56 protein-coding genes and 1 rRNA gene are annotated in these 57,671 nt (G+C 40.8%); 36 read left to right on the forward strand and 21 right to left on the reverse strand.

The window, feature by feature from the left end:
- The 8 genes from ASG46_RS06795 to dnaA form a co-directional block, all read right to left on the reverse strand.
- Nucleotides 1–81 (reverse strand): 16S ribosomal RNA (locus ASG46_RS06795); the annotation flags it as partial.
- A 363-nt stretch (nucleotides 82–444) separates the two neighbouring features.
- Nucleotides 445–2,949: a DNA gyrase subunit A gene (gyrA, locus tag ASG46_RS06800; RefSeq protein ID WP_046526899.1), complete on the reverse strand. Its 2,505-nt coding sequence runs from the start codon at nucleotides 2,947–2,949 to the stop codon at nucleotides 445–447.
- A gap of 233 nt (nucleotides 2,950–3,182) precedes the next feature.
- Entirely contained in the window at nucleotides 3,183–5,099 is a 1,917-nt protein-coding gene (gene gyrB / locus ASG46_RS06805; protein WP_046526901.1) for a DNA topoisomerase (ATP-hydrolyzing) subunit B, read from the reverse strand.
- A 57-nt stretch (nucleotides 5,100–5,156) separates the two neighbouring features.
- Complete coding sequence (remB, locus tag ASG46_RS06810) at nucleotides 5,157–5,402, reverse strand: extracellular matrix regulator RemB (protein WP_008360920.1); 246 nt, start codon at nucleotides 5,400–5,402, stop codon at nucleotides 5,157–5,159.
- Between the two features lie 17 nt (nucleotides 5,403–5,419).
- A complete protein-coding gene (gene recF / locus ASG46_RS06815) occupies nucleotides 5,420–6,532 on the reverse strand; it encodes a DNA replication/repair protein RecF (RefSeq protein WP_056703803.1) in 1,113 nt (370 codons plus the stop codon).
- Between the two features lie 16 nt (nucleotides 6,533–6,548).
- On the reverse strand, nucleotides 6,549–6,764 hold the full coding sequence (gene yaaA, locus ASG46_RS06820) for a S4 domain-containing protein YaaA (protein ID WP_008347598.1): 216 nt from the start codon (nucleotides 6,762–6,764) through the stop codon (nucleotides 6,549–6,551).
- 150 nt (nucleotides 6,765–6,914) lie between these two features.
- On the reverse strand, nucleotides 6,915–8,051 hold the full coding sequence (gene dnaN / locus ASG46_RS06825) for a DNA polymerase III subunit beta (protein ID WP_008347596.1): 1,137 nt from the start codon (nucleotides 8,049–8,051) through the stop codon (nucleotides 6,915–6,917).
- A gap of 198 nt (nucleotides 8,052–8,249) precedes the next feature.
- On the reverse strand, nucleotides 8,250–9,590 hold the full coding sequence (dnaA, locus tag ASG46_RS06830; protein WP_008347594.1) for a chromosomal replication initiator protein DnaA: 1,341 nt from the start codon (nucleotides 9,588–9,590) through the stop codon (nucleotides 8,250–8,252).
- A 619-nt stretch (nucleotides 9,591–10,209) separates the two neighbouring features.
- On the opposite strand from dnaA, the gene rpmH reads away from it, so the two are divergent.
- The 11 genes from rpmH (at nucleotide 10,210) to ASG46_RS06885 (ending at nucleotide 20,550) form a co-directional block, all read left to right on the forward strand.
- Nucleotides 10,210–10,344 (forward strand): 50S ribosomal protein L34, encoded by a 135-nt coding sequence (gene rpmH / locus ASG46_RS06835; RefSeq protein WP_008360908.1) that lies wholly within the window; start codon nucleotides 10,210–10,212, stop codon nucleotides 10,342–10,344.
- Between the two features lie 78 nt (nucleotides 10,345–10,422).
- Nucleotides 10,423–10,782, forward strand: a complete 360-nt coding sequence (rnpA, locus tag ASG46_RS06840; protein ID WP_035390150.1) for a ribonuclease P protein component — start codon at nucleotides 10,423–10,425, stop codon at nucleotides 10,780–10,782.
- A gap of 158 nt (nucleotides 10,783–10,940) precedes the next feature.
- Nucleotides 10,941–11,723, forward strand: a complete 783-nt coding sequence (gene spoIIIJ, locus ASG46_RS06845) for a YidC family membrane integrase SpoIIIJ (protein WP_089374159.1) — start codon at nucleotides 10,941–10,943, stop codon at nucleotides 11,721–11,723.
- Nucleotides 11,720–12,343 carry an RNA-binding cell elongation regulator Jag/EloR gene (jag, locus tag ASG46_RS06850; RefSeq protein WP_056703806.1) on the forward strand — a complete coding sequence of 208 codons (624 nt, stop codon included), beginning with the start codon at nucleotides 11,720–11,722 and terminating at the stop codon, nucleotides 12,341–12,343. The genes spoIIIJ and jag overlap by 4 nt, the downstream gene beginning before the upstream one ends.
- A gap of 402 nt (nucleotides 12,344–12,745) precedes the next feature.
- Complete coding sequence (mnmE, locus tag ASG46_RS06855; RefSeq protein ID WP_017359868.1) at nucleotides 12,746–14,125, forward strand: tRNA uridine-5-carboxymethylaminomethyl(34) synthesis GTPase MnmE; 1,380 nt, start codon at nucleotides 12,746–12,748, stop codon at nucleotides 14,123–14,125.
- A 17-nt stretch (nucleotides 14,126–14,142) separates the two neighbouring features.
- Nucleotides 14,143–16,029 carry a tRNA uridine-5-carboxymethylaminomethyl(34) synthesis enzyme MnmG gene (mnmG, locus tag ASG46_RS06860; protein WP_017359869.1) on the forward strand — a complete coding sequence of 629 codons (1,887 nt, stop codon included), beginning with the start codon at nucleotides 14,143–14,145 and terminating at the stop codon, nucleotides 16,027–16,029.
- 13 nt (nucleotides 16,030–16,042) lie between these two features.
- On the forward strand, nucleotides 16,043–16,762 hold the full coding sequence (gene rsmG / locus ASG46_RS06865; RefSeq protein WP_007497477.1) for a 16S rRNA (guanine(527)-N(7))-methyltransferase RsmG: 720 nt from the start codon (nucleotides 16,043–16,045) through the stop codon (nucleotides 16,760–16,762).
- Between the two features lie 105 nt (nucleotides 16,763–16,867).
- Nucleotides 16,868–17,743, forward strand: a complete 876-nt coding sequence (noc, locus tag ASG46_RS06870) for a nucleoid occlusion protein (protein ID WP_025208345.1) — start codon at nucleotides 16,868–16,870, stop codon at nucleotides 17,741–17,743.
- 128 nt (nucleotides 17,744–17,871) lie between these two features.
- On the forward strand, nucleotides 17,872–18,705 hold the full coding sequence (locus ASG46_RS06875) for a YiiX/YebB-like N1pC/P60 family cysteine hydrolase (RefSeq protein ID WP_052320951.1): 834 nt from the start codon (nucleotides 17,872–17,874) through the stop codon (nucleotides 18,703–18,705).
- A 236-nt stretch (nucleotides 18,706–18,941) separates the two neighbouring features.
- A complete protein-coding gene (soj, locus tag ASG46_RS06880; protein ID WP_008360890.1) occupies nucleotides 18,942–19,703 on the forward strand; it encodes a sporulation initiation inhibitor protein Soj in 762 nt (253 codons plus the stop codon).
- Nucleotides 19,696–20,550, forward strand: coding sequence for a ParB/RepB/Spo0J family partition protein (locus tag ASG46_RS06885; RefSeq protein WP_017359871.1), 855 nt, complete (start codon nucleotides 19,696–19,698; stop codon nucleotides 20,548–20,550). Before soj ends, ASG46_RS06885 begins: the two co-directional genes overlap by 8 nt.
- A 25-nt stretch (nucleotides 20,551–20,575) precedes the next feature.
- On the opposite strand, the gene yyaC is transcribed toward ASG46_RS06885, so the two are convergent.
- Nucleotides 20,576–21,202: a spore protease YyaC gene (gene yyaC, locus ASG46_RS06890; protein ID WP_025208343.1), complete on the reverse strand. Its 627-nt coding sequence runs from the start codon at nucleotides 21,200–21,202 to the stop codon at nucleotides 20,576–20,578.
- 72 nt (nucleotides 21,203–21,274) lie between these two features.
- Between yyaC and ASG46_RS06895 the strand changes: the two genes are divergently transcribed.
- The gene (locus tag ASG46_RS06895; RefSeq protein ID WP_079919768.1) at nucleotides 21,275–22,330 is read left to right on the forward strand and encodes a YkvI family membrane protein; all 1,056 of its coding nucleotides are present in this window, start codon (nucleotides 21,275–21,277) and stop codon (nucleotides 22,328–22,330) included.
- Nucleotides 22,331–22,355: 25 nt separating this feature from the next.
- Here the strand turns inward: ASG46_RS06895 and ASG46_RS06900 are convergent, their stop codons facing one another.
- Together ASG46_RS06900 and ASG46_RS06905 are read right to left on the reverse strand one after the other, a co-directional pair.
- Nucleotides 22,356–22,766: a hypothetical protein gene (locus tag ASG46_RS06900; RefSeq protein ID WP_056703809.1), complete on the reverse strand. Its 411-nt coding sequence runs from the start codon at nucleotides 22,764–22,766 to the stop codon at nucleotides 22,356–22,358.
- Between the two features lie 15 nt (nucleotides 22,767–22,781).
- The gene (locus ASG46_RS06905) at nucleotides 22,782–24,101 is read right to left on the reverse strand and encodes a hypothetical protein (RefSeq protein WP_056703812.1); all 1,320 of its coding nucleotides are present in this window, start codon (nucleotides 24,099–24,101) and stop codon (nucleotides 22,782–22,784) included.
- Between the two features lie 294 nt (nucleotides 24,102–24,395).
- Here ASG46_RS06905 and ASG46_RS06910 point away from each other — a divergent pair, with 294 nt between their 5' ends.
- The 10 genes from ASG46_RS06910 to wrbA all read left to right on the forward strand — a co-directional run bounded on the left by ASG46_RS06910 (nucleotide 24,396) and on the right by wrbA (nucleotide 32,302).
- Nucleotides 24,396–24,602, forward strand: coding sequence for a DUF951 domain-containing protein (locus tag ASG46_RS06910; RefSeq protein ID WP_008347561.1), 207 nt, complete (start codon nucleotides 24,396–24,398; stop codon nucleotides 24,600–24,602).
- Between the two features lie 215 nt (nucleotides 24,603–24,817).
- Nucleotides 24,818–25,918: a redox-regulated ATPase YchF gene (ychF, locus tag ASG46_RS06915; RefSeq protein ID WP_007497458.1), complete on the forward strand. Its 1,101-nt coding sequence runs from the start codon at nucleotides 24,818–24,820 to the stop codon at nucleotides 25,916–25,918.
- A gap of 108 nt (nucleotides 25,919–26,026) precedes the next feature.
- Nucleotides 26,027–26,314 carry a 30S ribosomal protein S6 gene (rpsF, locus tag ASG46_RS06920; protein WP_008347557.1) on the forward strand — a complete coding sequence of 96 codons (288 nt, stop codon included), beginning with the start codon at nucleotides 26,027–26,029 and terminating at the stop codon, nucleotides 26,312–26,314.
- Nucleotides 26,315–26,350: 36 nt separating this feature from the next.
- Entirely contained in the window at nucleotides 26,351–26,893 is a 543-nt protein-coding gene (gene ssbA, locus ASG46_RS06925) for a single-stranded DNA-binding protein SsbA (RefSeq protein ID WP_007497456.1), read from the forward strand.
- 41 nt (nucleotides 26,894–26,934) lie between these two features.
- Complete coding sequence (gene rpsR / locus ASG46_RS06930) at nucleotides 26,935–27,174, forward strand: 30S ribosomal protein S18 (RefSeq protein ID WP_008347556.1); 240 nt, start codon at nucleotides 26,935–26,937, stop codon at nucleotides 27,172–27,174.
- Nucleotides 27,175–27,373: 199 nt separating this feature from the next.
- Nucleotides 27,374–28,339 (forward strand): ABC transporter ATP-binding protein, encoded by a 966-nt coding sequence (locus ASG46_RS06935; protein ID WP_056703814.1) that lies wholly within the window; start codon nucleotides 27,374–27,376, stop codon nucleotides 28,337–28,339.
- Nucleotides 28,332–29,849 (forward strand): ABC transporter permease/substrate-binding protein, encoded by a 1,518-nt coding sequence (locus ASG46_RS06940; protein WP_056703818.1) that lies wholly within the window; start codon nucleotides 28,332–28,334, stop codon nucleotides 29,847–29,849. The genes ASG46_RS06935 and ASG46_RS06940 overlap by 8 nt, the downstream gene beginning before the upstream one ends.
- A gap of 190 nt (nucleotides 29,850–30,039) precedes the next feature.
- Complete coding sequence (locus ASG46_RS06945; RefSeq protein ID WP_171465983.1) at nucleotides 30,040–31,011, forward strand: ring-cleaving dioxygenase; 972 nt, start codon at nucleotides 30,040–30,042, stop codon at nucleotides 31,009–31,011.
- On the forward strand, nucleotides 31,008–31,619 hold the full coding sequence (locus tag ASG46_RS06950) for an alpha/beta hydrolase (RefSeq protein WP_024718443.1): 612 nt from the start codon (nucleotides 31,008–31,010) through the stop codon (nucleotides 31,617–31,619). Before ASG46_RS06945 ends, ASG46_RS06950 begins: the two co-directional genes overlap by 4 nt.
- A gap of 59 nt (nucleotides 31,620–31,678) precedes the next feature.
- Entirely contained in the window at nucleotides 31,679–32,302 is a 624-nt protein-coding gene (gene wrbA / locus ASG46_RS06955) for an NAD(P)H:quinone oxidoreductase (protein ID WP_045034926.1), read from the forward strand.
- Nucleotides 32,303–32,350: 48 nt separating this feature from the next.
- Here wrbA and katX read toward each other — a convergent pair whose 3' ends face one another.
- Nucleotides 32,351–33,940 carry a catalase KatX gene (gene katX / locus ASG46_RS06960; protein ID WP_056703823.1) on the reverse strand — a complete coding sequence of 530 codons (1,590 nt, stop codon included), beginning with the start codon at nucleotides 33,938–33,940 and terminating at the stop codon, nucleotides 32,351–32,353.
- Between the two features lie 106 nt (nucleotides 33,941–34,046).
- Between katX and ASG46_RS06965 the strand changes: the two genes are divergently transcribed.
- The 3 genes from ASG46_RS06965 to ASG46_RS06975 all read left to right on the forward strand — a co-directional run bounded on the left by ASG46_RS06965 (nucleotide 34,047) and on the right by ASG46_RS06975 (nucleotide 36,205).
- A complete protein-coding gene (locus tag ASG46_RS06965; protein ID WP_056703826.1) occupies nucleotides 34,047–34,703 on the forward strand; it encodes a hypothetical protein in 657 nt (218 codons plus the stop codon).
- Between the two features lie 149 nt (nucleotides 34,704–34,852).
- Nucleotides 34,853–35,347 carry an RNA polymerase sigma factor gene (locus tag ASG46_RS06970; protein ID WP_007497431.1) on the forward strand — a complete coding sequence of 165 codons (495 nt, stop codon included), beginning with the start codon at nucleotides 34,853–34,855 and terminating at the stop codon, nucleotides 35,345–35,347.
- Nucleotides 35,348–36,205: a DUF3298 and DUF4163 domain-containing protein gene (locus ASG46_RS06975; protein ID WP_017368457.1), complete on the forward strand. Its 858-nt coding sequence runs from the start codon at nucleotides 35,348–35,350 to the stop codon at nucleotides 36,203–36,205.
- A 44-nt stretch (nucleotides 36,206–36,249) separates the two neighbouring features.
- On the opposite strand, the gene ASG46_RS06980 is transcribed toward ASG46_RS06975, so the two are convergent.
- Nucleotides 36,250–37,179, reverse strand: a complete 930-nt coding sequence (locus tag ASG46_RS06980) for a manganese-dependent inorganic pyrophosphatase (RefSeq protein ID WP_056703829.1) — start codon at nucleotides 37,177–37,179, stop codon at nucleotides 36,250–36,252.
- A gap of 303 nt (nucleotides 37,180–37,482) precedes the next feature.
- On the opposite strand from ASG46_RS06980, the gene ASG46_RS06985 reads away from it, so the two are divergent.
- Genes ASG46_RS06985 through rplI form a run of 3 tightly spaced genes read left to right on the forward strand, consistent with a single transcriptional unit; the run spans nucleotide 37,483 to nucleotide 40,876 of the window.
- Nucleotides 37,483–38,430 (forward strand): YybS family protein, encoded by a 948-nt coding sequence (locus ASG46_RS06985; protein WP_056703832.1) that lies wholly within the window; start codon nucleotides 37,483–37,485, stop codon nucleotides 38,428–38,430.
- 20 nt (nucleotides 38,431–38,450) lie between these two features.
- On the forward strand, nucleotides 38,451–40,430 hold the full coding sequence (locus ASG46_RS06990; protein ID WP_017359884.1) for a DHH family phosphoesterase: 1,980 nt from the start codon (nucleotides 38,451–38,453) through the stop codon (nucleotides 40,428–40,430).
- Nucleotides 40,427–40,876: a 50S ribosomal protein L9 gene (gene rplI / locus ASG46_RS06995; RefSeq protein WP_007497423.1), complete on the forward strand. Its 450-nt coding sequence runs from the start codon at nucleotides 40,427–40,429 to the stop codon at nucleotides 40,874–40,876. The genes ASG46_RS06990 and rplI overlap by 4 nt, the downstream gene beginning before the upstream one ends.
- Before the next feature lie 201 nt (nucleotides 40,877–41,077).
- On the opposite strand, the gene ASG46_RS07000 is transcribed toward rplI, so the two are convergent.
- The 7 genes from ASG46_RS07000 to ASG46_RS07025 form a co-directional block, all read right to left on the reverse strand.
- Complete coding sequence (locus tag ASG46_RS07000; protein ID WP_017368453.1) at nucleotides 41,078–42,292, reverse strand: CynX/NimT family MFS transporter; 1,215 nt, start codon at nucleotides 42,290–42,292, stop codon at nucleotides 41,078–41,080.
- A gap of 22 nt (nucleotides 42,293–42,314) precedes the next feature.
- On the reverse strand, nucleotides 42,315–42,458 hold the full coding sequence (locus ASG46_RS20465; RefSeq protein ID WP_008347524.1) for a YycC family protein: 144 nt from the start codon (nucleotides 42,456–42,458) through the stop codon (nucleotides 42,315–42,317).
- A 72-nt stretch (nucleotides 42,459–42,530) separates the two neighbouring features.
- Nucleotides 42,531–43,265, reverse strand: a complete 735-nt coding sequence (locus ASG46_RS07005) for an alpha/beta hydrolase (RefSeq protein WP_056703834.1) — start codon at nucleotides 43,263–43,265, stop codon at nucleotides 42,531–42,533.
- Nucleotides 43,266–43,354: 89 nt separating this feature from the next.
- The gene (locus ASG46_RS07010; protein ID WP_056703837.1) at nucleotides 43,355–44,320 is read right to left on the reverse strand and encodes an iron-hydroxamate ABC transporter substrate-binding protein; all 966 of its coding nucleotides are present in this window, start codon (nucleotides 44,318–44,320) and stop codon (nucleotides 43,355–43,357) included.
- 98 nt (nucleotides 44,321–44,418) lie between these two features.
- On the reverse strand, nucleotides 44,419–46,044 hold the full coding sequence (locus ASG46_RS07015) for an AraC family transcriptional regulator (RefSeq protein ID WP_056703840.1): 1,626 nt from the start codon (nucleotides 46,042–46,044) through the stop codon (nucleotides 44,419–44,421).
- A gap of 209 nt (nucleotides 46,045–46,253) precedes the next feature.
- Nucleotides 46,254–47,135: an alpha/beta hydrolase gene (locus ASG46_RS07020; protein WP_056703842.1), complete on the reverse strand. Its 882-nt coding sequence runs from the start codon at nucleotides 47,133–47,135 to the stop codon at nucleotides 46,254–46,256.
- A 498-nt stretch (nucleotides 47,136–47,633) separates the two neighbouring features.
- Nucleotides 47,634–48,491, reverse strand: coding sequence for a hypothetical protein (locus tag ASG46_RS07025; RefSeq protein WP_008347513.1), 858 nt, complete (start codon nucleotides 48,489–48,491; stop codon nucleotides 47,634–47,636).
- A gap of 109 nt (nucleotides 48,492–48,600) precedes the next feature.
- Between ASG46_RS07025 and ASG46_RS07030 the strand changes: the two genes are divergently transcribed.
- The 4 genes from ASG46_RS07030 to ASG46_RS07045 all read left to right on the forward strand — a co-directional run bounded on the left by ASG46_RS07030 (nucleotide 48,601) and on the right by ASG46_RS07045 (nucleotide 52,692).
- Nucleotides 48,601–49,548 carry a DUF4885 family protein gene (locus ASG46_RS07030; protein ID WP_056703845.1) on the forward strand — a complete coding sequence of 316 codons (948 nt, stop codon included), beginning with the start codon at nucleotides 48,601–48,603 and terminating at the stop codon, nucleotides 49,546–49,548.
- On the forward strand, nucleotides 49,545–50,501 hold the full coding sequence (locus tag ASG46_RS07035) for a DUF4885 family protein (protein WP_056703848.1): 957 nt from the start codon (nucleotides 49,545–49,547) through the stop codon (nucleotides 50,499–50,501). Before ASG46_RS07030 ends, ASG46_RS07035 begins: the two co-directional genes overlap by 4 nt.
- A gap of 281 nt (nucleotides 50,502–50,782) precedes the next feature.
- Nucleotides 50,783–52,147: a replicative DNA helicase gene (gene dnaB / locus ASG46_RS07040; protein WP_003214779.1), complete on the forward strand. Its 1,365-nt coding sequence runs from the start codon at nucleotides 50,783–50,785 to the stop codon at nucleotides 52,145–52,147.
- 131 nt (nucleotides 52,148–52,278) lie between these two features.
- Entirely contained in the window at nucleotides 52,279–52,692 is a 414-nt protein-coding gene (locus tag ASG46_RS07045; protein ID WP_017359894.1) for a VOC family protein, read from the forward strand.
- A 33-nt stretch (nucleotides 52,693–52,725) separates the two neighbouring features.
- Here the strand turns inward: ASG46_RS07045 and ASG46_RS07050 are convergent, their stop codons facing one another.
- The gene (locus ASG46_RS07050) at nucleotides 52,726–53,931 is read right to left on the reverse strand and encodes a cytochrome P450 (RefSeq protein WP_056703851.1); all 1,206 of its coding nucleotides are present in this window, start codon (nucleotides 53,929–53,931) and stop codon (nucleotides 52,726–52,728) included.
- Between the two features lie 116 nt (nucleotides 53,932–54,047).
- On the opposite strand from ASG46_RS07050, the gene ASG46_RS07055 reads away from it, so the two are divergent.
- The 4 genes from ASG46_RS07055 (at nucleotide 54,048) to ASG46_RS07070 (ending at nucleotide 57,653) form a co-directional block, all read left to right on the forward strand.
- The gene (locus ASG46_RS07055; protein ID WP_282833467.1) at nucleotides 54,048–54,650 is read left to right on the forward strand and encodes a TetR/AcrR family transcriptional regulator; all 603 of its coding nucleotides are present in this window, start codon (nucleotides 54,048–54,050) and stop codon (nucleotides 54,648–54,650) included.
- Between the two features lie 216 nt (nucleotides 54,651–54,866).
- On the forward strand, nucleotides 54,867–56,162 hold the full coding sequence (locus tag ASG46_RS07060) for an adenylosuccinate synthase (protein ID WP_007497400.1): 1,296 nt from the start codon (nucleotides 54,867–54,869) through the stop codon (nucleotides 56,160–56,162).
- A gap of 132 nt (nucleotides 56,163–56,294) precedes the next feature.
- Entirely contained in the window at nucleotides 56,295–57,428 is a 1,134-nt protein-coding gene (locus ASG46_RS07065; RefSeq protein WP_056703860.1) for a DUF418 domain-containing protein, read from the forward strand.
- A 15-nt stretch (nucleotides 57,429–57,443) separates the two neighbouring features.
- Nucleotides 57,444–57,653 (forward strand): hypothetical protein, encoded by a 210-nt coding sequence (locus ASG46_RS07070; protein WP_024718463.1) that lies wholly within the window; start codon nucleotides 57,444–57,446, stop codon nucleotides 57,651–57,653.
- The last annotated feature ends 18 nt before the right edge of the window (nucleotides 57,654–57,671 follow it).

A 57,671-nucleotide genomic window follows, 5' to 3' on the forward strand; every position in this document is an offset into this window, starting at 1 on the left:
GCTCCCTTCTGTCCGCTCGACTTGCATGTATTAGGCACGCCGCCAGCGTTCGTCCTGAGCCAGGATCAAACTCTCCGAAAAAGTTCAAAACCGAAGTTTTGCTTTTCGCCAGTTTGACTGACTACCTATGATGTATCATAGGATTTTTTATAAAAACTCGAATTAACAGGTACGTTTTGTCTTGTTTAGTTTTCAAAGAACTTGTTTGTCACTCTCTCAAAGCGACCACTTAAATATATCATATATCTCTATCAATAGTCAACATTTTTCTTGAAAAACATTTTATTTTTTTAAGAAGTTTTTGTTATGAAAGAGATAAAAAATAGAGCCTCTTTTTGCTCCTTTGAAAGATTAACACATATCTATGAAAAAAGCATTATAAACTTCAAAAAAAATCATGTTTTTTCAAAAAAAAATAAAGCCGGTGAAAAACCGGCTTTATCTTTACTCAGATTGCTCTTGATCTGACTCTACATTTTCTACGTTTTCTTCACTATTCTCTTCATCGTCTTCTGGTGATTGTTCTACTAATGCCACTGTAGCGACATGTTCATCATCACCTAGACGGATCAGGCGGACACCTTGAGTGACTCGGCCTGTTGTGGAGATATCTGAAACGGCCATACGGATGATGACACCACTACCTGTAATAATCATCAAGTCTTCTTCAGCTTCAGCGTTAGTCGCCTTCACTGCAACAAGCGGACCGTTGTTGTCAGTGATCTTGCATGTTTTCAGACCTTTACCACCACGGCTTTGGACACGATATTCTTTTTCAGGCGTTAATTTACCATAACCTTTTTCAGTTACGATCAATACGTTTGCATCTGGCTCAAGGATTTCCATTCCAACGACGATGTCATCCTCAGAAAGTGTGATCCCTTTAACTCCAGCTGCTGTACGTCCCATTTCACGAACATCTGTCTCGTCGAAACGAATGAGCATTCCTTTTTTCGTTCCGATGATAATTTGTTTTTCACCATTGGTTAAACGAACAGCCATCAATTCATCTTCATCACGTAGGCTGAGTGCAATCAAACCGTTGTTACGGATGTTTGCAAATTGAGACAATGACGTTCGTTTCGATACACCGTGTCTTGTTGTAAAGAAGAGATACGAATCTTCATCAAATTCGCTGACTGGAATAATGGCGTTTATCCACTCTCCCTTTTCTACTTCAAGAAGGTTAATAATCGGAATCCCTTTTGCTGTTCGTCCGAATTCAGGGATCTCATAGCCCTTCGCTCGATAAACCTTCCCTTTATTAGAGAAGAAGAGAATCGTATCGTGCGTAGATGTTGAGATCAACTGTTCAACGAAATCATCTTCGTTGGTTCCCATTCCTTGTACACCTTTACCGCCTCTTTTTTGACTGCGGTATGTTGATGCAGGCAGGCGCTTAATATAACCATTATGAGTCAGTGTGATCACAATATTTTCAACAGGAATCAAATCTTCGTCTTCGATTGTTTCTATACCCGCTGTCACAATTTCTGTGCGGCGCGTATCATTGAAGCGTTCTTTGATTTCTGTTAATTCTTCTCTAATGATTTCTAGAACTTTCTCATTGTCTGCTAGAATGGCTTTCAATTCAGCAATCAAGTCAACAAGCCCTTTGTATTCATCTTCTATTTTCTCTCTTTCTAAACCAGTCAAACGCTGGAGTCGCATATCGAGAATGGCCTGTGCTTGTTTTTCAGACAAGCTATAGTTTTCCATCAAACCATTTCTTGCAATTTCAGCAGTTTGAGAGCCTCTAATTAAGGCAATGACCTCATCTAAGTGATCAAGCGCAATTCTTAAGCCTTCTAAAATATGAGCTCTTGCTTCCGCTTTACGCAATTCATACGCCGTTCTTCGACGAATGATCACTTTCTGATGCTCAAGGTAATATTCAAGACATTGTTTGAGAGATAACACTTTCGGCTGTCCATCAACAAGTGCAAGCAAGTTAATACCGAAGGACGTTTGAAGTGTCGTTTGTTTATAAAGATTGTTTAATAGAACATGGACGTTTGCGTCTCTTCGTAGTTCAATGACAATTCTCATTCCATTACGGTCAGATTCATCACGAAGATCTGTAATGCCATCAATCTTTTTATCACGGACAAGATCAGCGATTTTTTCGATCAAACGAGCTTTGTTAACCTGATAAGGAATCTCGTTGATGACAATGCGCTGCTTACCACTAGATGTTTCTTCGATATTTGACTTTGCACGTAATGTAATAGAGCCTCGTCCTGTTTCATACGCTTTACGAATACCACTTCGGCCAATGATTTGTCCCGCAGTTGGGAAGTCTGGACCTGGAATGATGTCCATTAGTTCCTGTGTCGTCATTTCAGGATTTTGACTAATCGCCAATACCCCATCAATCACTTCACCTAGTTGGTGAGGCGGGATATTCGTTGCCATCCCTACAGCGATTCCAGTTGCCCCGTTCACTAATAAGTTCGGGAACCTAGCAGGCATAACGACTGGCTCTCTTTCACTGCCATCGTAGTTATCTTGATAATCAATGGTGTCCTTTGTGATATCACGCAGGATCTCCATCGAAATTTTAGAAAGACGTGCCTCGGTATAACGCATGGCTGCTGCACCGTCTCCATCGACAGAACCAAAGTTCCCGTGCCCTTCAACCAGCATATTACGATAGTTGAAATCTTGCGCCATCCGAACCATCGCTTCATATACAGCGCTATCACCGTGAGGGTGGTACTTACCGATAACTTCCCCAACGATACGAGCAGATTTCTTAAATGGTTTATCACTTGTCATACCTAGGTCATTCATCGCATACAAAATTCTTCGATGCACGGGCTTCAATCCGTCTCGCACATCTGGTAATGCACGCGAAACAATAACACTCATTGCATAATCTAAAAAGGACGTACGCATTTCATGGCTAATATTCACTTCGCGTACATTTGGTGTATGTTGTTCACTCACTATAAGAACCTCCCTTTACGTATCACATGAAATAAATTATGTGGGAGTAAAATATGTATTTATCTTCACAAGACTATTCTCCATTATATCAATAATCTTGCCTTTATACACATTTATTTACTAGAAAATCAACGAAACGTAGAAAACCAGGACATTCGTTTCACGCCCCTGTTTCTTGAAAAACAACCTTATTCCAAACAAGAAATAAGGTTGCTCTCAAGGGGGATACCTATCTAAATATCAAGATTTTTTACGTATTGTGCATTTTCTTCGATAAAGTTACGTCTCGGCTCTACTTTATCTCCCATTAGCATTTCAAAAGTCTCATCAGCATCGATTGCATCCTCAAGTGTCACTTGAAGAAGTGTTCTCGCATCAGGATCCATTGTTGTTTCCCAAAGCTGAGTAGCATTCATCTCTCCAAGACCTTTATAACGCTGAAGTCCAGGTTTCGGTGTTTGAGGCAGTGTTTTTAACAGTTCATCTAGCTGTTTATCGTTATACACGTATTCAACACGCTTTCCTTGCTGCACTTTATATAAAGGCGGCTGTGCGATATACACATAACCGTTTTCAATGATTTCACGCATGTAGCGATAGAAGAATGTTAGGAGTAGCGTCCGAATATGCGCTCCATCAACATCAGCATCAGTCATGATCACAATTTTGTGATAACGTGCTTTCTCTAAAGTGAAGTCTTCTCCGATTCCAGTCCCTAGCGCTGTAATCATTGAACGAACCTCGTTGTTAGATAAAATTTTATCTAGTCGTGCTTTTTCAACGTTTAGGATCTTCCCTCTTAACGGTAAGATCGCTTGGAAATGTCGATCACGACCTTGCTTAGCAGATCCGCCCGCAGAGTCTCCCTCTACGATATAAAGCTCAGAGATGGATGGATCTTTAGAAGAACAGTCTGCCAGTTTCCCAGGCAAGCTAGAGACTTCCAGTGCACTTTTACGTCTTGTCAACTCACGTGCCTTTTTGGCAGCCATTCTTGCACGAGCTGCCATCACACCTTTCTCCACAATTTTCTTTGCAGCATCAGGGTTCTCTAAGAGGAATTTCTCAAGTGCTTCGGAGAAGAGGGAGTCGGTAATGGTTCTTGCTTCTGAGTTACCGAGCTTTGTCTTCGTTTGTCCTTCGAATTGAGGGTCTGGATGTTTGATAGAGATAATGGCTGTCAAGCCTTCTCGTACATCTTCTCCGCTCAAATTCGAGTCTCCATCTTTGAATACGCCATTTTTACGAGCATAATCATTGATGACACGCGTCAGACCGGTTTTAAAGCCAGCTTCGTGTGATCCGCCTTCATATGTGTTGATGTTGTTGGCGAAAGAATAAATATTGCTTGTATAGGAATCGTTGTATTGCAGTGCAACTTCAACGGTGATTCCGTCTTTTTCACCCTCGATGTAAACTGGTTCTTCATGAACGACTTCCTTCGAGCGATTCAAATGTTCTACATAGCTCTTAATACCGCCTTCATAGCAGTATTCGTTTCTTCGCTCTTTGCCTTCACGTAAGTCTTCAATGATGATGTTGACGCCTTTTGTTAAGAAAGCTAACTCACGTACACGGTTAGCAAGTGTTTCGTAATCAAATTCAATGGTTTCAGTGAAAATTTCTGGATCTGGCACAAAATGAGTGGTTGTCCCTGTTACATCTGTTTCACCAATGATCTCTAAATCTCCAACTGGAACACCGCGTTTGAATTGTTGATAATGAATTTTTCCATCACGGTATACGGTCACGTCTAAGGTCGTAGATAACGCATTAACAACAGATGCCCCTACACCGTGCAGACCGCCAGATACTTTATAACCGCTGCCGTCAAATTTACCACCAGCGTGAAGAACCGTCATAATCACTTCTACAGCAGGACGTCCCATTTTTTCGTGAATCCCAACAGGAATTCCGCGGCCGTTATCTTTCACTGTGATGCTATTATCTTTTTCAATTTGCACTGTAATGTCTGTACAATAACCAGCTAAAGCCTCATCAATACTGTTGTCGACAATTTCCCATACAAGATGGTGAAGTCCTTTTGCACTGGTTGACCCAATGTACATTCCTGGACGTTTTCTAACCGCTTCTAGTCCTTCGAGCACCTGTATCTGATTTTCATCATAACTATTATGTTGCTGTTCCATTGCCACGTACATTCACCTACACTTTTCTTAAACGATATATTTATATGAATTGAGCTTTTAGACTTCAATTTCAATCACAAATGAAGCACGTTTTTTGAGCGTGCTTGAGGAAAGAGGAGAGTAATACACGGATTCAGTTGTGACGACGATGGATTTGGGTGTCCCTTGTGACAACGAAATGATTTGTTCTTCTTGTTTTTGAAGAAATTCCTCTACAACAGAAGATGACCTCATTTTGTAATCAACAATTGCGACAATCTCTCGTGTAGAAACAACACAATCATCACCTAAATGAATATACAAGACTCACACCTCATTTATCAGTCAATTACTTTTCCACTGGCTACTCTGAAAATTTCCGCTTCTTTCAGGGTGTCGTGGTCGATGCCTTCAACACTCGTAGTGGTGACAAAGGTCTGTACACGTCCCTGAATGGTATGGAGCAAATGAGACTGTCTGTAATCATCAAGTTCAGATAAAACATCATCGAGTAGAAGAATTGGGTATTCACCGATTTCTTCATGAATCAGATCAATTTCTGCCAGCTTTAGTGAAAGAGCTGTTGTTCTTTGCTGCCCTTGAGAGCCATATGTCTGAACATCCCGACCATTCACAAAGAAAAGAAGATCATCTCTGTGAGGCCCCCATAGCGTCACCCCTCGGTCTATTTCTCTGTCTCTTAGTTTCTGAAACGATTCTTCATAGCTATTTTTTATTTTCGACAAGTCTGACGCTTCTGATACCTCTATGGCCGTCTGGTATTGGAGCGTGAGCGTTTCCAGCTCTCTTGAAATCCCAAAATGCAGCGGCTGCGCCCATTTTTCGAGCTGTTTCGTAAAAGTCAGTCGTCTTTTGACAACCTTCGCTGCCGCATCAATCAACTGCTCTGTTAAAATCTCCAGCATCGCTTGATCCGTTTGCTTTCTTGTTTGCAATTGTTTCAAGTAATGATTTCGCTGAGTGAGGATTTTTTGATAGAGCGATAAATCATGCAAGTAGACAGCAGACACTTGTCCAATCTCCATGTCGAGGAATCTTCTGCGGATTTGCGGGCTACCTTTCACAAGGCTGAGATCCTCTGGTGCAAACATGATGGTGTTCAAGGCACCAACATAATGACTGAGTTTCTGTTGTTCAATGTGATTGACCTTGCCCTTTTTTCCTTTTTTTGAGATTACGAGCTGCATGGGGAGTGGACCATTTTTTTTGATGACTCTACCTTCTATTTTAGCATAGTCTTCGTCCCATCGGATAAGTTCTTTATCATTTGACGTACGATGAGACTTTGCCATCGACAATACATAGATCGCTTCCATCAGGTTCGTTTTACCTTGGGCGTTCTCACCAATCATCACATTCACCTTATTGTCGAATTGAAGCTCGGTGTGTTCATAGTTTCGGTATGAAGTTAACGCCAGACTTTGAATGTACATGTATTGTCACCCGTTTCTAATTCACAACTTGAAATGTGCCGTGACCTTCTATCTCGACAACATCACCTGGGTATAATTTGCGTCCCCGTCTATTATCTGGCTCTTGATTGATGAACACCTCATGTTCACTTAAAAACCACTTCGCCATTCCACCAGATTGAATGACTTCGGCTAATTTCAAAAACTGCCCTAATGTAATCATTTCTGTTTCAATCGTTATCAGATTAGGCATTGTATCGACCTCTTTCAATATCACTAATATCTAATTGTACTAAAAAACAAGACAAGAAGGAAAGGGGGAAAGCGAACTGGGATGAAAGAAAGCTGAGGAAATGAGGAAAAAAGCTGCTGTGCGCTCACACAGCAGCCATTTTAGACCAAATTAATACGTTCTAACTGGAAGAATCAATTGCAAAATGGAATCATCATTTGGCGTGCGTAATAGGAATGGTCTCATTGCGCCAGTGAAACTGACATGAATCTCTGTTCCCTCTAATACTTTTAAAGCATCAAGCATATATTTCGGACTGAAAGAGATTTTGAGATCCTCCCCTTTAATGTCATCTGCTTGCACCGTTTCAACTACTTTACCGATTTCAGGCGAATTAGAAGAAATTTCAAGGCTTTGCGCAGGATCAGCAGAAAGCTTCACAACGTTGTTACGCCCTTCTCTTGCTAAAAGTGACGCGCGATCAATCGCTTGAAGGAATTCTTTCGTATTCACTACTACATCCGTTTTACTTTCTTGCGGAATGAGGCGAGCTGTATCTGGGTAATTACCATCCAGCAATCTTGAGAAGAACAGCACGTTCTGTGCTTTAAAGAGAACCTGTGTCTCCGTAATGACGATGCTCACAAGATCTTGTCCATCATCAAGAATTTTACTTAGCTCTGTTAAACTCTTTCCAGGAATGACCACATTGTACGAGCTTTCCTCGTTAATATCCAACTTCGCTTTTCTTAAAGCAAGACGATGGCTATCCGTTGCTGTGCATATTAATTCACCTTTTTCAACCTTCCAGTTTACACCTGTCAAGATAGGTCGTGTTTCTGAGGTGGACACTGCGAAAACCGTTTGACGGATAAGATTTTTAAGCAAATCTGTTGGAATTTGAAAAGCATGATGCTCTTCAATTTGTGGCAGATGCGGATATTCTTCAGCATCTAAGCCGTTTAAATTAAATTCTGCTGAACCAGAGCGGATGATGGTCAGATGATTTTGTTCTACCTCAATTTCGACAGTAGACATAGGCAGTTTCTTAACGATTTCGCTAAAGAATCGGGCTTGCAGCACAATACTTCCTGGTCGATCAATTGTAATGACTTCTAAATCTCCATCTCTTTGAGGAATAAAAGATTCGATTGAGATATCAGAATCGCTCCCTGTGAGAGAAACCCCTTCGTCAGATGCAACAATTTTAATCCCTGTCAAAATAGGAATCGTTGTTCTAGAGGATACGGCCTTTAATACATCTTGGACACTTTCAACAAGACGATCTTTTTGAATCGTGAATTTCATAGTGGTCCTCCTAATTTTTCTTAATGACATGTATATATATATTTATTTAATAAAAATCGTAGAAGTACTAGTAGGGCTTGTGAATATGTGGATAAGTCAGTAGAAAGAAAGGAAAGACAGCCTATCCACATGTGGACAGACTGTGTATGACTATGCTCTAGTTATTCACATTTTCCCGTACTTATCTTATCAGCTTGATTATTTTAGTTGTTCTTTGATCTCTTTGACATGCTGCTGAAGCTGTTCATCTTCAACGATTAATTTTGAAATTTTCTCATGAGCATGAATGACGGTCGTATGATCTCGTCCACCAAATTCTTCTCCGATTTTAGGTAGAGAGGAATCTGTCATTTCTCTAGAGAGATACATCGCAATTTGTCTTGGATAAGCAACTGATTTCGTACGTTTCTTCGCTTTGAAATCTTCTAATCGAATATTAAATTGCTGCCCTACAATTCTTTGAATATCTTTAATTGTAATTACCTTAGGTTTTGATGAAGGAATGATGTCCTTTAGGGCTTCAGCTGCTAGATCAGCATTGATGTCTTTATTGATTAAAGAAGAGTAAGCAACAACACGAATCAAAGCACCTTCCAGTTCCCGAATGTTGCTGTCGATTTGATTGGCAATATAAAGCATGACTTCATTCGGAATGTCTAAACCTTCTGCTTTTGCTTTTTTACGTAAGATCGCAATACGCGTTTCTAGATCTGGCGGGGTAATGTCTGTAATTAAGCCCCATTCGAATCGAGAGCGTAATCTGTCTTCAAGTGTCGGAATTTCCTTTGGCGGCCGGTCACTAGAAATGACGATTTGCTTACTTTCTTCGTGAAGTGTGTTGAATGTATGGAAAAACTCTTCTTGTGTTTGTTCTTTTCCTGCTAGAAATTGAATATCATCTATCAAAAGCACATCTACATTCCGATAGCGATTACGGAAATCGACTGCTTTGTTGTCTCGGATTGAGTTGATAAATTCATTTGTAAATTTTTCAGATGATAGATAGACCACTTTGGCTGATGGATTATGGTCGATGACGTAATGACCGATCGCATGCATTAAGTGAGTCTTTCCTAAACCAACGCCCCCATAAATAAAAAGCGGGTTATATGCTTTTGCTGGTGCTTCTGCGACTGCAAGTGAAGCGGCATGAGCAAAACGGTTGCCTGAACCAATAACAAAAGTATCAAATGTATATTTTGGATTCAGCATATTTTGTGGAATTTCAACGGGTTCTTCTTTCGACATTTTTTTGATTGGAGATTTTGGCATGGCTTCCTCTTCGTCCTGATTTTGAGGAATGATAAATTTGATGCTGAGCTCTTCGCCTGTCAGTTCATAGATGGTATCTGCAATTAAGTGAAGGTATCTTGACTCGAGCCAGTCTCTTGCAAATTCATTAGGTGCAGTAATAGTCAGCGTATCTCCTTGAAGAGAATGGGCTTTAGTGGACTTCATCCATGTTTCAAAACTAGGTTTGCTCAATTTTGTCTCTATTTTTTGAAGTGCTTTATTCCACAGATCCAAAATATTTTCCATAAGGCTTCTCCCCCCTCCTTTTCTTTTTAAAATGACCAGTATCAAACTGTTATAGAACACGAAAAAGAGCAAATGGTCATCACCATTCGTGCACATACTTTGTTGAAAACAATTAATATAGTAGAAAAACGTCTTTTCGACAAATTACACAGGTTGTGGATAAACAATTCAACAAGCTGTGTAATAACTTTCCACAGGTTATCCACAAATTGTGGATAAGATAAATAGGCCAGATAAGTAATTAAGAGTTAAAACACAAATATAATATCAAAATAAACAAGATGGTGCAATGGGTGTCACAAACTTATCCACACACTTTACATCCTGTTGAAAAATAATTATCCACATAGGTTATTTGTGTGAAAAAAATGTCGATAATGGATGTGGATAGTCAAAATATGCCGGGAAAATATCCACAACCTTGTTTTGAAGGTTTTTTTGAAGGAAAAAAGAATAAAATGCTGGAAACTAAAAAAGAAGGTTTCTTCACTTGATAACTTGTGTTATGCTTATAAGGTTGATAATAAGAGTTTTATCATTGATATTGACAATCGATGGGTTACACAAATATAATGAGTTAGACTGTCTTAAACAGCTATTCCTCAGGGAGGTGTCATAAATGAAAAGAACGTTTCAACCAAATAACCGTAAGCGTAGTAAAGTTCATGGCTTCCGCAGCCGTATGAGTTCTAAAAACGGACGTCTAGTTTTAAAGCGACGCCGCAGCAAAGGTAGAAAAAAATTATCAGCTTAGGCCACTGAATAATGTCAGTGGTCTTTTTTACATAAAATCGTAAATGAACTGTCAGTTTTTATCGGAGTGGAAGAAAACATGAAGAAGCGAAACAGGCTAAAAAAAAATGAAGAGTTTCAAACAGTGTTCAAAAAAGGTCAATCAATGGCTAATCGCCAATTCGTCATTTATCAGCTGGACCAACCAGATCAAGAAGAACTGCGTTTAGGATTGTCTGTCAGTAAGAAGATAGGTAATGCAGTGATAAGAAACCGGATTAAACGATTGATCCGTCAGGTGTTCTTAGAGGAAGGTCATAAGCTAAAGCAAGAAAAAGACTACATTGTTATCGCACGAAAACCAGCAAGCGAATTGACCTTTGAAGAAACAAAGAAGTCTCTCCAGCATTTATTTAGAAAATCCGCTGTTTATCAACAACAACCGAAAAAGTCTTCGTAATAGAAACTTTCGTTGAATCAATTTTTAAAAGCGCTTCCTTCATCTAGTGAATTAAAATGAAACCACCACTTTGTAATGAAAAAATGTTACCATACTGATTAGGTGAGTCACTTTCGTAATCAATTCCAACTTAAATAAAGTTTGAAGTAATGGGAGGAATCTTGTTGAAAAGGCGATTATTACTAATATTTAGCTTGATTGGCGTGTTGGTTCTATTGGCAGGATGTACACAAATCAATGAACCAATCACATCAGATAGTAAGGGATTCTGGAATTCTTACATTGTATACCCGCTATCTCAATTAATCACTTACATGGCAAACTTAACTGGTGAAAACTATGGTGTAGCGATTATTATTGTAACTCTTTTGATTCGTTTGCTCATTTTACCATTAATGATTAAACAGTTAAGAAGTACAAAAGCAATGCAAGCACTTCAGCCAGAACTAAAGAAGCTTCGTGAAAAATATAGCTCAAAAGATCAAAAAACACAGCAGCAGCTTCAACAGGAAACAATGGCTCTTTTCCAAAAGAATGGTGTAAATCCATTAGCAGGGTGTTTCCCAATCTTAATTCAAATGCCAATCTTAATTGGTTTTTATCATGCGATCATGAGAACAGCTGAAATCAAGAAGCATACTTTCTTATGGTTTGACTTAGGCAGTCCAGATCCATTATTCCTGCTACCGATTATTGCAGGTGTAGCTACTTTTATTCAGCAGAAGCTAATGATGGCTGGAAATCCTTCGGACAACCCTCAAATGGCGATTATGCTTTGGGTGATGCCAATTATGATCATTGTATTTGCAATCAGTTTCCCAGCGGCACTTTCACTGTACTGGGTTGTAGGTAACATTTTCATGATCATTCAAACGTTGGTCATTAAAACACCTCAAGTAAAAGTTGATACAAAAGAAAAAGCTGGCGGGAACAAAAAATGAAGGAAATAACTGCTGTCGGTCGCACAGTCGAAGAAGCAGTAGATTCCGGACTGAAACAAATTCAACTACTACAAGAAGAAGTGGATATCACAATAGTAGATGAAGGAAATAAAGGTTTTTTAGGATTATTTGGTAAAAGACAAGCTGTTGTCAAGTTAGTAGAAAAGCGAGATGCGCTCAAATTAGCAACACAGTATTTAGATAAAATTGTTAAATCAATTGATCCTAAAGCAAACATTGTTTCGAAAAAAGAAACGAAAAAGATCTCTTTTCACATTGATGGAGACAAAACTTCATTAATGATTGGAAAAAGAGGACAAACACTGTACTCTTTAGAAACCTTGGTGCAGTTAGTGTTTAATCGTTATTCTGATCAATATCATCATATTACAATTGATATTGGAGATTATAGGAAGAAACGACAAGAAGCACTTGAACAATACGCAATCAAAACGGCAAATCGTGTTTTAAAAACGAAGATAAAGGTTCATTTAGAACCGATGCCTTCGAATGAACGAAAAGTCGTTCATGATACGATTGCAGCATTTTCTAAAGAACTTGCCACGGCATCCGAAGATACAGGCAGCAAGCGTCATGTTGTGGTGATGTATAAAAAATAGCAGAAAGGCTAAGATTCAGCAAAGCTGGATTTTAGTCTTTTTTTATTGAAAAATTACCTTTTAATAGTAGATTAATCCTTTATTTCTAAAAAGTTAGTGTGTTATTTAAATCGAAAACGTCATTTTCCCTTAGTTGCAAAGGGAGAAGGACGTTTTAATTTATTGGATTTAGGTGTAAGATGTGAAGACAAGTTTAGAACGTCGTTATTCACATGTGGATAAGTTAAGTGTTAAAATAGACAGGGTGCAAAACTGTGGATAATTAAATGTGGGCTACTTTCGCTTCGCATGCATTTGTGGTATCTTTAAATTTTGGATTAAGCGTTTTTGATATAGAGATGGACAACGTCCATTTAATAGATATAAGACTGTCTATTGAATAGAGAAAGAGGTGAATGAGCGGTGGATACAATTGCAGCAATTTCTACACCAATGGGTGAAGGGGCAATTGCCATTATACGTTTAAGCGGGCCTGATGCAGTTCAAATTGCTGATCGCATGTATAAGGGGCCTAAGGAGAAAAAACTTGTATCAGTGGATTCTCATACAATTCATTATGGTCATATTGTAGATTCAAGTACCGAGCAAGTGATAGAAGAGGTCATGGTGTCTGTATTAAGAGCGCCAAAAACATTTACGAGAGAAGACGTTATTGAGATCAACTGCCATGGCGGAATTGTCACGGTCAATAAAGTCTTGCAGCTTGCTTTAAAAGAAGGAGCGAGATTAGCGGAGCCAGGTGAGTTTACAAAACGTGCTTTCCTAAATGGAAGAATCGACTTGTCACAAGCAGAAGCCGTAATGGACTTGATTCGTGCAAAAACTGACCGTGCGATGAATGTCGCAATGACTCAAATGGAGGGACGTCTCTCCGGTTTGATTAAACGTCTTCGTGGTGAGATATTGGAGACACTTGCCCATGTAGAAGTGAATATTGATTATCCAGAGTATGACGATGTTGAAGAAATGACACATCGAGTCTTAGTTGAGAAGGCGACATCTGTGAAAAAGGAAATTGAATCGCTTCTAACGACTTCACAGCAGGGGAAAATCCTACGTGAGGGCTTATCTACTGTTATTATTGGAAGGCCAAATGTTGGGAAGTCTTCCTTATTAAATAGTCTTGTTCAGGAAACAAAGGCGATTGTGACCGATATTCCTGGAACAACCAGAGATGTCATCGAGGAATATGTGAATGTAAGAGGAGTACCGCTCCGTTTAGTAGATACTGCGGGTATACGTGAGACTGAAGACATTGTTGAGCGTATTGGGGTCGAACGATCAAGACAGGTCTTAAAAGAAGCTGACCTGATTTTACTTGTGCTCAATTATAGTGAAGAGTTATCTGAGGAAGATATTAAGCTATTTGAGGCTGTCTCAGGTATGGATATTATTGTGATTGTCAATAAGACTGATCTTGAGCCTAAACTTGATGTAGAAAAAGTAAAAGAGTTAGCGAAAGATCGTCCAGTCGTGACAACATCTTTATTGCAAGAAAAAGGGATTGATGAGCTTGAAATGGCTATTCAATCATTATTCTTCACTGGCTCAATTGAAAGTGGAGATTTAACGTATGTGAGCAATACTAGGCATATTGCGCTCCTTCAAGAAGCAAAACAATCGATTGAGGATGCTCTAGAAGGAATTGAAATGGATGTACCGATCGACATTGTTCAAATAGATTTAACACGCTGTTGGGAGCAGCTAGGTGAAATTATTGGGGATGCTGTTCATGAAAGCTTAATTGATCAGTTATTCTCTCAATTCTGTTTAGGAAAGTAAAGGGAGGAACAAAAGAAATGGGTTATGAAGCTGGCCAATATGATGTAATCGTCGTCGGTGCCGGTCATGCTGGTGTTGAGGCTGCTCTTGCTTCTGCAAGACAGGGCGCCAAAACACTTGTATTGACCATCAATCTCGATATGGTTGCTTTTATGCCATGTAATCCGTCCGTAGGAGGTCCCGCTAAAGGGATTGTCGTCAGAGAAATTGATGCGCTAGGCGGAGAAATGGCACGAAATATAGATAAGACACATATTCAAATGCGTATGCTGAATACTGGGAAAGGACCTGCTGTCCGTGCGTTAAGAGCGCAAGCAGATAAGTTTCAATATCAGCACGAAATGAAAAAAACAATGGAAAATGAACCAAACCTAACAATGCTGCAAGGGATGGTAGACCATTTAATTGTAGAAGATGATGAATGTAAAGGTGTTGTGACTCAAACAGGTGCAAATTATCGCGCGAAGTCTGTTGTTCTAACGACTGGTACTTTCTTAAAAGGCCGCATTATTTTAGGGGATCTTTCTTATTCAAGCGGTCCTAATAATCAGCAGCCTTCCATTAAATTATCGGATCATCTAGCAGAATTAGGATTCGATTTGGTTCGCTTTAAAACTGGGACACCACCTCGAGTAAACAGCCACTCGATTGATTATAGTAAGACGGAAATTCAACCAGGTGACGATGTGCCACGTGCGTTTTCTTATGAAACTGTGGAATATATTACAGATCAATTACCATGCTGGTTAACATACACGAGTTTAGAAACTCATCAAATTATTGATGAGAATCTTCACCGTTCTCCTATGTATTCAGGTATGATTAAAGGAACAGGTCCTAGATACTGCCCGTCCATTGAGGATAAGGTGGTTCGTTTTAATGATAAACCGAGACATCAAATTTTCTTAGAGCCAGAAGGCCGTAATACGCAAGAAGTGTATGTTCAAGGTTTATCTACAAGTCTGCCAGAGGATGTACAGCAGCGAATGCTGTCAACCATTCCAGGGCTTGAAAATGTACAAATGATGCGAGCGGGTTATGCCATTGAGTATGATGCGATTGTGCCTACACAATTGTGGCCGACACTTGAGACGAAGAAAATTTCTGGATTATATACAGCTGGCCAAATTAATGGTACCTCTGGTTATGAGGAAGCTGCAGGTCAAGGAATTATGGCAGGTATCAATGCAGGAAGAAAAGCATTGGGTAAAGAAGAAGTCATTTTAAGCCGATCTGATGCATATATCGGTGTTCTCATTGATGATCTTGTCACGAAGGGTACAAATGAACCTTACCGTCTTTTAACTTCTCGTGCAGAGTACCGCTTACTTCTGCGTCATGACAATGCTGATTTAAGATTAACGGAACTTGGATATAACATTGGTTTAATTTCTGAAGAGAGATTCCAAGCATTCACACAGAAAAAAGAGGCTATTGAAGCAGAGAAAAAACGTTTATATTCTGTCATTATTAAACCTACAGCAGAGACACAGGAATATATCCGTTCTCTTGGTGGAAGTGAATTGAAGGACGGTATTCGCGCTAGTGATCTGATGAAGCGTCCAGAGATGAACTATGAATCTGTTGTGAAACTAGCTCCTGCTGACACACAGCTTCCTGCTGATGTGTGTGAACAGGTAGAGATTCAAATTAAATATGAAGGTTATATTGAAAAGTCGCTCCAACAAGTTGAAAAGCTGAAAAAGATGGAAAACAAAAAGATTCCGGATCGAATCGATTATGATGCCATCAAAGGGATTGCAACTGAAGCGAAGCAAAAGCTAAAAGAAGTCCGACCGCTTTCTGTTGCACAGGCTTCTCGTATTTCAGGCGTTAACCCTGCTGATATTTCTATCCTTTTAGTGTATTTGGAGCAGGGACGTATTGCGAAGATAGCAGAGTAGAAAGGATGTCGGCATGAACATTGAACAATTTACAGCAGCACTAGAGGAGAAAGGGATCACTCTTTCTCCAGTGCAGCTTGAACAATTTGAAACTTACTTCCATATGCTTGTAGAATGGAACGAGAAGATGAATTTAACGTCCATTACAGAAAAGGAAGAAGTATATTTAAAGCATTTTTATGACTCGATATCAGCAGCATTTTTTATTGATTTTCACAATGTGACAACAATTTGTGATATTGGAGCTGGTGCTGGTTTTCCAAGCATTCCTCTTAAAATTTGTTTCCCTCATCTACATGTGACCATTGTTGATTCTCTCCAGAAACGCATTACGTTTCTCAATGAGTTAGCAAAAGGGTTAAACTTACAAGATACTACTTTTTATCATGATCGTGCGGAGACCTTTGGACAACGTAAAGATCAACGTGAAAGCTATGACCTTGTCACCGCTAGAGCAGTTGCGCGCTTATCTGTCTTGAGCGAACTATGCCTGCCTCTTGTGAAAAAGGAAGGTTTGTTTGTTGCATTAAAAGCATCTGCTGCAGATGAAGAGATGCAAGCAGGAAAAAAAGCCGTTACTGTCCTCGGAGGAGAGGTTGTTGAAAAGCATTCCTTTGTTCTTCCTTTAGAAGAAAGCGAACGGAACATCATTGTCATTGAAAAGAAAAAACAAACACCAAAAAAATATCCTAGAAAACCAGGAACACCTAATAAATCACCAATAGAGGGTTGATCATGTAAAAGGTCGGTTTTTCTTCAATATTTATGATTTTACAGAAGGAAAAAACATGAGAAAATAGAATTATAAAAAGGTAGTTTTTAAAGGTGGTGTAGGTTCATGAAGCATTCACTCTCACGCTTCTTCGGGCTTGGTGACAAAGAACATCCTGAGCGTGATACCGAAATAGAGGCAGAGATTGCTGAGCATGAAACATTAAAGGAAGAGATACAGGAGCTCCCGGTCGACACAATTATGCCTAACCGTTTTCAGCCACGCACCATTTTTTCAGAAGAAAAGATACAAGAGCTGGCCACAACCATTCATACCCATGGCATTATTCAACCGATTGTTGTTAGACCAACAGAAGAAGAAGGAAAATATGAACTGATCGCCGGCGAAAGACGTTGGAGAGCGGTACAAACTCTTCAATGGGAGAAGATCCCCGCTATTATAAAAGATTTTACTGATACGGAAACGGCATCTGTGGCATTGATTGAAAATTTGCAAAGAGAAGAGCTGTCTTCAATTGAAGAGGCTCATGCTTATGCACGTCTTTTAGAGCTTCATGATTTAACGCAAGAAGCGCTTGCTCAGCGTTTAGGTAAGGGACAATCGACTGTTGCAAACAAACTAAGACTTTTAAAGTTGCCTGAAGAGGTACAGCAAGCCATTTTGGAGAAAAAAATCTCTGAGAGGCATGCCCGTTCACTTGTACCTCTAAAGTTGCCAGAATTACAGATCACGCTGTTGCAGGAAATCATCGAAAAGCAGCTGAATGTGAAACAGACTGAAGAGCGTGTAGTGAAGATGCTTGAACAAAAAACAGATCGCAAACCGAAGCCGAAACGTAAGGCATTTAGCCGAGATACGCGAATTGCGATGAATACCATTCGTCAGTCTCTCCACATGGTAGAAGACAGCGGACTTAAAATAAATACCGAGGAAGAAGAATTTGAGGAATATATCCAATTAACGATTCGAATTCCTAAATAGAAAGAAGCTGATGAGCATTACTCGTCAGCTTTTTTGTCTCTCTCTCCCTTCAATTCATGATATTTACTTATTATTAATTAATTGGTAAAATATGATTTTCATAGTAGAAGGGAGGTGACATGTAACCGATGAAAATGAAAAAGACTATTTTTGCTATTATCTGTTATTTACTAATCTCTTTTTCTCTTTTTTCAAATGAAACGACTGTGTTTGCTGTGAGCACGTCAACGAATCATGATACTCATTCAGCGGAAGAAACGATTACGAAAGAAGAACTGAGTACTCTGAAGAAACAAGGTGTAGTTTCGACAGATGTAACGGTTCAACAATTAAATCAAGAGCAAGCGTCTCAGGACGATGCGATCGATGTGATCACAGCTGATGATGATTTGGAGAACTATGGTTTAAGGCAAAACAAACAGGATGAAATGGTAACAGATGAAAGTCCGAATACCATTCGCCATCTTTTTGGTAAACCGTATCCTGGAACCGATATTATGCCTCAAAAAGGGGATATATTGGTGACGAGCACTGGTGCTTTGAATGGTTTAATTGGTCATGCAGGCATCGTCATTAATGAGAAAAGCTATGCATCCATTCCTGGGTTCCGGCAGCATCCAAATATTGATTCGATTCAAAGCTGGTTTCGCTATAGTGCCAATACAAAGGTGATTCGGATTAATCATCAGGAAAAGGCAGATTTAGCAGGGGATTGGGCGCATGATTACGTGAAAGACCATCCGAAGGCTCGATATTCGATCACTATGTCTATTCAATCCTTGGACCCTACTTATTGTTCAAAGATTGTATGGCAGGCTTACGCGAAAACCGGGGACGCTGTTGGACATGCGACATTTACCATTAAAGCACCCTATGGGTTTTTGAAAAAGAAGAACTATAAAACAGTGACACCTAAAGTCATTGTAAGTGAAGGCCGAAAAATTGGCGGGCTAAACTTTTGATTGTATCTCCCTCACTTTTATAAAAGTGGGGGTTTTTTGTCTCGTTATTTTCTTCAAAAAGATATATTAATATACTTTTAAAACGTATTTTTATGCATCTATCCATGTACGGAAACACAGATTCATTCACGAATTTATAGTGGAGAAACAAAAAAAGCAAACGTTTCATACTTTTTTTGATAGAATAGGAAGTATGAATCAATGAGAAACTTGTTAAGTTGAAAGTGGGTGACATCGTGGGGAAAATCATAGCGATTACCAACCAGAAGGGCGGCGTTGGGAAGACGACAACTTCTGTTAATTTGGGTGCGTGTTTAGCATACATAGGAAAACGAGTGTTGTTAGTTGATATTGATCCGCAGGGAAATGCCACGAGTGGTATTGGGATTGAGAAGGCCGATGTAGAGAAGTGCGTGTACGATATTTTAGTAGACGATGCAGATGTACTTGATGTGATTAAGACGACAGAGGTCGAAAATCTTGATGTCATTCCTGCGACGATACAGCTTGCAGGGGCGGAAATTGAGCTTGTGCCTACGATCTCACGTGAAGTGAGGCTGAAAAGAGCACTTGAATCTGTGAAGCAAAATTATGATTATATGATTATTGACTGCCCGCCATCACTTGGATTACTGACGATTAATGCGTTAACTGCATCCGATTCTGTTTTAATACCGGTTCAGTGTGAATATTATGCGCTTGAAGGATTGAGTCAATTGTTGAATACGGTTCGTCTTGTGCAGAAACATCTAAATACCGACCTTGCCATTGAAGGTGTCTTACTGACAATGCTGGATGCAAGAACAAATCTTGGAATCCAAGTCATCGAAGAAGTAAAAAAATACTTTAGAGATAAAGTCTATCAGACCGTGATTCCGAGAAATGTGAGACTAAGTGAAGCGCCTAGTCATGGGAAACCTATTATCTTGTATGATCCACGTTCAAGAGGTGCAGATGTCTATTTAGACTTAGCAAAGGAAGTGGATGCGAATGGCTAAAGGTCTTGGAAAGGGTATTAATGCGCTATTTAACAATGTGGATTCCAATGAAGAAACTGTCGAAGAAATTAAGTTGAAGGATTTGCGTCCGAACCCTTATCAGCCGAGGAAAACGTTTGATGATGATGCATTGTCTGATCTCAAGGAATCGATTCAGCAGCATGGTGTTTTACAGCCGATTATTGTTCGTAAATCGATTAAAGGATATGACATTGTCGCAGGAGAACGCCGTTTCCGTGCAGCACAACAAGCTGGTTTGACAACGATTCCTGCGATCGTCAGGGAATTTTCAGAAACACTGATGAGGGAGATCGCTCTTTTAGAAAACTTACAGCGCGAGGATTTATCTCCATTAGAGGAAGCGGAAGCCTATGCCTCCTTACTAGATCACTTAAGTGTGACTCAAGAGGAATTAGCCAAGCGGTTAGGAAAAAGCAGACCGCATATTGCGAACCACCTTCGTCTATTAACATTACCAGATGAAGTACAAAAGCTGATTGCGGATGGAACATTATCCATGGGACATGGACGCACGCTGCTTAGTTTGAAAAACAAAAAGAAGCTGGCGCCATTAGTAAAGAAGGTCGTGGACGAAGGATTGAATGTCCGTCAGGTTGAGAAACTTGTTCAGCAATTAAATGAAAATGTTCCACGTGAAACAAAGAAAAAAGAAGCACCAAAGGATCGCATGTTGAAAGAAAGAGAATCTTTCTTACAAAATTACTTTGGTACTTCAGTGACGATCAAGAAACAGAAGAAAAAAGGGAAAATTGAGATTGAATTTCTCTCAAATGAAGATTTAGAAAGAATCCTTGAATTGCTTTCTACGAGAGAATCATCGGAATGACCATCTTGATATGAGATGGTCTTTTTTATATTCTTCCCGTGATATTTTGAATAGGGGTGAAAAGAGAACGGCTTTTTTCTCTCGTCCAATCCATTTGATCAATGTGGGATAGACTTTCAGAAAGTGTATTGGCCATAGACATTACAAGATGAAGACGTGTGTTTTGGAGAACGAAGTATTCCATAAAACCGCTCACGTTGACGATTCCATTAATATGAATATTACCTACTTCTGGCAGCTCTTTTTGCACACCTGCACCGGGCTTTAACGGTCCTTCTCCAATTTGAAACGATCCTACACTTTTCACTCTACCTAAACAGGCATCAACGGCTACGATAAATGGGTGTTTATGAGCTTGTTCAATTTCAGCGAGCTTTTCCTTTAAATTGACCGCATGCACTGGGTCAGAGAGAGTGCCGTATACATGCAGCTTTTTTAAATCAAGACTTGAAAGCTTTGTTCCTACAAGTGGACCTAGAGAGTCACCGGTTGAGCGGTCTGTTCCTATGCAGACGATGGCAACGGGTCTTTTTCCTGCTTTCTGAAGATGCGAGAATAAAATACTTTTAAGCTGCTGAATGGCATTTGTATCCGTATGGGACACGTATTCTTTCACCCTATTTCTTAAAAAAAGACCGTTCTTGCTATTCATAGGTCTCACTTCCTTGTCATAGTAGTTAGTAACAGTATACGGAAACAAGCTTAATTCTATACCTATGAGGTGATGATTGTGTGGAAGGCTGGTTCAAGGTGGACGCTTTTAATTTTAGGAAGCTTGATAGGAGCGGGATATGCCTCTGGTCAAGAAATTTGGCAGTTTTTTGGCCTTGATAGCGGACTAGCCATTCTACTGTTTACGCTCATGTTTATGCTGTCGACCTATGTGGTGTTAAAAATCAGTTATGAGGTGCGTGCTGATCATTTTGTGCCGGTGTTAGAGCGTCTTGTAGGTCCTTGGCTGGCCAAGGTGTATGATATTTTAATTGTTCTTTATCTATTCACGACAACAACAGTCATGATTGCCGGTGGCGGGGTGACACTTGAGATGTATCATGTGCCATTTTGGGTTGGAATCGGTGCATTTTGTTTATTCTCATTTATGATTTTTTTCTGGGATGTGAAAGGGCTCTTATCTGTGAATGCCTTCATTATACCAATTTTGGTGGCGGGGCTCATCTATGCGTTTGTTTTTTATTATATGAATCATGATCATATGTGGAGAATTGATTTTGGCCAGCAATACAATTGGCCTGCCAGTATCGTCTTTGCTTCTTTAAATATATTATCTGTTGTGGCGGTGCTATCTTCAGTGGGGAAAGAAATGAAGGGGCTTGGAGAGGCCAAGGTTGCAAGTATATTAAGCGGTTTGATTTTTGGTGTCATTTCTTATGTGTATAACGAAATACTAGTTGATATTTCTGGGAGTCTTTCAGCAGAAGGGATTCCTTTGTTTACAGTATTAGAGGGGGCACCAACATCATTGTTTGTGTTTATGACCATTGTTCTTTGTTTAGCGATTTATACAACAACTGCTGCGGGATTATTTGGTTTATCCAGCCGCATGCTCTCTTTTGTACGAATGCCCCGCTGGTTCATTGTATTCATCATGCTTCTTTTGATGGCACCTTTAACCTCTCTTGGATTTGCTGATTTAATTGCTTTCTTGTATCCGATTTACAGCTTGCTCAATCTTTATTTGCTTGTCTGTTTAATGCTGTATCCGATTTTAAGTAAAAAGATATTTTTCCGTTCTAAAAATTATACTGATAAAATAAAATAAACACCTCTCTTTCAAAGAGAAGTGCTTATTTTATCCGAATGGAATCAATCGCTTCCTTGATATCGTCATATACAGGCATGTACTGGAGACGCTGCATGCGTTCCTCTATTTCTGAGATGGCTTGTCCCTTTAAATGCTGGGATACATGCTGTTTGACAATGGTTGTCTGGTTCATCATGTCTTCTGTTTTGGATAATTGGTACTCCAAGTGCATGCGGGTATTTGCCAATTCGTCGTGAAGCCGCATTTTCAGCAATCGCTTTAAATCTTTTCGTTGTCCTTCTCTGCGCATGGCCTGAATAGCGGCAATTTCTTCAGGTGATTGCGATTGTGTTTGTGGTGCAGATTGACTTTCGAATACAGACATGGAGCGGCGGGCACTCACATTTTGCAAGAAACGCTGGGCGTCACTAGGAGGTTTATTTTGATTGATCATATGGCGACTCCTTTCTTAACGAATACCCATTTGCATCGCAAGGCGTCTATCTGCCTTGGCATAGTCATCACCCATTGTGTACATATGTCTTGAAAGGGTGGAAAGTTCTTGTTCGTAGTCTCTCAAGGTGTACAAGGCATTCAGTTGTTTTTCATGAGAATAAAAGGTTGATTGCGGCTGCTCCATCCTTACTTCCTCTAACAGTGCTTCTACATCGCTATGGGTTAATAAATCATAGTGACCGAAGCCGACAAGTCCTTTCAGTTCTTGTTTTACATGATGGACGGCATCTTTTACACTATCATCAATTCCATCTATTTTCTCAAATACAGTGTGTACTTCATGTTCAATAATACTTTGTAGATCATACGATGAATTTTTTAGTAAATGGGATTTTATGATAATTTCAAGCCCGTTTTGTGCATATGCACGGCCTGAATGGATTTCTTGTAAAAGCATCGCTGTAAAACTTGTATTGTGATCAAGCTGTTCATCTAAAATACGAGCGGTTCCATTCGGATGGAATGAATACCCATTTACTTTAAATTCTCCTGAAACGAGAGCTAAAAATGCATTTGTATCAAACGATTCGTTCCACTCTATATTCATTGATGCAAAAGCTGATCTTAAAAAGGTGTCAATTTCTCTTGGTTTATATTTTATGGATTCTTGGACCGATCCCTGCTCCCGGGGCGGTACGGTGTACTTGACTTGTCCAACTCCATGATCATGGCGATTGAGTAATCCTACATAATGATTGGGTTGAATATATTCCGTGAGAACATGGTTATATTTTCCTTCTACTGCTTTTTGCTGAATGGAAGGTGCCAGGCTGCTCCATATATTTGGGCTATCGAATGTGATGGCTTTTTTGACAGCTGGCTGTTCTGTCGCAATGTAAGCACAAACAGCACCGGCAAGCGCTTGTCCAGTGAGATAGATGGTTGCATTCGGGTGCTTCTGACAGACGTCCTTGATGTATTCCTTCCCTTTAAAAAAGACATGATCTTGTTTCCCGGCTAAGGATTTTCTTTCAATGGGGTAGGCATAATCCGTTTTTAACAATGATTGGGTAGCCGTTTGAACATCTTGTGTCGATGTCACCGTCATTTGTTTTGGCAGAGGACAGTGAAACGCGACAATGAACTCATCTGACTGTTCCTGCTGCATCGTTAAACCATATAATTGATGATCTATTTTTAGAAAATCGTTGACAGTGAGCGTATGCTGACCTACTTCTATCGTATGGTTCTGCTGGTAATTCTCTGCGTTTCCAGCGTGATCGGATATGATTTTATAATCTTTGTCGGTTAATCTATCCTTTCGATTGACCATCGTACCTGCTCCCTCACATAACATTTATGCAGATATCATAAATCAAAAAATATGGAAAAACCACAGCGTTCTACCAATAAAAACCTTTTGACCTACAGTGTTTGTGACAATATTGAAAAAAAGCGGAGTTTAAGTAACTATTGGTCACAAATAAAATGATCTAAAAGAAGGGTTTTTTCTATAAAAAAGAACGGGATTGATACATGACAGCGGCTCTTTATTTTGTGCATTGCTCTCTATCGGCATTTTTTTGTACAATAGATTTAATGAAGTGAGCAAGAGAGGTGAATGCTGATGGCAGACAAAGCATTTGGGTTACATGACGTCGTTGAAATGAAAAAACCCCATCCATGTGGTGCCAATCGGTGGAAAGTCATTCGTTTGGGCATGGATATTCGTATTAAATGCGAAGGGTGCGGGCACAGCGTGATGATCCCAAGAAGAGATTTTGAACGAAAAATGAAGAAAATTCTCGTCAAGCATGAGGAGCCAACTGCTTAAGTAGGCCTCATGCTTTTTTGATGAAATTTGTCTTTTGTTCAGAGAAACAGATGCAATTTCTTATTTTAAAGCTCCGATTTAGTCTTTTTGGTAATGTTTCTTCTATTGAAAATGCATGATGGTTAGCTTGTCTTTTCATGTAAACCTACTTATAATTGCTCTAGGTTCATATTACGCAGTATAACGAGCACGTTTCATATAGAGGAGATGAAAGAATGGCTTTAACAGCTGGTATTGTTGGCTTACCTAACGTCGGGAAGTCAACGCTATTTAATGCAATTACACAGGCTGGAGCGGAGTCTGCTAACTATCCGTTCTGTACCATTGATCCAAACGTCGGAATTGTAGAAGTTCCAGACGAGCGTTTGCAAAAACTAACAGAATTAGTGCAGCCAAAAAAGACAGTTCCGACTGCTTTCGAATTCACTGATATTGCTGGTATTGTGAAAGGTGCATCTAAAGGAGAAGGTTTAGGAAATAAATTCCTTTCTCATATTCGTCAAGTAGATGCGATCTGTCACGTGGTGAGAGCTTTTGCTGATGATAACATTACACATGTGTCAGGTAAGGTTGACCCAGTGTCAGATATTGAAACGATTAATTTAGAATTGATTTTGGCTGATCTAGAAACGGTTGAAAAGCGTTTAACTCGTGTGAGTAAGCTTGCGAAACAAAAAGATAAGGAAGCGGTAGCTGAATTTGATATTTTGGAAAAGCTGAAGGACGCATTTGAAGCTGGAAAATCTGCAAGATCGGTTGAATTTACAGATGAGCAGCAGAAGCTTGTGAAGCAGCTTCATTTACTCACGTCAAAACCTATTCTGTATGTAGCAAATGTGAGTGAGGACGAAGTAGCAGATCAGGACGGAAACGAATATGTACAGCAAATTCGTGAGTTTGCATCTGGCGAAAACGCTGAAGTCATCGTCGTTTGTGCGAAGATTGAGTCTGAAATTGCAGAGCTTGAAGGAGAAGAGAAGCAAATGTTCCTTGAAGAGCTAGGCATCAAAGAATCAGGTTTAGATCAGTTGATCAAAGCGTCTTATTCACTTCTTGGCTTAGCTACGTATTTCACAGCAGGTGAGCAAGAAGTACGTGCTTGGACATTTAAAAAAGGAATGAAGGCACCAGAATGTGCTGGAATCATTCATACGGACTTCGAGCGTGGATTTATTCGTGCTGAAACGGTTGCTTATGAAGATTTACTAGCTGGCGGAAGTATGTCTGCTGCAAAAGAAGCAGGAAAAGTTCGTTTAGAAGGTAAAGAATATATAGTGAAAGATGGAGACGTCATTCATTTCCGTTTTAACGTATAGGTTCTTGTCATAGGCCAAGTAATTTGTTATAATATACAATTGTGAGTAATATAATTTATTGCTCCTTGCCCGTATAGGGCCGCTTAGACCAAAAGGAGGTGCAATCAGATGAGAAAGTACGAAGTTATGTACATCATCCGCCCAACAGTTGACGATGAGGCTAAAAAAGCAGTTATCGATCGTTTTAATAACGTGTTAACTTCTAACGGTGCGGAGATCACTGGAACAAAGGATTGGGGTAAACGTCGTCTTGCATACGAAATCAACGATTTCCGTGAAGGCTTCTACCAAATCGTAAACGTTCAATCTGACGCTGCAGCAGTTCAAGAATTTGACCGCTTAGCTAAGATCAGTGACGATATCATTCGCCACATTGTTGTTAAAGAAGAAGAATAAATCATTGAAATATATATTTAAAGGTGGTCTTTCAATATGCTAAACCGTGTTGTATTGGTCGGAAGACTAACAAAAGACCCTGAGCTTCGCTACACGCCTAATGGTGCGGCTGTAGCCACGTTTACTCTAGCTGTGAATCGTACGTTTACGAATCAATCTGGAGAGCGTGAAGCCGATTTCATTAACTGTGTTACTTGGAGAAGACAAGCCGAGAACGTGGCTAATTTCTTGAAAAAAGGAAGTCTTGCCGGTGTAGACGGTCGCTTGCAGACAAGAAACTATGAAAACCAGCAAGGACAGCGTGTCTTCGTGACAGAAGTTCAAGCTGAAAGTGTTCAATTTCTTGAGCCTAAAAGCGGCGGTGCTGGTTCAGGTGGATACAGCGGCGGTGGCAATAGCGGAGGCCAGTATTATGGCGGCAGCCAAAATGATCAGAATCCATTTGGAAATGAACCAAGTCAAAATCCATATGGCAATCAAAACAACCAAAATCGTAATCAGGGAAATAGCTTCAATGATGACCCATTTGCGAATGATGGTAAACCGATTGACATCTCCGATGATGATTTGCCATTCTAATTGATCTGAAAAAAATGACCAAAGGAAAGGTGTGAAAACAAATGGCAGGTGGACGCAGAGGCGGTCGTGCGAAACGTCGTAAAGTATGTTTCTTTACTTCTAACGGAATCACGCACATCGATTACAAAGATGTTGATCTTCTTAGAAAGTTTGTTTCTGAGCGTGGTAAAATTTTACCTCGTCGTGTAACAGGAACTAGCGCTAAGTATCAACGTAAATTGACATTAGCGATTAAAAAATCACGTCAAATGGCATTACTTCCATACGTTACTGGTGAGTAAGTCGTTGACTTAAAAGCGAAGGGCCTTGAGCTCTTCGCTTTTTTTATTTGTCTCACTTTTATGAGAAAGTCGTTTCTGGCAGTCTAACTAGGGGAAGTATGTAAAAAGAGAGTCAACGTGACAGTTTGTTCTATACAAATACTAGGTTAATCTGTCATATTGGTATTTTAAAATATACTTGCAGTCAGGGCGTGGGAAGATGATTGAATTTAAGAATGTATCGATGCAATTTTCTGATGACCGCTATGCCGTTCAATCTGTTGATTTGGAAATTCAGAAAGGTGAATTTTTTGTATTGATTGGGCCTAGTGGAAGCGGGAAAACGACGACTTTGAAAATGATCAATCGTCTCATCTCTTCTACAGAAGGTGAGATTTACATAAAGGGTCGAACCATCAGCGATTATGATATTTATGAGCTGCGCTGGGATATTGGTTATGTGCTTCAGCAAATAGCATTGTTCCCTCATATGACCATAGAAGAGAATATTGCTGTAGTGCCAGAGCTGAAACAATGGAAGCGGACTGAGACAAATCAGCGTGTTGATGAGTTGATGTTCATGGTGGGGCTTGAGCCTGCTACCTATCGACATCGAAAGCCAGCAGAGCTTTCAGGAGGACAGCAGCAGCGAGTGGGCGTAGCACGGGCACTTGCTGCTGATCCTGAGATTGTCCTAATGGATGAACCTTTTAGTGCGTTAGATCCACTGACGAGAGAGAAATTACAAGATGATCTGCTTGAGTTACAGCGCCGTATTCAAAAGACCATCGTTTTTGTGACACATGATATGCAGGAAGCCATGAAGCTTGGAGATCGGATATGTGTTATGAATGAAGGAAAAGTGGTGCAGGTTGGACGCCCAGAGGAATTGATTCAGCATCCAGTTACTCCATTTGTGCGGGAGTTTGTTTCAGGAGCTGCCCGTCATGTAGACCATCAAGCATTTGAGCTGACAACTATTTCTCAGCCCATGCCTCAAGATGATCTGTTAGGCGATGAGGTGGTCTCCATCCATGCGACGCTGGAAGAGGTTCTATCTCGACTGGCAGAGCATGAAGAGCTTGTTCTTGAGAAGGATGGGGAACGGATCGGGCTCATCACTCGTCAAGCGGTGATTCAGTATTTAGCCGGTACTTCTGCTGAGAGGGGCGAGACACATGAATGAATGGACCAGTGTGTTATGGGCTCGAAAAGATCAGCTCGGACACGCCTTACTTGAGCATATTCAAATTTCCTTCATTGCGTTATTTCTAGCGATTTTGATTGCCATTCCATTAGGGATTTATTTAACGAGAGTTCCTAAGATAGCAGAGTGGATCATTGGGGTGACGGCTGTCTTGCAGACAATTCCGTCTTTGGCGCTGCTTGGACTGCTGATTCCTCTCGTTGGGATTGGTCAAGTGCCCGCAATTATCGCTCTTGTCGTCTATGCTCTTCTTCCTATTTTAAGGAACACATATACAGGCATTCGTGAGGTCGATCCGTCGCTGCGAGAAGCGGCGCTCGCTATGGGAATGAATCACCGCAAACGCTTATTAAAAGTAGAACTCCCTCTTGCTATGCCGATGATCATGGCAGGTATCCGAACGGGGATGGTCCTGATTGTAGGGACAGCCACTCTTGCAGCTCTTATTGGGGCAGGTGGATTAGGGAGTCTGATTTTGCTTGGAATTGATCGAAATGATATGTCTTTGATCATCATTGGTGCTATTCCAGCTGCATTACTTGCGCTCTTATTTGATGTGGTCTTGCGGACACTTGAGAAAATCTCCTTTAAAAAAACCGTGATCTCTGTGACGGTCTTTGCTGTAATAGCAGGAGCAGTTGTCGCTGCCCCATTGCTGTTTCAACAAGAAAAGAAAGAGATCACCATTGGAGGGAAGCTGGGGTCAGAGCCTGAAATTTTGATCTCCATGTATAAGCTTTTAATTGAGCAGGATACAGATATCCAAGTCAATCTTAAGCCTGGTCTTGGTAAGACGTCCTTTGTTTTTCAAGCACTGCGGTCTGGTGATATTGACATCTATCCTGAATTTACAGGGACAGCGATTTCTGAATTTCTGAAAGAAACAGCGAAAAGCACGGATAAGGAAAAAGTGTATGAGCAAGCGCGCCAAGGTTTGGCGTCATCCTTTCAGCTTCAGCTTCTTCAGCCGATGGCTTATAACAATACATATGCTTTAGCCGTGCCTCAATCACTAGCGGATCAATATGATTTATCAAAGATTTCAGATCTGGGTCAAATCAAGAATCGTATACGTGCTGGCTTTACTTTAGAGTTTTCTGATCGTCAGGATGGATATTTAGGCATTCAAAAAGCTTATCAGTTTTCTTTTGACGATGTGGTCACGATGGAACCGAAACTTCGATATCGCGCCATTCAAAAAGGGAATATTCAGTTGGTCGATGCGTATTCGACAGACAGTGAATTGAGACAATACAAATTGAAGGTGCTTGATGATGATAAGCATGTTTTCCCGCCCTATCAAGGAGCGCCCTTGCTAAGACAGGAGACATTAAAAGAGTATCCTGAGATTGAGGCCTCTCTCAACAAGCTCGCTGGTCAAATCACAGATGATGAGATGAGAGAAATGAATTACGAAGTCAATGTGAAGGGGAAAGATGCATTCCAAGTAGCTGAAGCCTATTTAAAAAAGAAAAAATTGCTTCAATAATCAAGGGAAAGCAGGTCTGCTATATACAAAGCGGCCTGCTTTTGAAAAGAAAAAAACAAAAATCATTGACATCTATTTCAAAAAGGAATATCCTTAATTCGAGATAAATATATTTTTTGGTCATATATCTCGAATTCGAGATAATATAAAAGCGTCAGTCAAGACATAATGAGTAGGGACATGTTACGTCATGAAGAGGAGGTCATTAGAAGTGAAGAAAACAGCAGGAATTCACCATATCACAGCAATTGTTGGTCATCCTCAGGAGAACGTTGATTTTTATGCAAGTGTTTTAGGTCTGCGTCTCGTGAAAAAGACCGTCAATTTTGATGATCCAGGCACATACCATTTATATTTTGGAAATGAAGGAGGTTCTCCAGGTACCATTATTACGTTTTTCCCTTGGCCAGGTGCACAAAAGGGACAAATTGGAGCAGGTCAAGTAGGTGTGACAACATATGTCGTACCGACCGGTGCCTTCTCTTTTTGGAAGGAACGGCTTGAGCAGTTTGACGTTTCTTATGAAATGATTGAACGTTTTGGTGAGGCCTTTCTCTCATTTGAAGATCCGCACGGTTTATTGATAGAACTTGTAGAGCGTGAAGAAGGAAAACAGAATGACTGGACATTTAATGGGGTAACACCAGAAGTAGCGATTAAAGGATTTGGTGGAGCTGTTTTATTAACTTCACAGCCTGAGCAAACGATGCAGCTGCTAGAGCAAACGATGGGACTTGAAAAAGTCGGCACTGAAGGAGATTATGTGAGATTCCGTTCGTTTGGAGAAATCGGCAATGTCATTGATGTGAACAAGACACCTGTTGCACGAGGACGTATGGGCGTGGGTGTTGTACATCATATTGCGTGGAGAGCAACAGATGATCAGGATCAATTAGATTGGCAAAGACATGTGGCGCAAAGCGGATATCAAGTGACGCCTGTGCAAGATCGAAATTATTTCAATGCGATTTATTTTAGAGAGCTTGGCGGCATATTATTTGAGATTGCGACCGATCCTCCAGGGTTTGCACATGATGAATCTGTGGAAACGATGGGTGAAGCGTTGAAACTGCCACCGCAATATGAGGCGCAGCGTAGTCAAATTGAACAAATCGTGCTGCCGATTGAGGTAAGAGAAATCAAAGGGAAAGGAGATTCATGATGAAGCATCTTTTTCAAAAAGGAAAGAATGAACAAAAACCTGTCCTTCTCATGCTGCATGGAACTGGCGGGACAGAGCAAGACTTATTGCCGCTTGCAGAAGTGGTAGATCCTGAAGCATCTGTTCTTAGTGTGAGAGGAAATGTATCAGAAAACGGCATGCCGCGTTTTTTCAGGCGTTTGGCAGAGGGTGTTTTTGATGAGCAAGATTTAATTGAGCGTACAGAGGAATTATATACATTTATCGGGGAAGCAGCAGATAAGTATGGATTTGATCGTCACAATGTGGTAGCCATCGGCTATTCAAACGGGGCGAATATTGCTGGAAGTCTGTTATTCCATTACGGAGATGCGCTGAAAGGAGCGATCCTGCATCATCCTATGGTCCCAAGACGAGGGGTTTCATTACCTTCATTAGCGGGGAAACAAGTCTTTATAGCAGCTGGTGAAAATGACCCAATGTGTCGCCCTGAGGAATCTCAGGAACTAGAGCAACTGCTTCAGGAGGCGGGAGCATCCGTAACGCTTCATTGGGAAAATCGTGGACATCAGCTAACGAGAGAAGAAGTCGATGCTGCGGCATTGTGGTATCGTCGTCAATTTAAATAAGGTGGGGAATACAGGTGGGATTTTTACAGAAGCTATTTGGGCAAACCAAACAAAAGGAGATGGAACAAGTGGAAAACGTAAAACTAGCGATTATTTATTATAGTTCAACAGGTACAAACTATCAGATGGCAAAATGGGCTGAGGCTGGAGCGAAAGAAGCTGGTGCTGAAGTCAAAATTTTAAAGGTTCCTGAATTGGCACCAGAAGCAGTTGTTGCATCAAATCCAGCATGGAAAGCACATTTAGATGAAACAAAAGATGTCCCTGAGGTTCAGTTAAGTGACTTAGAGTGGGCAGATGCCATTATTTTCAGCATGCCGACACGTTTCGGTAACTTACCGGCTCAAATGAAGCAATTCTTAGACACAACAGGCGGTTTATGGTTCCAAGGGAAACTAGCAAACAAAGCAGTGAGTGCGATGACATCTGCACAAAACCCAAATGGCGGACAGGAGCAGACAGTTCTGAGCCTGTATACAACGATGTTCCACTGGGGAGCCATTATTGCCGCTCCTGGATACACGGATGATTCCCTATACGGCGCAGGGGGTAACCCTTACGGTGTGAGTGTGACTGTTGACCAAAATGGAAAGATCCAAGAGGATGCAGAAGCAGCCGCAAAACATCAGGCGAAACGTACAGTCAATGTAGCAGAATGGATCAAAAAAGGTCAAAACGCTTAATAGATGTATACAAAAAGAATGCAGCCACTCCGCTGCATTCTTTTTTCATTAATAAGGATCTGAAGGTGTGCTGTTGTTGATCGCATCGTTGACAGCCTGTGCCGCGCCTGTTGATCCAATGGGTCCGCTTGGCTCCTCTTGTTTGAAGGTTTTTAAGCCATCGGCCACACGTTTTCCGTAGTCAGGATCAGCTTTTGTGAAGTTTTCGATCATTTGGTCTTGGATGTCTTTTTGGCAGGTAGCTAAGGTGTTGACTAAGTTTTTAATCAGTTCCTCACGTTCCCAATCATTGAAGCGACGATAGGTTTCTCCGGCTTGTCCGAAATTGTTCGGGCGGTCAATGGCTTCCCGTTTGACTTCACCCTCTACAAAAGGCGTATGATCCTTTCCATCTTGCTGCGCTTCTTTTAATCCTCCGAGAATGGACGGTTCATAATTCACATGGGGGTTTTGTCCTTTTCCTTGATCCACATGATATTCCATTTGCCCATCTCGCTGATTGGTGGCAACATGCTTTTTCGGTGCATTGATCGGCAGCTGTAAATAATTTGGCCCGACACGATATCGCTGCGTATCAGAGTATGAGAAGGTACGTCCTTGCAGCAATTTATCATCTGAGAAATCTAATCCGTCTACAAGAACCCCCGTCCCAAAGGCAACCTGTTCCACTTCTGCAAAATAATTTTCTGGATTTTTGTTTAGCACCATTCGTCCGATCGGTTTCCATGGATAGTCATCCTTGTACCAGAGCTTTGTCGGATCGAGTGGATCAAAGTCTAGATGGGGGTGGGTGTCATCTTCCATGATTTGCGCGTATACTTCCCATTCAGGATGATCCCCTTGTTCAATGGCTTCATATAAATCCTGTGTGGCATGATTAAAGTTTTCCCCTTGAATGGCTTGGGCTTGTTCTTGTGTCAGGTTGCGAATTCCTTGCTTTGGTTCAAAGTGATATTTGACCAACACTGCTTTTCCTTCATGATTCACCCATTTATAGGCATGGACGCCAGAGCCTTGCATGTGCCGGTATGTGGCAGGAATGCCCCATGGCGAGAAGAGAAATGTCACCATATGTGTTGCTTCAGGTGATTGTGAAACGAAATCAAAAATGCGCTCACCATCCTGACGATTGGTGACAGGGTCAGGCTTAAAGGCATGAACCAAATCAGGGAATTTCAAAGCATCTCGAATAAAGAAAATTTTGAGGTTGTTCCCAACGAGATCCCAGTTGCCGTCTTCTGTATAAAATTTGATCGCAAATCCCCGCGGATCGCGTAAAGTTTCTGGTGAATGTCCGCCGTGAATAACAGAAGAGAATCGAACGAAGACAGGGGTCTTTTTTCCTTTCTCTTGAAATAATTTGGCTCTTGTATAAGTGGAAATGGGTTCGTCACCGAATGTACCGTAGGCTTCAAAGTATCCGTGTGCGCCGGCACCTCGTGCGTGAACGACACGTTCAGGGATGCGTTCACGATCAAAATGACTGATTTTCTCTAGGAAATCGTAGTTTTCAAGCGTAGTCGGCCCTCTATTCCCAACGGTTCTCATGTTTTGATTATCTGTTACCGGGTGACCTTGGCGATTCGTCAAGGTTTCTTCTGACTCTGAAGATGATGTAGGCTGTTGATCTTCTTTCAAGGTAGAATCCCTCCTTCAATATCTCCCTAACAATATGGTCATGTTGCTCCCTATTTCATACAAGGATTGATATAATGAGTGAAAACTTTTATGAGGAGCGGACCTAATGATTCGATTACACTGTCTTCACGCACATTCATCTAATATTTCTTACATTGACGACGCTTTTTATGATACAGGATTTGATCTCCATCACATCGTCGATTCATCCTTTATGGAACGAGCCAAACAAGATCCCGCATTTGATCTTGAGCAGCAGCAAACCTATGCTATCAACAGACTCATGCAAGAAGGAGAGGCTGATCTTGTTTTATTAACGTGTACACAATACATTGCGGCTTTGGGGGAGCAGCAGCACCTGTTCAAACAACCAATTGTTCCGATAGATGAGCCGTTATTTGAGCAGATTTGTGAGCGAGAGGGTCCGCTTCAGCTGGTGTTTTCAAACCCAGATACAGTAGAAGGAACGATGAAGCGACTGTCTTCATATGTAAAAGAGCGGGGAAAGCAGTTGAAGGCAGAAGTGGTTGTGCTAGAGGATGTCTTTCATCTTTGCTTGAACGGTGATATACAAGCCTACCATGAGCGAATTATGGAACAGTTAAGGCAATCTGTGAAGCAGCATGGAGATATATGTGTGATGCAGCTCTCGATGGTTCACGCTGCAAAGCAGGTGGAGCAGGAAACAGGAGTGTCCATCATTCATCCGCTTTCACCACTTAAACCATTTGTTTATCAAAAAATAACGGCTTTAAAAGAGTGAACCCGTCAGGTTCGCTCTTTTTGTATAGAAACGTAAATGGGATGACATGTTAAAAAAATAATGGAGCGCAAACTATTTTTAACAGGTGCGCGTCTATCCAATGTAAGAAATAACAGATGCGCATTTAAGATAAAGGAGCTCTTTGTAAAATGAAGAAACGAAAGATTGATGATCAATTTGCGGATTACGTAATGGAGCATAAACACAGTTTTTATCGATTGTCCTATAGCTATGTCAAAAACCCAGAAGATGCGATGGATGTCGTTCAAGAGGCGATTCATAAAGCACTCAAATCTGTTCACCGATTAGAGGATGCGACCAAGATGCATAGCTGGTTTTATAAAATCGTCGTAAACGCTGCCCTCGACTTTTTACGAAAGAAGAAGCGTGTGCAAGTGACAGACGATGACACGCTGGAATTTTTATCACAGGGTGAATCGGATGTCTATGAGGATCAAGACGTCAGACGGGCAATAGAAGATTTGCCGGAGATGTATCGGGTCATCATTATATTAAGATTCTTTGAGGATTTAAAGCTAGAGGACATTGCTCATATTCTTGGAGAAAATGAAAATACCATCAAAACAAGATTATATAAGGCGTTGCGGCTTTTAAAAGTAGAATTATCGCAGGAGGAAATATAAATGGATAAGCATTTGGAACAGTTAAAAGAGGAATATCTAGAAATCCCTATTCCCCCGGAATACGATGCTATGGTTGAACGGACATTAAAACGAAAAAACAAGCAACCTCATTTTCAGAAATGGACGATTGGACTTGTTGCTGCAGCTGCTTTATTTGTCACCACTGTAAATGTCAGTCCGCAGGCAGCAAGAGCGATTTCAGAAGTACCCGTCATTGGAGAGCTTGTGAAAGTCGTGACGTTCACAGAATTTAAAAAGAGTGATCAGGGAACAAATATTGATCTCAAAACACCACATGTTTCAGGGCTTGGGGACGGAAAATTACAAGACAGCCTGAATCAAAAATATTTAGCTGAAAACAAAAAGCTGTATCAAGATTTTGAAAAGGAAACAAAGGGTTATAAAAATGGTCATTTGAGTGTAGAGAGCGGATATGAAGTAAGAACAAATAATGATCAAATTCTTTCACTAGGTCGATACAAGGTGACGACTCAGGCTTCTGCGGCAGAGGAAATGACATATGATACGGTGGATAAGAAAAACCATGTACTCATTACATTACCAAGTCTATTTAAAGATGACCGTTATATTGATGTGATTAGTGAAAATATTAAAGAACAAATGAAGAAACAGATGAAAGAGGATTCAAATAAGATTTACTGGATGACGAAGCAAGATACGGTTGATCCGTTTAAGAAGATTCAGCCAGATCAAAGCTTCTATATCAATTCAAAAGGCAAACTGGTGATTTCCTTCAACGAATATGATGTGGCGCCTGGTTACATGGGTGTAGTTGAATTCACGATTCCAACAAGCGTGCTAAAGGATATTCTCGTCAGCGATATGTACATTCATTAAAAGAAGAAAAAAGACTGCTGAAGATGTCAGCAGTCTTTTTATGTTTATGAAGAAAGTGCGTCTGTTAGTGCAGGCACGACTTGTTTCTTTCTTGATACAACACCTTTTAGTAAAGCAGTGTTGTTTTCAAGTGTGACATTAAATGCTTTTTCTACTTTTGCTGCTTCAGCACCAAGGGCAAGCGCAAGAGAGTCATTTTCTAGAATGTCTGTGATCACTAAAACAAATAGATCAAGACCTTTCGCTGCGATGACTTCATTGATTTTTGCTTCGATGTCAGCTTGTCTTGCTGTTACTTCAGCGATATCAACTGTATTAACTTGTGCAATTTCGACTTTGCTGTTACCTAGTGCAAATTCTTTTGCATCCAGTGTGATTAATTCTTGAACTGTTTTTTGGCTTAGGTCAGCTCCTGCTTTCAGCATTTCTAAACCATATACTTCAGGGTTTACTCCTGCGATTTTTGCCAGTTCATGCGCAGCATCAACATCCTGCTGTGTGCATGTTGGGGATTTGAATAGCAAGGAATCAGAAATGATCGCAGACAAAAGCAAACCAGCGATTTCTTTTTCAATTGTGACTTGGTGCTCTTTGTACATTTTGTTTAAGATCGTTGCTGTGCAGCCAACTGGCTCAGCACGATAGTAAAGAGGTTCACTTGTTTCAAAGTTGGCAATACGGTGATGGTCAATGACCTCTGTCACTTGTACTTGATCAATATCGCTTACACTTTGTTGGAATTCGTTATGATCGACAAGAATGACTTGTTTTGTTTCGTTTGCAGCCGTTTCAATGAAACGAGGTGCTTCTTGTTTAAAGAAATCTAATGCGTATTGTGTTTCTCCATTGATTTCTCCAAGTCTGACAGCTTCTGCTTGAACGCCAATTTTGTTTTTCAGATCAGCGTAAGCGATAGCAGAGCAAATCGTGTCTGTGTCAGGGTTTTTGTGTCCGAATACGAGTGTTTTTCCCATGTGAATTCTCCTTCTTACTTTTATTGATGATGTTTCTATTCTAACAGCTTTTGACCTTGAATTCAGGGTTTATAGCTAAGAATAATCTAAAAAATTGTAACATGCTGTCTGAAAAGTTGCATGTACAAGACGATCTAAGTTGTTCCACGTGAAACGCTCTTGGAATAGCCTGCATTTTACTTGCGATTTACGGCTATGGTAAAATAAAGGTTGGGTCAAGATATGACGGAGCGTACATCGTACGTATACATAGAAGTACACATTGAGCAAGATATAGAAAAATGATTGGATTGAGGTGAAGGTGTGAAACAAACAAAAGCGTTAGTAGAAGGCGCTATCATGATCAGTATTTTTGCGGTCATGACGCTGTTTTATTTGTATGTGCCACTTTTAGCCATTATTTTCTTCATGGCTGCTCCGATTCCGATCATTCTCTATACAATCAGGCATGGCTTGAAAAAAGGAATTGCGGCTGGCGCTATTGGCATAGTGATCAGCTTTTTAATTGGGTCTATTAATGGGCTGTTAAGTGCGCCAATGCTGATTGCTGTTGGAGTAGGTATGGGTGTTTTCTACAGAAGGAGGCAGCCAGGTCAGGCTATTATTACGGGTGCGCTGATCTACTTATTCAGTTTTCTCATTTACTTTGTTGTCAGTGTCCAGCTGTTTCAAGTAGATATACTGGGTGTCGCCAAGGAATCAATTGACCAAATCATGCCGATGGTAGAGAGTACCTTAAAACAATCTGGCGCTACTGATCAGGACATAGCAAAACAACTCAAGCAGTTTAGAGAGATGCAGGATACGGCATTAAATTCTTTACCTGTAGCGCTTTTGATTTTTGTCACGCTCATGTCTTTCGTCAATCATTGGTTTATGCGGCCGTTGATCAAACGGTTTGTTCCAGACATGCCAGCTCTTAAGAAATTTAAGGATATGCGGCTGCCAAAAAGCATGGTATGGTATTATTTACTCACACTGCTTTTGATGCTGATTCAGCCGGAGAAAGGCAGCTTTTTATCGCTCGTGCAAACGAGTGCTTTTCAAATTTTATTTATACTGGTGCTTATTCAGGGCTTTTCTTTTATCTTCTATTATTGCCACGAAAAAAACATCTCAAAAGTGGTACCCATTTTTGCCGTCGTATTGACGATTCTCTTTCCGCCAATCGGTGTGATTGTGCGTATTATAGGGATTGCTGACATAGGCTTTGATTTAAGAGAAAAAGTAAAAACAAATAATTCACTCTGAATGTTGAGGAGTTGATATCAGTGCCAAGCTTCTATCGAAAACCTGTCATCAAGTATCCGATCTTCGCGTTAATTGTTCTTGCGGTGATCACAGTCCTCCTCAACCTTTATTTTAATTGGATCATAGGAGCGGTTGGTCTTTTAGTCCTTGCGGGTGTGCTCTACTTTTTAAAGTGGGCAGATACGCAGGTACAAAAAGAGATTGATTCATATATTTCAACATTATCCTATCGAGTCAAAAAGGTTGGAGAAGAAGCATTAATGGAGATGCCAATTGGTATTATGCTGTTTAATGACCAATATTATATCGAATGGACCAATCCATTTCTCGCTTCGTGCTTCCATGAAAGCACACTTGTCGGCAGATCCTTGTATGATACATTTGAATCCATTGTGCCTCTTATTAAACAAGAGGTTGAGACAGAAAATGTGACGCTGAATGACCGGAAATTCAAAGTCATTATTAAACGGTCAGAGCGCCTTTTATATTTCTTTGATGTCACGGAACAAGTGCAGATTGAAAGACAGTATGAAAATGAACGAACGGTGTTATCTTATATCTTTTTAGACAATTATGATGATGTGACGCAGGGGCTTGATGATCAGGTGCGTAGCGCGATAAATAGTGAAGTCACATCGCTGTTAAACAATTGGGCACAAGAATACGGCATTTTCTTAAAAAGAATTTCATCTGAACGATTTATGGCTGTATTAAACGAGAGCATCTTAGCAGAGCTTGAAGCGTCGAAGTTTTCCATTTTAGACGAGGTTCGTGAGAAAACAGGGGCACATAGCGCCACACTTACCCTTAGTATTGGAATCGGTGCGTCTGTTCCTTCTTTAAAAGAACTTGGCGCACTTGCGCAGTCGAGTCTTGACCTTGCCCTCGGACGAGGCGGGGATCAGGTAGCGATTAAACAGCCGAATGGGAAAGTGAAATTCTACGGTGGAAAAACCAATCCAATGGAAAAACGGACACGAGTACGCGCACGGGTCATTTCACATGCTTTAAAAGAAATTGTATCTGAAAGCGGTAATGTCATGATCATGGGGCATAAGTTCCCCGACATGGACTCTATCGGTGCCTCGATCGGGATTTTAAAGGTTGCTCAGGCGAATGGAAAAGAAGGTTACATCGTCATTGATGCCAACCAGATTGGGGATAGCGTTCAACGCTTAATTAGTGAAATTAAGAATTATGAAGAACTTTGGTCCCGTTTTATCACGCCTGAGGAAGCGATGGAGCTTGCAAAGGATGACACATTGCTTGTGGTCGTAGATACACATAAACCGTCGCTTGTGATGGAAGAACGACTGCTAAATAAGATCGAAAACGTCGTTGTCATTGACCACCATAGACGTGGTGAGGAATTTATCCGTGATCCTTTACTTGTCTATATGGAGCCGTATGCTTCATCTACAGCAGAACTTGTGACAGAGCTGTTAGAGTATCAGCCGAAGAAATTGCGGATTAACATGATTGAGGCCACAGCACTTCTTGCTGGGATTATCGTGGATACGAAGAGTTTCTCCCTCAGAACGGGGTCAAGAACGTTCGATGCAGCATCCTACCTTCGTGCAAAAGGGGCAGATCCTGTCCTTGTGCAAAAGTTTTTGAAAGAGACAGTCGATCATTACATCAAACGGGCAAAGCTCATTCAGCATACAGAGCTGTATCAAAATCAGGTAGCGATTGCTTCCTTGCCGTCTGACAGATCTGAGTATTATGATCAAATTACGATCGCACAGACGGCTGATTCTCTCTTGTCGATGAGTGAGGTTGAAGCATCATTTGCTGTCGCAAGGCGAGATGACGATACGGTCTGTATTAGTGCAAGATCGTTAGGGGATATCAACGTTCAAATTATTATGGAAGCATTAGATGGCGGCGGTCATTTGACTAACGCTGCGACCCAGATTTATGGTATAACCATTGAAGAAGCGGTAGAGAAGTTAAAAGCTGCCATAGACGAATATTTCGAAGGAGGGGTTCAAAGATGAAAGTCATCTTTCTAAAAGACGTAAAAGGCAAAGGGAAAAAAGGCGAAGTCAAAAATGTAGCTGACGGATACGCTCACAACTTTCTCATCAAACAAGGGTTAGCTGTTGAAGCAACTCCAACGAACCTAAGTGCATTGGAAGGGCAGAAAAACAAAGAGAAAAAGAATGCCATCCAAGAGCTTGAGCAAGCGAAACAATTAAAAGAAACACTTGAGGCGCTGACAGTGGAACTCACTGCTAAATCAGGTGAAGGCGGTCGTCTATTTGGATCGATCACAAGCAAACAGATCGCTGATAAATTGCAAAAAGAACATCAAATCAAACTCGATAAGCGTAAAATCGAGTTGAATGATGCCATCCGTGCGTTAGGATACACAAATGTACCGGTGAAGCTTCACCCAGAAGTACAAGCAACATTAAAGGTGCACGTCACAGAACAAGCATAAACAGAAAAGAACCCGTCTCCTCGTGAGACGGGTTCTTAGCGTGTAGACAAACCCTAGCATTCGGTGTCAGTCCTGCGCGCTGGTGCTCACGAATGTCAAATTCGCTCCGCGCCAGTACTCGCCCTTCCTAGACTGCAAAGGTTTTCTATCACGCTGAAAAGAAGACAAAGGGCTAAAATAAAGTTCATTTTACCCCTTTGTTTATGACGGATCTGAAATATAGACGCTTCGTCCAGCACGCATACCGGATATAAACATGAAAAATAGGACGATGATAAAGATGATAATGGCTGGTGTCCATGTATGTGTCACATCAAAAAGGATACCGATCATGAATGGACCAACAGCGGCTAATAAATAACCGAGTGACTGCGCCATTCCAGAGAGGGCAGCTGCTTGTTCCATATTGGTTGTTCTTAATCCGATAAATGTGAGGGCAAGACTGATACTGGCCCCTTGTCCGACGCCGATGAATAGCACAGAGATGACAAGAATAGGCGTCGACCCTCCGAGAAGGAGTCCAATCATGCCGAGTAAATACACAAGGACAAGGCCGACGACAAGCGGTCTTTGCGTTTTTAATTTTTCTGCAAAGACGGGCGTTAAGAAGGTGGATGGCAGACCAGTGAACTGCATAATAGAGAGCATCCATCCCGCTGTCGCCAGGTTCATGCCATGTGATGTCAAAATATCAGGAAACCATGCGATACTGCTGTAGAAAAGGAATGATTGCAAGCCCATAAAAAAGGTCACCTGCCATGCGACACGTGAACGCCATATTGGCTGCTCTTTGAGCGAAATGCTTTTGACAGCAGCTGTGTTCTGATGAAGAAGCTGCGGCGCCCACACCATCATCGCAAGAAGGGCAAGTCCGGCCCAGACAAGGAATGATGTATTCCAGCCCCCAGGCATCGCATGACTGAGCGGAACGCTGACACCAGATGCAAGTGCAGCAAAAACGGACATCGATGTCGTATACACGCTTGTCATTAATCCAGCATGTGCAGGGAATTTATGTTTCACAAGTCCAGGTAAAAGCACATTACAAATCGCAATCCCGACGCCAACTAGCGCCGTTCCCATCATTAAAAAGGTGATGCTGCCAAATGAACGAATGACAATCCCAAAGAGCAGGACAGCAAGCCCAAGCCAAAGTGTTCGTTCATTCCCAAGACGTTTTCCGATTTTAGGTGCAATGGGAGATAGCAATGCGAATGAGAGCAGTGGTAATGTCGTGAGGAAACCAGCAAGTCCATTTGATAGCTGTAAATCAGAACGAATGGCACCGATCACAGGACCAACAGACGTAATGGCTGGCCTCAGGTTAAAGGCAATGAGTAAAATCCCAGCAATCAGCAAAATGGTTTGACCTGTACTGCGAGGATGAAATGTTGATTTTTCTAGTTGTTGTTCCATGAATGTAAACTCCTTTATTTCTTTAAGAACGATCTTTCTTCTGTTCAAGCTCCGCTAATTTAGCTAATAAGATGTGCTGCGGCATATGCATGATTTGCTCTAACGGTACATTGAGTGATGCAGCAAGCTTTTGTGCGGTATCGGCTGAGATTTGTAAAGGTCTCATGCGCAAATCCCTCCTCTTTCAATCTATACGTTCCAATATACCATATCAACTTTGTACCTTGCTGATAAAAAATTAAGGTTTTCTTTTATAAAACCACTTGATGGCCGATAAGAAATTTTTTTGAAATTGTTTCAGATGGTGGCCCTCTCCTTGTTCAATGTGAAAGTGAAGCTTTCGTTCCTGCATGCCTTTCTGTAATAAAAGATCATGGAGTTGTTTGTTGAATAAAGGCATGTGCTGTTGGACAGATGTTTTGCCTTTCCCTTCTTCACTGCCTACAGACAAATAGACAAGGTGGTCCACAGACTGAATGCTTTGTTGTTTAGCAAACGGTAGAAAATCTGGATACCAAAATGACCCGGAGAGGGATGCGATACGTTGAAAAAGGGTAGGTTGCATCAATAGGGTATAAATAACAAATAGTCCACCTAATGAAGCACCTACATGGCTATGTTCATGACCGGTCTGTTTGACTGGGTATTCTCTTTTGATATATGGAAGCAAGTCATTTGCTAAAAATGACACATATGTCTGTGCCTCACCTTTAAAGTCAGGGAATCCAGAATGCAGTGCTGATGCCTTCCAGGGTGTATATTCGTCAAGTCGATTGAAGGGGTGTATACCGACGATGATGATTGGCGAGATGGTTTTGGCTTCAATCATGCTTTCGATCTCTAGCAGGTGGGTTCTAAATAAAGAAGAGCCATCTTGTACAAAGACAGCTGGAACATCAATAGAGGTGTCCGGTGGAAGGTAAATATCAAGCTGCCGCCCGTTCAATTCGTTATATAGAAACGTTCCGTTCATGTGTATTCTCTCCTTCAAGTTTTCAAGCTCCGCTGAAAAGAAGAACAAAGGGCTAAAATGTTTAGCCCTTTGTCAAGATGCGCATCTTTTTAGTTGGTTTGATCTAGCCATTTGACAGCCTGATCAAGGAAGGTAGTTTTGCTTAGTGCTGTTCCTCCCTGAAGCATAGGATCAACGACATTTTCATTGATGTGTCCATTTTTCACAGCTTTTAGGCTGTTCCAAATTTTATTTCCCTCTAAGTCCTTCAATGCATTTGGATTCGATGAGTTTTCCTCTTGGGAGAACTGAACAAAGATATAATCAGGATTGAGTTCACCTAGGCGTTCCAATGAAATCATTGCTTGTGCTTTGGCTTTTTTGATATCACTTGGTGTTGTAAATCCTAAGTCCCCATATAAAGTAGAGTTGAAGTATACGTCTTCAGGGTACACGTACAGGTCGCCCTGTCTAATGCGTAAAATGACAGCTGTTTTGTTGTTGCTTTTGTCTTTCAGGGTTTCTTTCGCTTGTTTGAGATCTTTCTGATAATCAGAAATGATGCTTTTCGCTTCTTCACTTTTTCCAGTCAGTTCACCGAGTAATAAAAGGTTGCTTTCCCAGTCGGAAGAGACATGTGATACTGGGATCGTCGTTTGAACTTTATCTAGTTTTTTAATTGTTGCAGGCGGGAACTTGGTTGATCCGAGTATCACGTCTGGTTTTAGTTTTAAGATTTTTTCTAGGTTCGGTTCTGTTTTTTCCCCAATGCCTTCTGTTTTTGCTGTAATGTCTTTAAATAATTCAGGGAAAGTGCCGCCGACAGTAGAAGCACCAATAGGCTCGATACCAAGTAGTTTTGCATCTTCCATCGATTCTAGGCTTCCAGCAATGACGACTCTTTTCACTGGTGTTTTGAGTTTGTACGTTTGATCTAAATATTTGATGTTTGTTTCTGCTGCTTCAGCTGACTTGCTTTTGGTTGTGTTTGAAGCCGGTTTATTTTCTGCAGCACCACAGGCTGCTGCGGTGATCGTCATGATACAAAGGATAAGCAATGCGAACCATTTTTTCATTTATTTTCTCCTTTAACTGATAATTGTTCTCAATTAAAGATTGTAGTAGTCATTCGTCCTTTTATCCATAGACAATGATCTGTCTAGTGATGGACTTTTTACGGAAAAAAAGATAAAAGGTCCTGAATGACTCGTTGATGACTGGCTGCTGTGTATTCACGCCAAGGGTCAGAAGCGAGTGGATAGACGGCTTGTTGCGTCACAGCCTTGAGATTTTGCCAAGCCTCCTGTTGCTTTAACTTTTGATAAAAAGCAATGGTTTTTGGTTCTTTATGCAACAAGAGGAAGATGGCATCGGGGTCTAACTGCTGTATAGAGTGAATGCTGATTTTTTTTTCGATGAGCTGTCCATCATTCTGAAAAGCTGGTAGAAGGCCAATGTCATGAAAAATTACTTCTGCCATAGTACGATTGACAGATAAGTAGAGCTGATCTTGAAAGATACGAAGAGGCAGGACGGTTCTTGGTGGATGATCAATAAGGCATGCCTTTTTCGCTTGAATGACGAGTTCTTCGTAATGAAGGAGCCATTCTTCTGCTTCCCTCGTTTCGTTTAAGAACAGAGCTGTTTGTCTGAATTGAGCGCGCCAATCCAATTGTGTGAATGGAACAAAGTGAACAGGACAGATGGTTTTCAACACTTGTTTTTCTTCCTCTGTCACATGATCATTGGCAATGATCAGCTCAGGTTGTGCTTCCTTCAATTGCTGTAAATTGGCTTCAGCGTGCTCGTAGATACGATGTGCACTCAGATGAATCGGAATTTCTTCTGCATAATGCTCAAAATCATGTGCTGTCCATTTAGGGTGAAGAGGGGCAGCATATGGGATGATATGAATAGGTGTGAGCTGTCCGAGTATGGAATGACCATAGGCAGCCATTTTCCGTTGACGGCTGTTCATATAAGCAGAAGGAGTGATACCCGTTTTTTTCTTAAAGATACGGCTAAAGTAATAGGGGTCTTGATAGCCGATGTCCTGTGCAATGTCTTTGAGCTTTGCATGACCTTTCGCCATGAACTGTTTGGCTCTAGCCAGTCTTTTCTTGGTGATATAATCAGTGACACTCACATCAAAATGCTTTTTAAATAGCTCGCTGTAATGATTGGCGCTGATACCAGCCATATGAGATAGACTTGTAAGGCTGAGAGGTTCTTCGGAATGTTGATCGATATATTGTTTTGTTTTGAAAAGGGCGTGTGTTGTGTCACAAATGTCTTCTTTATGCAGTGTGAAAAGCTGCAGGATGAGCTGTTGAAAAAGGGTTTGGCTTCTAAAAAAGCTAATGGATTCAGGTTTTTGCCATTTTGCTGTCATGTCGGACAGTAAAGAATGAATGTGTTCAATCGAGCTAATATCGATAAATTGCCATACATTCAGTAAAGATCGGGCTTGTTCAGTTGATACTTCTTCTATGCTTTGACCTTGTGGCGTGTACATCTGAAAGCGAAACAGATAGAGCTCGTGTTTTTGATGTGGCTCTGTTTTCAACATAAATGTTTCCCCAGGCATCATCGTATAGAGAGTCAGATTTTTCAATCGCCATCTTTGATCATTCAATGTAAGTAAACCGCTGCCGCTTATGTTAAAGAGGAGGCAGAAAGTATCTGAAAACTGCTGCTCCGTATGTGGAAGATCTGCATTATTTATTTTTTCAGTATATGTTAATCGATAAATGCATTGTTCAGCATTTACCTTTGTACATAATTGATGATTGTTTCCCATAAAACCACCTGATCTCTTATTAATTGATAAATATTCTCAATTGAATTGTATCAGAAAGAGCTGGAAAATGGTGTGTTTATTCTGTCAAAAAAGCACCCTGATGGAGATCAGGGTGCGTAGGGTGTAGAGAAATACTTGCATTCGTTGTCCGTCCTGCGCATGTGATAAGGGCAATCTTTTGAGATAGATCACTATGTTTCGTGTGTTCACTAGCTTTTTTCCATGTCTGTGGTTGTTAAAGGATCATCATGATAGAGTGCAAAACGAAAAGCATAATTCATCAGCACCGGCAAAACGGACGTATGTCCTTCTTCAGGGAACTCGTGATAGGCAGTATGCAAGCCGTATGACGATAAAGGCAACATACGATTTGCTAGTGAATTGGCATGATCATTCATTTGACATGGATGATGTTTTTCTAACTCACCTACACCTACAAGCAGCCTGACATCCATAGGCACCTGACGTATATAGTTGGTGAATTGGTGTTCTTTTTCTAGAAATAATTTTTTGTTCCAGTGGATAGAAGGGCTCCCTGCAATATATGTCTGATAAGCATCAGGGTGCTCAAATAGTGTGTGTAATACAAAAAGACCACCAAGAGAATGCCCAAACAGTGTTTGACGACTTTGGTTGATCGGAAAGCGTTGTTCGATATAGGGCTTTACCGTCATTTCTAAAAAAGAAAAGAAAGTAGAAGCGCCGCCATATGTATGGTTGGAGAAGTCCTTTCTTTTCCTCCCAATGGAAGCATCAGGGGCGGTAAGAGTGAGATCATAATGCCTAAGCGGATGATAGGATTCTTCTGTTTGATAGCCAATTCCAACAATGATTGCAGGTATGATTCCTGTTTTTTCAGGTCTTCTTGACTGTAAACGAATGGCTTCGACCATTGTGCCAAAAAGCGAATTTCCATCAAGTACGTACATGACTGGAAAACCAGCCGCTGGAGGAGTAGCATTCGGTTTAAATATAAAAAGTCTGTATGGGTGTGCTGTGATATCCAGTTGCTCCGTCCCAGGTATAAAAAAGGGGCGGCTTTCTCCGAAAAGTGAATTCTCAGTACCCATTCCTTCAGGGTGTTTCAACATATATAAAAATTCCCTTCCTCAAAATGATCCTCATATGGTGATAAAAGCAGACTTGTGAATATTGGTTGGATGAGAGTATTACTTGAAAACTTCAAATGAAAATGATTCTCAATTATCATGTGAGCAAACCAAATAATAATAGTTATTAATTATAAAGTCAAATGTTCATAAAGTTATGTAAATGTTAATTTCGCCCAATTCATTGATGCGGCCTGCTCTGCTTCTATATTTTGCGTCGGCAGCCGGTCATCGAGAAGTTCCGCCATACCAAGCACCGTCCTTTCATACAAAAATACACTACTCTTCTTTTTAACATTTTCATTCATAACAAAATGAAATGGTCAGTCGGGGTTCTGCTAGAGAGCGTGTTGAAAGAGGAGGGGCTGTTTTAAAAGTGGCGAAATAACATATAACATCAAAAATGAGGCAATAAAAAAAGTAAGGGATGTGCCCTTACTTTTTGATCAATTGGTGTACATATCTGTTAACATCATTCACTTAAAATCCATCTGTGACATCATATTCGTAACGGATATCGGCTTTGACATTGCTCATAGTAGATCTCGCGGTAGCTTTTGCGTTGTACTTAAAGCTCCATTTTTGAGCGACTCTTAATTGATCATCCAGAGATATACGATAAGAACCACTTGTTGCAGAGGAGAAAAGTGATTGATACCAAATGTTACTATCACTAGCCATTAGTTTGTGTGTGACATTCCCTTGGTTGGGTGTTTGAGTGCTAGTTGTCGTAATCGATTTGACAATTGCACTTTTAGGAATAGAAGAATTGTTCGTTAAATCCATTGTAATGACAGAAGAATCAACCCCTAAAAAATTTAAAGAAGAATTCCCCAAGTTTGTAGCCGTCCCCGTAAAATTGAATGTCCCATTTCCAGATTTGATACGATCTTGAATGGAAACAGAAAAATACATGTCTCCGGTATATGTACCACGGGTTACTTTCACAAAATAAGTTTCTGAAGTTGAAGTCACGTCACCAGTATTTGCAAAAATAAAGGGTGTTACTGAGTCAGGATTAATTACTTCTGTTTTCGCATCAGAATATTTTGAGTTATAAACCTCGATTTTCATCCCAGTATATTGCTTATTATACGAACTTCTGACATAAACTCTTTCACCTTTATTGATCGTAAACTGATAATACGCTTCATTTTCACCTTCAGGTAAGATTGTCGTGTCTGAACGACTATTTTTCCAATATCCCATTGAACTTGCAGTGTTAGGACTGTTATTCCCGGTAATTGCTGCTTCCGCTGACTTAGGTGCAAAAAAACTAGTAACAAGCGCCAATAATAATGCTGGTAATAATAAACGTTTAAAGATAGTATTTGTCATATATTAACCCTCCTTGTAATAATTACTATATCGACATTAAACTAACAAATTTTAACTGAATTGCCGATATATTTAATAATCACTATTTTCTTAAAAAAGGAGAATCAAAATGAATATTAATACGTCATATACAGCCAGTTCTTCGAACAATCTGAACCAAATAGATTCTAAAGGTCAATCAGCTATTAAAAGTACAAATGAAGTGATGACCGAATCTGATAGACGGATGAAAATATTAGATGAAAAATACGAAAAAATAAATGAACAAAACAAACGATTCAAAGATCCTCATGGTCATATATTTGATAAGTATCGAAATCCATACTCTCCTTATTTCAGAAGTGACCTAACCAAACCAGAAAGAGATGCTGCTTACTCTATGGAAATTGGTTGGGCTAACCATGGGAGAGGAGGGTATTATAATTTTAATGATGCCGCCTTCCGTAATGAAAATCGGTACGATCCTACCCAAGAAAGTGTAGAAAAGAAACTATTAAATCGTCAGAAGGTGAACGAACAACTGCAAGCTTTGTTTTCTACCAATGGTTTGAATATTCCTAAAAACGCCAATTTAACTTTTACCATTGACCCAAATCATTTTAAATTAGTGGTGAGTGGAACAACTGACGAGTCGCTGGTCAAACAAATAGAAGACATACTGAATACAAGTAACAATACAAGAGAACTATTTTTCCATATTATGAAAAGTAGAAATGATGATTCGACTCAATTCACGCCGGATTCACTTGCAAAGTTCCACCTTGTCAATCAAATCAAAACGGTGACAGGCTACAATTTAAAAGATTTAAGCATTGTAAACGGTCAATTTGTAACGGATACCGGAGCGAATATTTTCGATATCTACAAAGAAGAACTTCTGAAAAATCCATACACAGCAGAAAATGCCCGCATTGCTGCATCACATTATGGTGCACAGCTCTTTGACTTAGCCAAAAATGGATTTGATTCTATTCCCGATTTGGTATTATCTATTGGGTATGAAAACGGGTCATTATATGACATTGGACAAAAGGTGAATTATGGAGTATCAAAGTGAAGATCAATACATCAAACGCAGCAACTGTTCTAAACAATCAGAACTTTACCGACTTCAATAGCCAATCAGCTATTAAAAGTACAAACGAAGTGATGACCGAATCTGATAGACGAATGAAAATATTAGATGAAAAATACGAAAAAATAAATGAACAAAATAAACGATTCAAAGATCCCCAGAGCCATATATATGATAAGTATCGAAATCCATACTCTTCTTATTTCAGAAGTGATCTAACTAAAGTGGAGAGAGAAGCTGCTTATACGATGGAAATGAGTTGGGCAAGGAATAATAAAGGTGGACAATATGACTTCAATGATGCTATTTTCCGTAATGAAAAACGGTACGATCCTACCCAGGAAAGTGTAGAAAAGAAACTATTAAATCGCCAAAAGGTGAACGAACAACTGCAAGCTTTGTTTTCTACCAATGGTTTGAACATTCCTAAAAACGCCAATTTAACTTTTACCATTGACCCAAATCATTTCAAATTAGTGGTGAGTGGATCAACAGACGAAACCCTAGCCAAACAAATAGAAGATATACTGAATACAAGCAACAATACAAGAGAACTATTTTTTCATATTATGAAAAGTAGAAATGATGATTCGACTCAATTCACGCCGGATTCACTTGCAAAGTTCCACCTTGTCAATCAAATCAAAACGGTAACAGGTTACAACTTAAAAGATTTAAGTATTGTAAACGGTCAATTTGTAACGGATACCGGAGCGAATATTTTTGATATCTACAAAGAAGAACTTCTGAAAAACCCATACACAGCAGAAAATGCCCGTATTGCTGCATCACATTATGGTGCACAACTCTTTGACTTAGCCAAAAACGGATATGATTCTATTCCCGATTTGGTGTTATCTATTGGGTATGAAAACGGGTCTTTATATGACATTGGACAAAAGGTGAATTACGGAGTTAAGAAAACGATAGATTAAAAAACGCACCTGATATTTTCAATATTTGATCATGTGCGTGTTCATGCCATGTTGGAGTATCGATCACATGTGTGAACAACAGCTACAAATTCCATTAGCGAGACAAAGGACTCTATAACAATTTATGTTACAGAGTCTTTTCTATTTGAAGGGTGTGTTTCGCTGTTCAACGAAACATCCACATGGTAATTTTGACTATAGTTGATGTTTTTCACTTTTTTATTGATGAAAATGTTAAAATGATGAGTAGCGTATTTTTTTATGAAAGGACGGTGCTTGGCATGACGGAACTTCTCGATGACCGGCTGCCGCCGCAAAATATAGAAGCCGAGCAGGCCGTATTAGGTGCTGTTTTTTTAGAACCATCTGCGCTAACGCTCGCTTCTGAAGTATTAATTCCAGAGGATTTCTATAGAATGTCGCATCAAAAGATTTACAATGCGATGCTTGTACTTGGTGATAGAGGGGAACCGGTTGACCTTGTCACGGTGACATCAGAACTTGCCAATACAGACTTACTAGAAGAGGTAGGCGGGATTTCGTATTTAACCGATATTGCGAACTCTGTCCCAACTGCCGCAAACATTGAATATTATGCAAAAATCGTGGAAGAAAAATCTATTTTAAGACGTCTGATCCGTACAGCGACAACCATTGCACAGGATGGATATACGCGTGAGGATGAAGTAGAAGATCTATTGAGTGATGCTGAAAAAACCATTATGGAAGTGGCTCAGCGTAAAAACTCAGGAGCTTTCCAAAACATTAAAGACGTTCTTGTTCAGACATATGATAATATTGAACAGCTTCATAATCGAAAAGGTGATATCACTGGGATTCCAACGGGTTTCTCAGAGCTTGACCGGATGACAGCTGGCTTCCAGCGAAATGACTTGATTATTGTAGCGGCTCGTCCGTCCGTAGGGAAAACAGCCTTCGCGTTAAATATTGCACAAAACGTTGCGACCAAGACAGATGAAAGTGTCGCCATCTTTAGTTTAGAGATGGGCGCTGAGCAGCTGGTCATGCGTATGCTTTGTGCCGAGGGAAATATCAATGCGCAAAACCTAAGAACCGGTAATCTCACAGAAGAGGACTGGGGTAAGCTGACAATGGCGATGGGTTCGCTATCAAACAGTGGGATTTTCATTGATGATACACCTGGTATTAGAGTCAGTGAGATTCGCTCGAAATGCCGCCGTTTGAAGCAAGAAAACGGGCTTGGCATGATCCTGATTGACTACTTACAGCTCATCCAAGGGAGTGGACGATCAAGCGATAACCGTCAGCAAGAGGTATCTGAAATTTCTAGGGCTTTAAAGTCACTAGCAAGAGAACTTGAAGTGCCGGTCATTGCCTTATCACAGCTTTCTCGTGGGGTAGAGCAGCGTCAGGACAAACGTCCGATGATGTCTGATATTCGTGAATCAGGAAGTATTGAGCAGGATGCCGATATTGTGGCGTTCCTTTATCGTGATGATTACTATGACAAAGAATCAGAGAATAAGAACATTATTGAAATTATTATTGCGAAACAGCGTAACGGTCCAGTTGGAACGGTATCACTGGCTTTCGTGAAAGAATATAACAAATTCGTCAACTTAGAAAGAAGATTTGACGATGCGGGTGTTCCGCCCGGTGCTTAAAGCCCAGCTCAAGAAGCTGGGCTTTTTTTGATCCATCTACATCGAAAGAATGACTGAAAAACATTCGAAATGAGGAGGAGTGGGAGAAAAAGAGAGCGTATACTAAAGGGAGAGAAAAGGAGTGATGACTGATGAAGTTTCAACAATTCGAAGCCGCTCAATTACGCATCGCACGTCCGACCGTCAACATGAAAGAGGTTGTTTCTTTTTATGAAGAAGGTTTAGGGCTGAAACGAATTGGCTCATTTGATCAGCATGAAGGGTATGATGGGGTCATGCTTGGGCTTCCTCACCAGCATGTTCATCTGGAAATCACCAAACATGAAGAAGACGAAAGCTTGCCTGTTCCCCACCCAGAGCAGCTGCTTGTATTCTATATTCCGGATGAAGAAGAATTTCAGCAGATGAAAAAGAGACTGATCGCATTTGGCGGACGGCATGTCACCTCTACGAACCCGTACTGGGATCGAGGAGGCGTGACGATTGAAGATCCAGATGGATATCGAGTGGTGCTCATGAATACAGAAGGAATTACACCTGATTAAGAAAGACTCCCATCTTGTGAGAGTCTCAGATTGTTAGGAACGAGGCGTGACACGGAGCTTCAGTTCTTTTAGTCCATACATACCGCTGCTTGTCATTGGGACGTAAGAGAGAAGCTCTAGTGATTCATATCGTGACTGTATGGCTTTGATGGCAGTGTATGCTTCCAGGCGAGCAAGTGGTGCGCCTAGGCAGAAATGAATGCCGTGGCCAAAGCCAATATGGGGATTAGGGTGCCGGTGTATATCGTACTCATGTGCGTTTGGAAATTGACGCTCATCCCGGTTCGCAGAAGCAAGAAAGACAATCACACTGTCTCCCTTTTTCAAGACTTTTCCTCCAAGTTCGGTGTCTTCTGTGACATACCGGACAATGGTAGGCGCAGGGGCACGGAAACGGACAGCCTCCTCCACAGCACGAGGAATGAGGTCAGGTGATTGAGCGAGCGCTTCATACGACCCCGGATTTTCTAACAAACTAAAGATCATATTGGAGATCAGGTTGGTGGTCGTTTCGTTGCCTGCTAACAGGAGAAGATTGCAGAAAGGAATTAATTCGTCTGCGGACAGCTTATCTCCATCTTCCTCCGCTTGGATTAAAAGCGAAATCAAATCCTCACTAAGGTTCTGCCGCTTCTCTTCAATGATGTCAGCAAAAAACGCCATCATGTCCGCTTCGCTTTGATCCCGTGTTTTTTGCCATTCAACGACATCTTTTTCATGTTCACTTTTAGGCATGCTGACGAGAATATCGGACCATTCTTTAAAGGATTGTTTATGTTCTGTTGGCACACCTAAAAGCTCTGCAATGACTATGACAGGAAGCGGATAGGAGATGTCTTGAACAAGATCAATCTCTTCCTTACCTTCTATTTGTGCAATGAGATCATCCATTAACTCTTGAATGCGTGGTTCCCACAATTTCATCACCCGGGGTGTAAAGGCTTTGCTCACAATGGAACGGATTCGTGTATGTTTTGGCGGGTCCATCATGACCATTGTTTTCATCAGTGAATGTTTCCGGTGGTCTTGAGGAGGTTGACTAGAAAAGGTATCTTTATCGATGGTGACGCGCTTTGCTTCTTCATAGGTGAAGACACTCCATGTTTGGCTGTGTTCATCAAAATGAACAGGAGATTCTTGACGCATTTTGGCGTACCAATCAAATGGGTGATACGGGTCCTGCTTATTTTTCCCTCTTAATAACGCTTTTTGAACGGCACTAGGTGTTGTTGTTTCCATGATCATCACTCCTTATGGGTTGTCAGATGATTCCTTTTTTTCACTGTGTTAGATTTAAAGGTAATTCATCAGGAGAAAGGATTCAACCAACAGAAAGGCGAAATCTGTTGAAGAAAATGGGAAGGGGAGAGCGGCTTGTGGCGGACTGCTACAGAGGGGATAAGCGCGCAACTGAATCAAAGCAACAATTAAGAAAAGCGTTATTTCAGTTATTAAAGGAGAAGGAATGGGGGAAGATTTCTGTACAAGATTTGACGAACAAGGCAGGAATCCATCGCACCACCTTCTATCAGCATTATGAGGATAAGTTTGACTTAGCTCAGCAGGTCATGGATGAGATGTTTGATGTCATGAAAACCGCTATTTTTGCTCCTGTACATGAAAGTGAGTGGAAGAGCGATCATGCAGCATATGTGTATATTTATCGCTTTTATCAGCATTTGCAGGAACATGAAGAGGAGTATCAGATTCTCTTGAAAAGGGGAAGAGAGCTTAATATTCATCAGACGGCCAGTGCTTTTTTTGAAGAAAGTTTTACTTTGGGGCTAGAAGAAGTCACAGGTTCAACACCTGATCCACAACACGTTCCTCTCGAGATGCAGAAGCAATTTGTCATTTCTGCTTATGTTGGAACAGCTGAGTGGTGGCTGAGAAAAGGTAGACCATACTCACCCGACTTTATGGCAAGTTCGATGATTCAATTGATTGAAAATCACTGAACAAACGGAAATGAGAAAAACAGTAATTTTGATCGAAATCTCCTTGTTTAAGCGTAGAATGAGCAATTAAAGCGCTTTTCCTCACATGTAAAACGAACAAAATTTGATTTCAAGATATTAATGTTCGGATTTCACGTTGACTTTTTCATTGTCCATTGATAAAATAAATGTGTTTGAAAGAGATAACGTTTTGAAAGGTTAACGGAGGTGCACGATATGTCTTCAGTAGTCGTAGTAGGTACGCAGTGGGGTGACGAAGGGAAAGGGAAAATTACCGATTTCCTTTCAGAAAATGCAGAGGTGATTGCCCGTTATCAAGGGGGAAACAATGCAGGTCACACAATCAAATTTGATGGAGTGACTTACAAGCTACACCTCATTCCGTCCGGTATTTTTTACAAAGAGAAAACTTGTGTCATCGGTAATGGAATGGTGGTTGATCCTAAAGCGTTGGTCACTGAGCTTGCGTATCTTCACGAACGGAATGTGAGTACAGATAACCTCAGAATCAGCAATAGAGCCCATGTCATTCTGCCTTATCACTTAAAATTGGACGAGGTAGAAGAAGAGCGGAAAGGGGCTAACAAGATCGGTACGACGAAAAAAGGAATCGGACCAGCTTATATGGACAAAGCTGCCCGCGTCGGAATCCGTATCGCAGATTTATTAGATCGTGAAGTATTTGAAGAGAAGCTTGCCCGTAATCTAGAAGAGAAAAATCGTCTTTTAGAGAAAATGTACGACACAGAAGGCTTCAAAATTGAAGATATTTTAGATGAGTATTATGAATATGGTCAGCAAGTGAAAAAATATGTCGTGGACACATCTGTTGTATTGAACGATGCTCTAGATGAAGGCCGCCGTGTTCTTTTTGAAGGGGCACAAGGCGTTATGCTTGATATCGATCAAGGGACATATCCGTTCGTGACGTCATCTAACCCAGTGGCTGGAGGCGTGACGATTGGTTCTGGTGTAGGTCCTACGAAAATTCAACATGTGGTCGGCGTATCAAAAGCTTACACAACTCGTGTAGGTGATGGCCCATTCCCGACAGAACTCCATGATGAAATTGGCGATCAAATCCGTGAAGTTGGCCGTGAATACGGTACGACAACTGGCCGCCCGCGCCGTGTTGGTTGGTTTGACAGTGTTGTTGTCCGTCATGCGCGCCGTGTGAGCGGAATTACAGATTTATCTCTTAACTCCATTGATGTACTGACAGGGATTGAGAAATTGAAAATCTGTGTTGCTTATAAATTGAACGGAGAAATCACTGAAGAATTCCCAGCAAGTCTAAATGAATTAGCGAAATGTGAACCTGTCTACGAAGAAATGCCAGGATGGACAGAGGATATTACAGGCGTGAAGAATTTAAGTGAACTGCCTGCAAATGCCCGTCATTACTTAGAGCGCATTTCACAATTAACAGGTATTCCACTTTCTATTTTCTCAGTCGGACCAGACCGTTCCCAAACGAACGTTGTCCGCAGCGTGTACCGTCCATCATTATAGACTGATCAGACACCAGTAAAATCACACATTTTACTGGTGTCTTTTTTGTTTAAATATTCCTTAATTTCTACGGAACGCTCTTCCTGTCATTACCAAAATATGATAACTGTATAAAAGGGAAGGAGCGTTCTAGTGAAAGAAAGAATACGATTATTAGATATTTTACGAGGTTTTGCGATATTAGGTACATTGGGTACAAACGTCTGGTTTTTTGCATACGCAGGGGATACCTTTGCGACAGATCAGATTGCGGATGAATATGAAAATGGTAGTTTTCTTGAAAGTCTTGTCTCTATGTTCGTTTATGGCAAAATGCTATCGCTGCTCACAATCATGTTTGGCGTAGGGCTAGAGCTGAAATACCAGCAGGCGAAAAGAAAAAATACGACTTGGCCGGGTACATATTTATGGATTCTTTTATTTTTATTGATTGAAGGCTTTGTCCATTTTGCGCTAGTGATGGAATATGATGTGCTCATGAGTTACGCCGTCACGGGTTTGCTTGTGGCGTTTATTGTCCGTGGAGGGAGTCGGCGCATCAAAAAAGGCATGATTGTCTCGGGTGTCATTCATTTGTTGGTGACGGCTTTTCTCGTTGTATTTTCTTTCTCTGAATTGGAAAATGAATCCTATGACGAGAGCAGTGAACCAGCGTACGAAGAACAACTGCCGGAGACATGGATATCTCAAGTTCAAGACCGATTACAGCACTTTTTGATGTACCGAGAAGAAGCAATCTTTATTATCCCAATGAATACCTTTTTGTTTTTATTAGGTGTGCGGATGATGAGAGCCGGTGTATTTTATGCAAATGAGCGTGGGCAAACTCTGCGGAAAACATTATTCAGAATGGGTTTGTGGATTGGACTGCCGCTGAATGCGCTCGTCTTCGTACCAAATGACATAGTAGAATTCGTGGTGCGCTATGTGTTTTCACCATTCCTCTCTATTTTCTATATTGCTGTCGTGGCGAAGCTTCTAGCACGCACGGAGTCATGGTTCATGTGGACTTGGTTTGAATATGTAGGGAAAATGGCGCTTAGCTGCTATATCCTGCAAAATGTCATCTGCTCGCTTCTTTTTTACAGCTGGGGATTGGGTCTTGGCGGTCAAATCAACGCCCCCCTTATCGTCTTGTCATGGCTGTTCATTTCACTTCTGCAAATTGCCATTTCAGCCCTTTGCTTACACGTCTGGCGAATTGGGCCAATGGAGTATATCCGATCACGGGCACTTCGCCGTGTGACAATGAAGAAAGCATCTTAAAGGGGAATAGATACAATGTTTTTCAAAAAAACGACGAAAAGAGAACAAGCCAATGCACAAAAAGCAGCAGGATCGGCGTTTGTTTTTTATCTTCTAGCATTAGGAGGACATGCGTCTTACGCTTTTTTTCAAGGTGAGAGTACACCTGTGACTTTTGTGATTTTAATGACAGGTCTTCTTGTGTTTTTCACCGCAGATTGGCTATACAACAAAAAACATTCATAAAAAAGAAGCCCTCTGATG

It is taken from the genome of Bacillus sp. Leaf49 (assembly GCF_001426125.1).
Lineage (GTDB): Bacteria > Bacillota > Bacilli > Bacillales > Bacillaceae > Bacillus > Bacillus altitudinis.

Excerpts from the sequence above, each read along its gene's own strand:
- gyrB (WP_046526901.1), bottom strand. The coding sequence starts at position 5,099 with ATGGAACAGCAACATAATAGTTATGATGAAAATCAGATACAGGTGCTC.
- recF (WP_056703803.1), bottom strand. The coding sequence starts at position 6,532 with ATGTACATTCAAAGTCTGGCGTTAACTTCATACCGAAACTATGAACAC.
- yaaA (WP_008347598.1), bottom strand. The coding sequence starts at position 6,764 with ATGCCTAATCTGATAACGATTGAAACAGAAATGATTACATTAGGGCAG.
- dnaN (WP_008347596.1), bottom strand. The coding sequence starts at position 8,051 with ATGAAATTCACGATTCAAAAAGATCGTCTTGTTGAAAGTGTCCAAGAT.
- dnaA (WP_008347594.1), bottom strand. The coding sequence starts at position 9,590 with ATGGAAAATATTTTGGATCTGTGGAATAAAGCACTTCAAAAAATAGAG.
- rpmH (WP_008360908.1), top strand. The coding sequence starts at position 10,210 with ATGAAAAGAACGTTTCAACCAAATAACCGTAAGCGTAGTAAAGTTCAT.
- rnpA (WP_035390150.1), top strand. The coding sequence starts at position 10,423 with ATGAAGAAGCGAAACAGGCTAAAAAAAAATGAAGAGTTTCAAACAGTG.
- jag (WP_056703806.1), top strand. The coding sequence starts at position 11,720 with ATGAAGGAAATAACTGCTGTCGGTCGCACAGTCGAAGAAGCAGTAGAT.
- mnmG (WP_017359869.1), top strand. The coding sequence starts at position 14,143 with ATGGGTTATGAAGCTGGCCAATATGATGTAATCGTCGTCGGTGCCGGT.
- rsmG (WP_007497477.1), top strand. The coding sequence starts at position 16,043 with ATGAACATTGAACAATTTACAGCAGCACTAGAGGAGAAAGGGATCACT.
- noc (WP_025208345.1), top strand. The coding sequence starts at position 16,868 with ATGAAGCATTCACTCTCACGCTTCTTCGGGCTTGGTGACAAAGAACAT.
- ASG46_RS06875 (WP_052320951.1), top strand. The coding sequence starts at position 17,872 with ATGAAAATGAAAAAGACTATTTTTGCTATTATCTGTTATTTACTAATC.
- ASG46_RS06885 (WP_017359871.1), top strand. The coding sequence starts at position 19,696 with ATGGCTAAAGGTCTTGGAAAGGGTATTAATGCGCTATTTAACAATGTG.
- yyaC (WP_025208343.1), bottom strand. The coding sequence starts at position 21,202 with ATGAATAGCAAGAACGGTCTTTTTTTAAGAAATAGGGTGAAAGAATAC.
- ASG46_RS06895 (WP_079919768.1), top strand. The coding sequence starts at position 21,275 with ATGATTGTGTGGAAGGCTGGTTCAAGGTGGACGCTTTTAATTTTAGGA.
- ASG46_RS06900 (WP_056703809.1), bottom strand. The coding sequence starts at position 22,766 with ATGATCAATCAAAATAAACCTCCTAGTGACGCCCAGCGTTTCTTGCAA.
- ASG46_RS06905 (WP_056703812.1), bottom strand. The coding sequence starts at position 24,101 with ATGGTCAATCGAAAGGATAGATTAACCGACAAAGATTATAAAATCATA.
- ASG46_RS06910 (WP_008347561.1), top strand. The coding sequence starts at position 24,396 with ATGGCAGACAAAGCATTTGGGTTACATGACGTCGTTGAAATGAAAAAA.
- ychF (WP_007497458.1), top strand. The coding sequence starts at position 24,818 with ATGGCTTTAACAGCTGGTATTGTTGGCTTACCTAACGTCGGGAAGTCA.
- rpsF (WP_008347557.1), top strand. The coding sequence starts at position 26,027 with ATGAGAAAGTACGAAGTTATGTACATCATCCGCCCAACAGTTGACGAT.
- ssbA (WP_007497456.1), top strand. The coding sequence starts at position 26,351 with ATGCTAAACCGTGTTGTATTGGTCGGAAGACTAACAAAAGACCCTGAG.
- rpsR (WP_008347556.1), top strand. The coding sequence starts at position 26,935 with ATGGCAGGTGGACGCAGAGGCGGTCGTGCGAAACGTCGTAAAGTATGT.
- ASG46_RS06935 (WP_056703814.1), top strand. The coding sequence starts at position 27,374 with ATGATTGAATTTAAGAATGTATCGATGCAATTTTCTGATGACCGCTAT.
- ASG46_RS06940 (WP_056703818.1), top strand. The coding sequence starts at position 28,332 with ATGAATGAATGGACCAGTGTGTTATGGGCTCGAAAAGATCAGCTCGGA.
- ASG46_RS06945 (WP_171465983.1), top strand. The coding sequence starts at position 30,040 with ATGAAGAGGAGGTCATTAGAAGTGAAGAAAACAGCAGGAATTCACCAT.
- ASG46_RS06950 (WP_024718443.1), top strand. The coding sequence starts at position 31,008 with ATGATGAAGCATCTTTTTCAAAAAGGAAAGAATGAACAAAAACCTGTC.
- wrbA (WP_045034926.1), top strand. The coding sequence starts at position 31,679 with ATGGAACAAGTGGAAAACGTAAAACTAGCGATTATTTATTATAGTTCA.
- ASG46_RS06965 (WP_056703826.1), top strand. The coding sequence starts at position 34,047 with ATGATTCGATTACACTGTCTTCACGCACATTCATCTAATATTTCTTAC.
- ASG46_RS06970 (WP_007497431.1), top strand. The coding sequence starts at position 34,853 with ATGAAGAAACGAAAGATTGATGATCAATTTGCGGATTACGTAATGGAG.
- ASG46_RS06975 (WP_017368457.1), top strand. The coding sequence starts at position 35,348 with ATGGATAAGCATTTGGAACAGTTAAAAGAGGAATATCTAGAAATCCCT.
- ASG46_RS06980 (WP_056703829.1), bottom strand. The coding sequence starts at position 37,179 with ATGGGAAAAACACTCGTATTCGGACACAAAAACCCTGACACAGACACG.
- rplI (WP_007497423.1), top strand. The coding sequence starts at position 40,427 with ATGAAAGTCATCTTTCTAAAAGACGTAAAAGGCAAAGGGAAAAAAGGC.
- ASG46_RS07000 (WP_017368453.1), bottom strand. The coding sequence starts at position 42,292 with ATGGAACAACAACTAGAAAAATCAACATTTCATCCTCGCAGTACAGGT.
- ASG46_RS20465 (WP_008347524.1), bottom strand. The coding sequence starts at position 42,458 with ATGAGACCTTTACAAATCTCAGCCGATACCGCACAAAAGCTTGCTGCA.
- ASG46_RS07005 (WP_056703834.1), bottom strand. The coding sequence starts at position 43,265 with ATGAACGGAACGTTTCTATATAACGAATTGAACGGGCGGCAGCTTGAT.
- ASG46_RS07010 (WP_056703837.1), bottom strand. The coding sequence starts at position 44,320 with ATGAAAAAATGGTTCGCATTGCTTATCCTTTGTATCATGACGATCACC.
- ASG46_RS07015 (WP_056703840.1), bottom strand. The coding sequence starts at position 46,044 with ATGGGAAACAATCATCAATTATGTACAAAGGTAAATGCTGAACAATGC.
- ASG46_RS07020 (WP_056703842.1), bottom strand. The coding sequence starts at position 47,135 with ATGTTGAAACACCCTGAAGGAATGGGTACTGAGAATTCACTTTTCGGA.
- ASG46_RS07025 (WP_008347513.1), bottom strand. The coding sequence starts at position 48,491 with ATGACAAATACTATCTTTAAACGTTTATTATTACCAGCATTATTATTG.
- ASG46_RS07030 (WP_056703845.1), top strand. The coding sequence starts at position 48,601 with ATGAATATTAATACGTCATATACAGCCAGTTCTTCGAACAATCTGAAC.
- dnaB (WP_003214779.1), top strand. The coding sequence starts at position 50,783 with ATGACGGAACTTCTCGATGACCGGCTGCCGCCGCAAAATATAGAAGCC.
- ASG46_RS07045 (WP_017359894.1), top strand. The coding sequence starts at position 52,279 with ATGAAGTTTCAACAATTCGAAGCCGCTCAATTACGCATCGCACGTCCG.
- ASG46_RS07050 (WP_056703851.1), bottom strand. The coding sequence starts at position 53,931 with ATGGAAACAACAACACCTAGTGCCGTTCAAAAAGCGTTATTAAGAGGG.
- ASG46_RS07055 (WP_282833467.1), top strand. The coding sequence starts at position 54,048 with ATGGGAAGGGGAGAGCGGCTTGTGGCGGACTGCTACAGAGGGGATAAG.
- ASG46_RS07060 (WP_007497400.1), top strand. The coding sequence starts at position 54,867 with ATGTCTTCAGTAGTCGTAGTAGGTACGCAGTGGGGTGACGAAGGGAAA.
- ASG46_RS07070 (WP_024718463.1), top strand. The coding sequence starts at position 57,444 with ATGTTTTTCAAAAAAACGACGAAAAGAGAACAAGCCAATGCACAAAAA.